This window comes from Gracilibacillus caseinilyticus (assembly GCF_022919115.1).
In the GTDB taxonomy this organism is placed as follows: Bacteria; Bacillota; Bacilli; order Bacillales; family Amphibacillaceae; genus Gracilibacillus; species Gracilibacillus caseinilyticus.
Window position 1 is genome coordinate 576,715 of sequence record NZ_CP095072.1, and the last position, 57,671, is coordinate 634,385.

At 39.7% G+C, this 57,671-nt stretch carries 50 protein-coding genes, 13 tRNA genes, 3 rRNA genes and 2 pseudogenes (2 of these 68 only partly in view); 8 read left to right on the forward strand and 60 right to left on the reverse strand.

Going from position 1 to position 57,671, the window contains the following annotated elements:
• Window positions 1-62 carry the 3' end of an amino acid permease gene (locus tag MUN88_RS02740; protein WP_244720571.1) on the forward strand. It extends 1,261 nt beyond the left edge of the window, so only the last 62 of its 1,323 coding nucleotides appear in the window; its start codon lies beyond the left edge, outside the window; its stop codon occupies window positions 60-62.
• Window positions 63-1,162: 1,100 nt separating this feature from the next.
• Here MUN88_RS02740 and MUN88_RS02745 read toward each other — a convergent pair.
• Window positions 1,163-1,774 carry a hypothetical protein gene (locus tag MUN88_RS02745; RefSeq protein WP_244720574.1) on the reverse strand — a complete coding sequence of 204 codons (612 nt, stop codon included), beginning with the start codon at window positions 1,772-1,774 and terminating at the stop codon, window positions 1,163-1,165.
• A 143-nt stretch (window positions 1,775-1,917) separates the two neighbouring features.
• Here MUN88_RS02745 and MUN88_RS02750 point away from each other — a divergent pair, with 143 nt between their 5' ends.
• Window positions 1,918-2,466, forward strand: coding sequence for a cupin domain-containing protein (locus tag MUN88_RS02750; protein WP_244724297.1), 549 nt, complete (start codon window positions 1,918-1,920; stop codon window positions 2,464-2,466).
• A gap of 111 nt (window positions 2,467-2,577) precedes the next feature.
• Here the strand turns inward: MUN88_RS02750 and MUN88_RS02755 are convergent, their stop codons facing one another.
• The 12 genes and pseudogenes from MUN88_RS02755 to bcd all read right to left on the reverse strand — a co-directional run bounded on the left by MUN88_RS02755 (window position 2,578) and on the right by bcd (window position 16,044).
• A complete protein-coding gene (locus MUN88_RS02755; RefSeq protein ID WP_244720577.1) occupies window positions 2,578-2,949 on the reverse strand; it encodes a DoxX family protein in 372 nt (123 codons plus the stop codon).
• 301 nt (window positions 2,950-3,250) lie between these two features.
• Window positions 3,251-3,709: a hypothetical protein gene (locus tag MUN88_RS02760; RefSeq protein WP_244720580.1), complete on the reverse strand. Its 459-nt coding sequence runs from the start codon at window positions 3,707-3,709 to the stop codon at window positions 3,251-3,253.
• 28 nt (window positions 3,710-3,737) lie between these two features.
• Entirely contained in the window at window positions 3,738-5,411 is a 1,674-nt protein-coding gene (locus tag MUN88_RS02765) for a sodium:solute symporter family protein (RefSeq protein WP_244720583.1), read from the reverse strand.
• 18 nt (window positions 5,412-5,429) lie between these two features.
• Window positions 5,430-5,708, reverse strand: coding sequence for a DUF4212 domain-containing protein (locus MUN88_RS02770; RefSeq protein WP_244720586.1), 279 nt, complete (start codon window positions 5,706-5,708; stop codon window positions 5,430-5,432).
• 484 nt (window positions 5,709-6,192) lie between these two features.
• Window positions 6,193-8,762: pseudogene (locus tag MUN88_RS02775) on the reverse strand (ABC transporter permease).
• Window positions 8,759-9,442, reverse strand: coding sequence for an ABC transporter ATP-binding protein (locus tag MUN88_RS02780; protein WP_244720588.1), 684 nt, complete (start codon window positions 9,440-9,442; stop codon window positions 8,759-8,761). Before MUN88_RS02780 ends, MUN88_RS02775 begins: the two are co-directional and overlap by 4 nt.
• 124 nt (window positions 9,443-9,566) lie before the next feature.
• Window positions 9,567-10,571 (reverse strand): sensor histidine kinase, encoded by a 1,005-nt coding sequence (locus tag MUN88_RS02785; RefSeq protein WP_244720590.1) that lies wholly within the window; start codon window positions 10,569-10,571, stop codon window positions 9,567-9,569.
• 2 nt (window positions 10,572-10,573) lie between these two features.
• On the reverse strand, window positions 10,574-11,263 hold the full coding sequence (locus tag MUN88_RS02790) for a response regulator transcription factor (RefSeq protein WP_244720591.1): 690 nt from the start codon (window positions 11,261-11,263) through the stop codon (window positions 10,574-10,576).
• Between the two features lie 751 nt (window positions 11,264-12,014).
• A complete protein-coding gene (locus tag MUN88_RS02795) occupies window positions 12,015-13,058 on the reverse strand; it encodes a MupG family TIM beta-alpha barrel fold protein (RefSeq protein WP_244720593.1) in 1,044 nt (347 codons plus the stop codon).
• On the reverse strand, window positions 13,051-13,875 hold the full coding sequence (locus MUN88_RS02800; RefSeq protein ID WP_244720595.1) for a PTS transporter subunit EIIC: 825 nt from the start codon (window positions 13,873-13,875) through the stop codon (window positions 13,051-13,053). The genes MUN88_RS02795 and MUN88_RS02800 overlap by 8 nt, the downstream gene beginning before the upstream one ends.
• Window positions 13,832-14,773 (reverse strand): IS110 family transposase, encoded by a 942-nt coding sequence (locus MUN88_RS02805; RefSeq protein ID WP_244720597.1) that lies wholly within the window; start codon window positions 14,771-14,773, stop codon window positions 13,832-13,834. Before MUN88_RS02805 ends, MUN88_RS02800 begins: the two co-directional genes overlap by 44 nt.
• Window positions 14,774-14,949: 176 nt before the next feature.
• Window positions 14,950-16,044: a Leu/Phe/Val dehydrogenase gene (gene bcd / locus MUN88_RS02810; RefSeq protein WP_244720599.1), complete on the reverse strand. Its 1,095-nt coding sequence runs from the start codon at window positions 16,042-16,044 to the stop codon at window positions 14,950-14,952.
• Window positions 16,045-16,653: 609 nt separating this feature from the next.
• Here bcd and MUN88_RS02815 point away from each other — a divergent pair.
• The gene (locus MUN88_RS02815; RefSeq protein ID WP_244720601.1) at window positions 16,654-16,950 is read left to right on the forward strand and encodes a hypothetical protein; all 297 of its coding nucleotides are present in this window, start codon (window positions 16,654-16,656) and stop codon (window positions 16,948-16,950) included.
• A gap of 430 nt (window positions 16,951-17,380) precedes the next feature.
• Here the strand turns inward: MUN88_RS02815 and MUN88_RS02820 are convergent.
• Window positions 17,381-18,011, reverse strand: a pseudogene (locus tag MUN88_RS02820) (IS256 family transposase); the annotation flags it as partial.
• A gap of 81 nt (window positions 18,012-18,092) precedes the next feature.
• On the reverse strand, window positions 18,093-18,263 hold the full coding sequence (locus MUN88_RS02825; protein WP_244720603.1) for a hypothetical protein: 171 nt from the start codon (window positions 18,261-18,263) through the stop codon (window positions 18,093-18,095).
• A 115-nt stretch (window positions 18,264-18,378) separates the two neighbouring features.
• On the opposite strand from MUN88_RS02825, the gene MUN88_RS02830 reads away from it, so the two are divergent.
• On the forward strand, window positions 18,379-18,510 hold the full coding sequence (locus MUN88_RS02830) for a hypothetical protein (RefSeq protein ID WP_244724300.1): 132 nt from the start codon (window positions 18,379-18,381) through the stop codon (window positions 18,508-18,510).
• Between the two features lie 198 nt (window positions 18,511-18,708).
• Here the strand turns inward: MUN88_RS02830 and groL are convergent, their stop codons facing one another.
• Window positions 18,709-20,346: a chaperonin GroEL gene (gene groL, locus MUN88_RS02835; protein ID WP_244720606.1), complete on the reverse strand. Its 1,638-nt coding sequence runs from the start codon at window positions 20,344-20,346 to the stop codon at window positions 18,709-18,711.
• Window positions 20,347-20,413: 67 nt separating this feature from the next.
• Window positions 20,414-20,698 carry a co-chaperone GroES gene (gene groES, locus MUN88_RS02840; protein ID WP_244720608.1) on the reverse strand — a complete coding sequence of 95 codons (285 nt, stop codon included), beginning with the start codon at window positions 20,696-20,698 and terminating at the stop codon, window positions 20,414-20,416.
• A gap of 253 nt (window positions 20,699-20,951) precedes the next feature.
• Here groES and MUN88_RS02845 point away from each other — a divergent pair, with 253 nt between their 5' ends.
• Both MUN88_RS02845 and MUN88_RS02850 read left to right on the forward strand, forming a co-directional pair.
• Window positions 20,952-21,659, forward strand: coding sequence for a CPBP family intramembrane glutamic endopeptidase (locus MUN88_RS02845; protein ID WP_244720611.1), 708 nt, complete (start codon window positions 20,952-20,954; stop codon window positions 21,657-21,659).
• Window positions 21,660-21,666: 7 nt separating this feature from the next.
• The gene (locus MUN88_RS02850; RefSeq protein ID WP_244720613.1) at window positions 21,667-21,876 is read left to right on the forward strand and encodes a DUF4305 domain-containing protein; all 210 of its coding nucleotides are present in this window, start codon (window positions 21,667-21,669) and stop codon (window positions 21,874-21,876) included.
• Between the two features lie 24 nt (window positions 21,877-21,900).
• On the opposite strand, the gene MUN88_RS02855 is transcribed toward MUN88_RS02850, so the two are convergent.
• Window positions 21,901-22,548, reverse strand: a complete 648-nt coding sequence (locus MUN88_RS02855; protein WP_369809974.1) for a redox-sensing transcriptional repressor Rex — start codon at window positions 22,546-22,548, stop codon at window positions 21,901-21,903.
• Between the two features lie 216 nt (window positions 22,549-22,764).
• Between MUN88_RS02855 and MUN88_RS02860 the strand changes: the two genes are divergently transcribed.
• The gene (locus MUN88_RS02860; protein ID WP_244720618.1) at window positions 22,765-24,690 is read left to right on the forward strand and encodes an ABC-F family ATP-binding cassette domain-containing protein; all 1,926 of its coding nucleotides are present in this window, start codon (window positions 22,765-22,767) and stop codon (window positions 24,688-24,690) included.
• 844 nt (window positions 24,691-25,534) lie between these two features.
• On the opposite strand, the gene tsaD is transcribed toward MUN88_RS02860, so the two are convergent.
• The 22 genes from tsaD to MUN88_RS02970 form a co-directional block, all read right to left on the reverse strand.
• Window positions 25,535-26,572, reverse strand: a complete 1,038-nt coding sequence (gene tsaD / locus MUN88_RS02865) for a tRNA (adenosine(37)-N6)-threonylcarbamoyltransferase complex transferase subunit TsaD (protein ID WP_244720621.1) — start codon at window positions 26,570-26,572, stop codon at window positions 25,535-25,537.
• Entirely contained in the window at window positions 26,569-27,015 is a 447-nt protein-coding gene (rimI, locus tag MUN88_RS02870; protein ID WP_244720624.1) for a ribosomal protein S18-alanine N-acetyltransferase, read from the reverse strand. The genes tsaD and rimI overlap by 4 nt, the downstream gene beginning before the upstream one ends.
• Window positions 27,008-27,706 (reverse strand): tRNA (adenosine(37)-N6)-threonylcarbamoyltransferase complex dimerization subunit type 1 TsaB, encoded by a 699-nt coding sequence (gene tsaB, locus MUN88_RS02875; RefSeq protein ID WP_244720627.1) that lies wholly within the window; start codon window positions 27,704-27,706, stop codon window positions 27,008-27,010. Before tsaB ends, rimI begins: the two co-directional genes overlap by 8 nt.
• A complete protein-coding gene (tsaE, locus tag MUN88_RS02880) occupies window positions 27,706-28,158 on the reverse strand; it encodes a tRNA (adenosine(37)-N6)-threonylcarbamoyltransferase complex ATPase subunit type 1 TsaE (protein WP_244720630.1) in 453 nt (150 codons plus the stop codon). Before tsaE ends, tsaB begins: the two co-directional genes overlap by 1 nt.
• Window positions 28,159-28,162: 4 nt before the next feature.
• The gene (thiL, locus tag MUN88_RS02885) at window positions 28,163-29,134 is read right to left on the reverse strand and encodes a thiamine-phosphate kinase (protein WP_244720632.1); all 972 of its coding nucleotides are present in this window, start codon (window positions 29,132-29,134) and stop codon (window positions 28,163-28,165) included.
• 161 nt (window positions 29,135-29,295) lie between these two features.
• A tRNA-Asp gene (locus MUN88_RS02890) sits at window positions 29,296-29,372 on the reverse strand.
• A 71-nt stretch (window positions 29,373-29,443) separates the two neighbouring features.
• A tRNA-Met gene (locus tag MUN88_RS02895) sits at window positions 29,444-29,520 on the reverse strand.
• Between the two features lie 59 nt (window positions 29,521-29,579).
• Window positions 29,580-29,696, reverse strand: a 5S ribosomal RNA gene (gene rrf / locus MUN88_RS02900).
• 148 nt (window positions 29,697-29,844) lie between these two features.
• Window positions 29,845-32,756, reverse strand: a 23S ribosomal RNA gene (locus tag MUN88_RS02905).
• Between the two features lie 215 nt (window positions 32,757-32,971).
• A 16S ribosomal RNA gene (locus MUN88_RS02910) occupies window positions 32,972-34,534 on the reverse strand.
• Together the 16S, 23S and 5S rRNA genes with 13 tRNA genes alongside form the textbook arrangement of a ribosomal RNA operon.
• 92 nt (window positions 34,535-34,626) lie before the next feature.
• Window positions 34,627-34,703 (reverse strand) — tRNA-Ile (locus tag MUN88_RS02915).
• 8 nt (window positions 34,704-34,711) lie between these two features.
• A tRNA-Gly gene (locus MUN88_RS02920) sits at window positions 34,712-34,785 on the reverse strand.
• A 35-nt stretch (window positions 34,786-34,820) separates the two neighbouring features.
• Window positions 34,821-34,897, reverse strand: a tRNA-Pro gene (locus tag MUN88_RS02925).
• 4 nt (window positions 34,898-34,901) lie between these two features.
• Window positions 34,902-34,978 (reverse strand) — tRNA-Arg (locus MUN88_RS02930).
• A gap of 74 nt (window positions 34,979-35,052) precedes the next feature.
• Window positions 35,053-35,136: transfer RNA gene (locus MUN88_RS02935), tRNA-Leu, on the reverse strand.
• A 34-nt stretch (window positions 35,137-35,170) separates the two neighbouring features.
• Window positions 35,171-35,246: transfer RNA gene (locus MUN88_RS02940), tRNA-Lys, on the reverse strand.
• A 196-nt stretch (window positions 35,247-35,442) separates the two neighbouring features.
• Window positions 35,443-35,517: transfer RNA gene (locus MUN88_RS02945), tRNA-Gln, on the reverse strand.
• A 4-nt stretch (window positions 35,518-35,521) separates the two neighbouring features.
• Window positions 35,522-35,598 (reverse strand) — tRNA-Asp (locus tag MUN88_RS02950).
• A gap of 20 nt (window positions 35,599-35,618) precedes the next feature.
• Window positions 35,619-35,690, reverse strand: a tRNA-Glu gene (locus MUN88_RS02955).
• 12 nt (window positions 35,691-35,702) lie between these two features.
• A tRNA-Ser gene (locus MUN88_RS02960) sits at window positions 35,703-35,793 on the reverse strand.
• 1 nt (window position 35,794) lies between these two features.
• Window positions 35,795-35,869 (reverse strand) — tRNA-Asn (locus MUN88_RS02965).
• Between the two features lie 180 nt (window positions 35,870-36,049).
• A complete protein-coding gene (locus MUN88_RS02970) occupies window positions 36,050-36,511 on the reverse strand; it encodes a SprT family protein (RefSeq protein ID WP_244720635.1) in 462 nt (153 codons plus the stop codon).
• A gap of 68 nt (window positions 36,512-36,579) precedes the next feature.
• Between MUN88_RS02970 and cmpA the strand changes: the two genes are divergently transcribed.
• Complete coding sequence (gene cmpA / locus MUN88_RS02975) at window positions 36,580-36,696, forward strand: cortex morphogenetic protein CmpA (RefSeq protein ID WP_244720637.1); 117 nt, start codon at window positions 36,580-36,582, stop codon at window positions 36,694-36,696.
• A 36-nt stretch (window positions 36,697-36,732) separates the two neighbouring features.
• Here the strand turns inward: cmpA and MUN88_RS02980 are convergent, their stop codons facing one another.
• The 20 genes from MUN88_RS02980 to MUN88_RS03075 all read right to left on the reverse strand — a co-directional run.
• Complete coding sequence (locus MUN88_RS02980) at window positions 36,733-38,928, reverse strand: Tex family protein (protein ID WP_244720641.1); 2,196 nt, start codon at window positions 38,926-38,928, stop codon at window positions 36,733-36,735.
• A 555-nt stretch (window positions 38,929-39,483) separates the two neighbouring features.
• A complete protein-coding gene (locus MUN88_RS02985; protein ID WP_244720643.1) occupies window positions 39,484-40,089 on the reverse strand; it encodes a SpoIIE family protein phosphatase in 606 nt (201 codons plus the stop codon).
• Window positions 40,089-40,880 carry an RNA polymerase sigma factor SigB gene (sigB, locus tag MUN88_RS02990; RefSeq protein WP_244720644.1) on the reverse strand — a complete coding sequence of 264 codons (792 nt, stop codon included), beginning with the start codon at window positions 40,878-40,880 and terminating at the stop codon, window positions 40,089-40,091. Before sigB ends, MUN88_RS02985 begins: the two co-directional genes overlap by 1 nt.
• A complete protein-coding gene (rsbW, locus tag MUN88_RS02995) occupies window positions 40,852-41,328 on the reverse strand; it encodes an anti-sigma B factor RsbW (protein ID WP_244720645.1) in 477 nt (158 codons plus the stop codon). Before rsbW ends, sigB begins: the two co-directional genes overlap by 29 nt.
• Window positions 41,329-41,658: an STAS domain-containing protein gene (locus tag MUN88_RS03000; RefSeq protein ID WP_244720646.1), complete on the reverse strand. Its 330-nt coding sequence runs from the start codon at window positions 41,656-41,658 to the stop codon at window positions 41,329-41,331.
• A 116-nt stretch (window positions 41,659-41,774) separates the two neighbouring features.
• The gene (locus MUN88_RS03005; protein WP_244720648.1) at window positions 41,775-42,779 is read right to left on the reverse strand and encodes a PP2C family protein-serine/threonine phosphatase; all 1,005 of its coding nucleotides are present in this window, start codon (window positions 42,777-42,779) and stop codon (window positions 41,775-41,777) included.
• A gap of 93 nt (window positions 42,780-42,872) precedes the next feature.
• Window positions 42,873-43,274: an anti-sigma regulatory factor gene (locus tag MUN88_RS03010; RefSeq protein WP_244720650.1), complete on the reverse strand. Its 402-nt coding sequence runs from the start codon at window positions 43,272-43,274 to the stop codon at window positions 42,873-42,875.
• Between the two features lie 2 nt (window positions 43,275-43,276).
• Entirely contained in the window at window positions 43,277-43,633 is a 357-nt protein-coding gene (locus MUN88_RS03015; protein ID WP_244720652.1) for an STAS domain-containing protein, read from the reverse strand.
• A 13-nt stretch (window positions 43,634-43,646) separates the two neighbouring features.
• A complete protein-coding gene (gene rsbRA / locus MUN88_RS03020) occupies window positions 43,647-44,510 on the reverse strand; it encodes an RsbT co-antagonist protein RsbRA (protein ID WP_244720655.1) in 864 nt (287 codons plus the stop codon).
• 167 nt (window positions 44,511-44,677) lie between these two features.
• On the reverse strand, window positions 44,678-45,028 hold the full coding sequence (locus MUN88_RS03025) for a type II toxin-antitoxin system PemK/MazF family toxin (protein ID WP_244720658.1): 351 nt from the start codon (window positions 45,026-45,028) through the stop codon (window positions 44,678-44,680).
• Between the two features lie 3 nt (window positions 45,029-45,031).
• On the reverse strand, window positions 45,032-45,313 hold the full coding sequence (locus tag MUN88_RS03030) for a CopG family ribbon-helix-helix protein (RefSeq protein WP_244720661.1): 282 nt from the start codon (window positions 45,311-45,313) through the stop codon (window positions 45,032-45,034).
• Window positions 45,314-45,489: 176 nt separating this feature from the next.
• Window positions 45,490-46,608: an alanine racemase gene (alr, locus tag MUN88_RS03035; RefSeq protein WP_244720665.1), complete on the reverse strand. Its 1,119-nt coding sequence runs from the start codon at window positions 46,606-46,608 to the stop codon at window positions 45,490-45,492.
• Between the two features lie 1,015 nt (window positions 46,609-47,623).
• Window positions 47,624-48,427: a hypothetical protein gene (locus tag MUN88_RS03040; RefSeq protein WP_244720668.1), complete on the reverse strand. Its 804-nt coding sequence runs from the start codon at window positions 48,425-48,427 to the stop codon at window positions 47,624-47,626.
• A gap of 157 nt (window positions 48,428-48,584) precedes the next feature.
• Entirely contained in the window at window positions 48,585-49,565 is a 981-nt protein-coding gene (locus tag MUN88_RS03045; RefSeq protein WP_244720671.1) for a bifunctional UDP-N-acetylglucosamine diphosphorylase/glucosamine-1-phosphate N-acetyltransferase GlmU, read from the reverse strand.
• Between the two features lie 146 nt (window positions 49,566-49,711).
• Window positions 49,712-51,544 (reverse strand): glutamine--fructose-6-phosphate transaminase (isomerizing), encoded by a 1,833-nt coding sequence (gene glmS, locus MUN88_RS03050; protein WP_244720674.1) that lies wholly within the window; start codon window positions 51,542-51,544, stop codon window positions 49,712-49,714.
• Window positions 51,545-51,813: 269 nt separating this feature from the next.
• Window positions 51,814-53,172 (reverse strand): nucleotide sugar dehydrogenase, encoded by a 1,359-nt coding sequence (locus tag MUN88_RS03055; protein WP_244720677.1) that lies wholly within the window; start codon window positions 53,170-53,172, stop codon window positions 51,814-51,816.
• Window positions 53,173-53,207: 35 nt separating this feature from the next.
• Window positions 53,208-54,026, reverse strand: coding sequence for a response regulator transcription factor (locus MUN88_RS03060; RefSeq protein ID WP_244720679.1), 819 nt, complete (start codon window positions 54,024-54,026; stop codon window positions 53,208-53,210).
• A 30-nt stretch (window positions 54,027-54,056) separates the two neighbouring features.
• A complete protein-coding gene (locus MUN88_RS03065; protein ID WP_244720681.1) occupies window positions 54,057-55,484 on the reverse strand; it encodes a glycosyltransferase family 2 protein in 1,428 nt (475 codons plus the stop codon).
• A 15-nt stretch (window positions 55,485-55,499) separates the two neighbouring features.
• Window positions 55,500-56,669, reverse strand: coding sequence for a HEAT repeat domain-containing protein (locus MUN88_RS03070; RefSeq protein WP_244720683.1), 1,170 nt, complete (start codon window positions 56,667-56,669; stop codon window positions 55,500-55,502).
• Window positions 56,670-56,686: 17 nt separating this feature from the next.
• Window positions 56,687-57,671, reverse strand: the 3' portion of a protein-coding gene (locus MUN88_RS03075) for a hypothetical protein (protein WP_244720685.1). Its footprint extends 1,157 nt past the window's final position; the window shows 985 of its 2,142 coding nt (coding positions 1,158-2,142); the start codon falls outside the window, past its right edge; the stop codon is at window positions 56,687-56,689.

Here is a 57,671-nt window from a genome sequence, read left to right on the forward strand (position 1 = left end):
TGATCGTAATCACGACTGTCTTTATCCAAAAAAAATGGAATAAACAAGAAAATCGGGCATAAATCCGCTCAGTCCTAACTAACGTAAGTATATATACAACTACCTATAATATGGATTACGCCTAGCTCAATCGGGCTTTCCATTATATGAAATGAGCATGAAACAATAGTCACTTGTGGAAGTATTTATTAATAGTAAACAGTGTGATGGAGTTGTGGCAGGTGTTTTCACGGGATATTTATCGGACATTTTAATGCTTCTCGACCTCGGTTTTGTCCGATTGAGCAGCACTATACGATTAAATAAATCTCTCACTAAATCTGGCTTTTTCCTTTGCTCCATTAGAAATCACTTTGTATCGCGGATTATATGCTTTCTTATCTGATTAAAAAACTCTGCATTCGCCTCGTCTTTTAGCGAGTGCCATCGTTTTTCTTATACTTGGTACACTCTATATTTTCACTACGTCGAGCTCCTTCATTGCTAAAATTTTATGCTTTCTTAACGTACAAATAAAAAGTGTACAATATTGTGTACACTTTTTTTCGTTAGAATAATCAAACAACTCAATTTCTTTAGCAAATTTATTTGCAATGAGAGCTCTTTGTTCAGCTGTATAATAGGCACGATATGGTCGTTTGTCTTTTCTGTAATCGCCTTTTGCATTAGGCAGTCACCCATCAAAAGGAATACCAATTGTGTCACAAATTTCTGCTAAATTCTCTTGCAAATGTTCAAAGCGGCCAATTTTATCAACACATAACTTCATCATTAATCGTATACATCGGAAAATTAAAAGCTGCCTGATGATGTTGATTTTCCAGAAATTGATTGAAATCTTTTTTGCTACTATTCATGTAGTAATAGTAAGAAACAACCTTATCCCATGGATTCCGATCAAAACAGAATATATAATAATCCTCCCATATCACTTCTCCGACGATCTTTTAATCTGCTGCGTTCGCATATGGTTATAGAACCTCTGATAATGCTGCGATTGCTTGCCGAATTTTTTGTTATTTTCTCATCTTTCGAACTGATTACCTTGGTCACCACAATATCTGGAAAGGAATATCTCAATGCTCGTACTTGCTGTTTTTCTCGTCTTAATAAAAATAAATTTATGCTTATGTGAAATGATCATAATGATTTAGCAGCTCCTTTATTGCCTGTTGAAGGATAAGCGGTATTCATACAAATGACAGAATACTTCCAGTTCTTCCCGTAAGGCTGGATTGCAATGCTCGATAATGACTTCTAGGCTCAATTCATTATGTTTTCGTGTATTTACTTTACCTAGTTTAGGAATTGGCGCTGTCTGCGGATTGACGAATCTTTTTAAAAAGGCATGCAGCTTCAGTTCCGGATCGCGATCAATTCGAAGCTTCAGATGAGGTCGCTGCAATTCAATCAGACGATACCATTCCAATACACTTTTGACAGCTACTTCTATATTATTTAAACCATCTAAATTCACATATTTCTTCCGAAAATTAAGACTGAAAGGTGACAGATTCTCTGTATAATACACACTGCTAATCATATCTACCGGATTTCGCACACACATGATAATGTAATCAAAATCGAAATCCGGCCGTCTGATTTTTGGATCAATAAACACCTGGTATTCATCAACAGCAAACATCCAGCTGCTGATGCCATCCACTCCCATTGATTCATGACCAACATTATATCCGAATTGTCTCAATAATTCCGCAGTGAATCCTGTTCCACTGCGAGGATGCCCTAGTACTAGAAATTTTTTCTTTTTCACCCCACTCCATCCCTTCTATCTTCATTTTTTTGATTAAGGCGATTTTATTGTTCTCCGCATACTTTATAACTAGCGTATTCGACTTATATATAGGTGTGTGTGCAGGAGTGGAGAAATGGAAAGAACAATTTCTGGGCATTCGCATATTTTATAGGGAAAGGTGGGAAAAACATGTACGATCAACAACAAGCTTACAATTTAAGTTTGATGTCAATAACAGCCCCTTCTTCGTCCAGGACAATCAAAACTATATTAACATCGTCGGTCAGAAGCAGCTGAACAGTTTGAAAAATGTTTCCTTACTAGATATCTTCTTAAGCAATCAGCATATTGTCGAACCGCATTACCATCAAAATGCATCAGAGCTGGTCTATTGCATCAGTGGATCTGCACTGATAGCCATATTGAATCCAGATACAAAACAGTTTCTGCAATTCCAAATTACTCCCGGTCAGGTGGTCAGTATCCCTCAAGGCTGGTGGCATTACGAAATAGCAATGACAGATCACACACATTTATTAGCAATCTTCGATGCACCAAATCCAGAGGTTATTCTCGGATCAGACTTGTTACGCTTGACCCCTTCAGATGTGATGGCGTACACGTATGGTTTGAACCAGCAATTGTGGCAGCAAGCTGTTGCGCCAATTCAGTCGTCAACTTATATTGGACCTGTGCAACATCGGTATTAGCATACTTATGATATTGATAAAAAACCTGTCTTTTCTTTCGTTAGAAGGCAGTTTTTTTTATAGCATGGAGGGTCTTGCTGAAAAAAAGCCCAGATGTAGAGGCATCCAGCATCACTTTTCTTTCCTCCCCAACGTTAACGCTCCAATAATAAACGGAATTTGCAGCGGCAGTCGCAACCATAAGATCCAAGGATTGGCTTGTTCCCCTGGTCTGAATGATATTTTCTTTACCGCCATGTACACATTCGCTGGAAAGACAGCCACCATAAACAAGGCTAACAGTTTGCTTATGATTTGTTGTCCCTTTTTCACCCAGAGCAAGACAGCAAAGGTCATTTCAAAAACCCCTGTAACTAAAACAATTGCTCGCCGAAAAGGGAGTACTTTTGGAACAATCCTGCGGAAGCCACGCTCACGAACAAAATGCAAGACACCCGCTACAAACAGGAAGAACGAATAGATAAAACGAAAAAACATTTTCATATGTATGCCACCTTTTCCATTTATTTATTACTTAACCTTTTCTGATAGTATTCTAACATTAAAAACAGCACCCTATAAATTTTCTGATTTTCATATCTATCAACTATATCAAGCACCTCAGTTGCTCACATCTATTTCTTTTTTTCAAGACTAGAAATTGTTAATATTGGATTCAGAAAAGAAGACTAGCTATCAATTAGCTTTTTATTATAATATGTAACGAGCCACATCCCCTGTCATAGCCATAAAAACAGGAGTACAAATCCTGCACGATTTGTACTCCTACATGTAACTTTCTATTTCAAGTTGTACTTTCTACCCTTTTTTGTTGAATTGGCAATTCTTTATCCTCACGCACAAATCTGCCTGATCCGAGCCATGCTGCTAATGCGAACAGTAAATAAATCGCCTGAGTCGGCTGAGTTCCTTGTAAAAGAACCTGCAGCCCCATCCCTAACCCAAGAGATGGAATAACGATCAGGAATGTCCGGATGATCCGCTCGAAGCCTTTTTCCAATGGCAGTGGCCAAATCCGCGAGAAGACTACCCCTAACATCACCCCGAGCCCTGATACAACAAAAAGCTGAACAAGTACAAGTGGTGTAGGGAAAGGCCAGGCCATTAAATAATGACCTGTTAAATAGAAGAGTTCCAGAAAAAAGGTTATCCCGATCACTTTTTGAAACGTTTGAATATCAAACCATGGATGGATAATATATACAATTACTACTAACCCGGCAATAGTCAGTGTCCAATCCATCTTCTTCCTCCTTTACAGCGAGCGTTGATTATTCATCTAACTCAGGCGCACGAACATTTTCTATCAATTTCTGTATTTCTTTAGGAGGTTCTGGCGTCATACGGGATACGATGAAACTGACGATAAAGTTGAGCACCATCCCCACTACCCCAACACCTTGAGCATTAATACCAAAGAAGCTATTTAGAATTGGTTCCTCTGTTCCAAAAATAGATGGAGAAAGAATAGCACCAATCATGATCAGCGTAAAACTTAAACCAGTGATAATACCAGCGACCGCACCTTCTTTATTCATTCGCTTATCAAAAATACCCAAGAGAATAACAGGGAACAAACTGGCCGCCCCTAAACCAAATGCAAGTGCCACCACTTCACCGGCAAAGCCTGGTGGATTAATACCGACATATGCGGCTACAGCCAATGCAGCAAGCAGCGTAATACGACCCACCAGCAACCTTTGAGATTCAGAGGCTTTTTTATTAAAAATCCGGTAATAGATATCATGTGAGACCGCACTCGTCATCGTAATTAACAAACCAGATGCCGTCGATAAGGCTGCCGCTAATCCACCGGCCGCAACCAGTGCAATGATGAAAGGTGATAAATTCGCCACTTCAGGAGTGGACAACACAATAATATCCCCATCAATAACTACTTCATTATCTTCTCCACCAGTAAAATTGACTGTTCCATCGCCGTTCAGGTCGTCTAATTGCAATAACCCTGTTGCCTCCCATTTATTTACCCAATCAATATTCTGCACTTCTTCTAGTGGTTTGTCTGCAATCGTATCAATTAAATTGTACTTAGCAAACGCACCAACAGCAGGAGCCGTTAAATAGAGTAGTCCGATAAAAATGATTGCCCAGACCGCTGACCAACGTGCAGCACGTACACTTTTCACCGTGTAGAAGCGAACGATTACGTGCGGAAGACCGGCAGTCCCAGCCATCAATGCTAATGTAATCATAAATACGTTAAGAATCGACAGATCGGTAAATGGTGCCATATATTCTGTCATACCGAGATCAATTTGTATCTCTCCCAGACGCTCAACAATATCACTGCTTGTTAGAGCTAACTGTGGAATCGGATTACCTGTTAACTGAAAAGAAATGGCAAACGCCGGGATTAAAAAAGCGATAATAATGACAAAATATTGAATCGCCTGTGTCCAGGTGACCCCTTTCATCCCACCTAGTAATGCAAAAAAACCAACAATAGCCATCCCAATTAAAACACCGATAACGATATCTACTTGTAAATAACGACTGAACACAATCCCGACACCGCGCATCTGACCTGAAATATACGTCAGTGATATAAATATCGTTGCAACTGCAGCAACAGCACGAGCACCATTGGAATAGAAACGATCACCAATAAAGTCTGGCACCGTAAACTTACCGAACTTACGTAAATAAGGGGCAAGTAATAACGCTAAAAGCACATAGCCGCCAGTCCAGCCCATTAAGTAGATCGTACCGTCATACCCTAGGAATGCGACAAGTCCTGCCATCGAAATAAAAGAGGCCGCTGACATCCAGTCTGCTGCAATCGCAGCACCGTTTGCTATTGTCGGAACACCTTGTCCTGCAACATAGAAGTTGGAAGTATCCTTAACCCTTGACCACCAGCCAATCCCCGTATAAATGGCAAATGTGATTAGTACAAGAATAATGGTAATGACTTCAACACTCATGTAATCCCCTCCCTTAATCTAGCTTTTTTCCTCTTCCAGCATTTCTTTATACTGTTTATCAAGCTTATCCATTCGAATCGCATACGTTAGAATCAGAATGATAAATGCCAGTATTGCCCCTTGATGAGCAAACCAGAACGACAGCGATACATTTAAAAATTGGATCTTAGAGAGCGGTTCAGCAAATAATACCCCTGCACCTAGTCCAACCAGGAACCAGACAATTAGTAAGATAATGATCAGTTTGATATTTTTCTTCCAATACCATTTCTGCTTCTCAGTGAGTGTTTGACTCATTAACCTTCCCCATCCTTTCCTAATGGAATTAATGATAGAGCAAATCAGCAAACGCTTACAATGCGGTGGTATTTGAACGCTAGATACTCTAACATTTGTAATGAGTATATTCATTAATAAGGCATGTCAGAACCGTGTATCTTGAAATATTAAGCTGGCATATGACTTCCTTTAATGCGGATTATGTCAACTAGCTACTTAGTGTTTATTTTGAAATAATTCATGTGCTGGGATACCGCTCCGGACAACCAAACCACTCCGCGGTCTTCTTTACAAAGTTAGCTTCAGCCGTGCCCACAGGACGCGGAGCATATTTCCGGAGCTTTGCTACGCATATATAACATTTCAAAATCACCACATTGATATACAGTTCCACTTTACATAATCCGTTACCTATCTTTATGGCAGTCATTATCAGTTTTGCTTACAAAAAAACAGGCACCATCCTCTCTATGTTGGACTGCACCTGTTTTCTCTATAAATCTTAAATATTCTCTTGGGTTAAGCCTTCAATAATATTCTCTTTCTTGATCTTCCGTATCGAATAAAGCATCGCCACACTAACAATGATAAAAATCGCTACAATGACGTAAATAATACTCAGCCATGGAATCATAAATCCATACTCAAAGGTACTGCGTAAAGACCAATACATCAATCCCATAACAACTAAACTAATAGGCAATCCGTATAACACTGCTTTCACACCGTAAAAAATACTTTCATAATTTATCATTTTATTAAAGCCCTTTGGTGTCATTCCAACGGATTTCAGCATTGCAAACTCTCGCTTTCGGAGTGAAATACTGGTTGAAATCGTATTGAATATATTCGCTATAGATACCATAGAAATTAAGGCGATGAAGCCATAGGTAAAGACGGACATGAACAATATAAGCTGCTGCTGGTTCTGCTTTTGCTGGTACACATTATACACATACATATCTGAAGATTCATTTTCAATTGCCTTTTGCGTAGTCTCCGGGTCAGAACTATTGATGTATAAATACGCATCAGTTGGATTGTCTAGCTGATTAGTCAGTTGATCCATCATTTTTTGCGGGATGATGACATTTAATCCACCTATTCGTAATGTGGTTATTCCCATTGGAAGCTGATCCGTTAGGGCTCCGATTTCCATTTGAGTTAGGGATGTTTCTTCATTCGACTCGTAGTCTGTGAATACTAAGTTAATCCTTTCACCAATCGTTGCGTTAATTGAATTAGTTTCAATGATTTTACCTTCTTGATAATCTTGGTATTTTATTTTGTCGATGACAATCGCTGTCGGTTTTTCAGTATCCAGAAAGTTTTCTGAATCTGCTCCTATTTTTTCAGCATACTCTTGAAAACTCGATGCATCTAAACCATACAAGCTCACATTATAATTATATTTGCCATTATCTGATGGGAGCTGCTGTTCTTCTACTTCCTCACGTAGTGCCTCTGGCCATGCTTCTTCTTTTATCGGCGCCGTAAGCTGGAGTCTGGTTTGCAAGTTAGCGTCGGTTACCCCTCAAGATGAGTAAACGATTCTAATTCCTCCAATGTCCCACCATATACTTGAATATCATAATTAATATCATCTAGCGATAGCTCAACTGACTTACTTATGTTAGTTGTAAAGAATGAGACAGATAAATATAGTACAATACTTATCACGAGTGAAAATACCGTTGCTTGGTATCTTCTTTTATTCCTTTTTAGATTTTTTAAGCCAATCTCAGCTTCCATGCCGAAGATGCTTCGGATAAGCTTCGAGGTTTTCACTGCTTTTCCAGTCAATTTGATGTCTTGGGTTTGACGAATCGCATCGATTGCAGAAATTTTGGATGCTTTTCTTGCTGGTAAGTAGGATGACATAAATATCGTCATGATCGAAATAATACAAGTAATCACTACCGACCAAGGGGTAACAACAACCTCTAGCTTCTCCGTAACATTTAATGCCTCTTCAATAAATGAATTAATAAACCAGAAGGTAACAGCGATGCCTAAAAGTCCAGCAACGATGCCAATCGGAATACTGATTCCTCCAATGATTGCTCCTTCAAAAAACACAGAATTACGCTTTTGCTTTTTTGTGGCACCCACACTTGAAAGCATTCCTAAATGTTTTGCTCGTTCCGAAACACTAATGGCAAACGCATTATAAATCAAAGAAACGGAGCCAATAATGATGACTGCCATAATGATTGCTGCTAGTGAATATAATGTTCTTCGAAGATTGTCATTGTCTGTTACACCATAATAGCGTAATAATTCATCATGATATTCGACTTTTTCTATATTATTTTGATCTGCCAGCCTTTCTGCTTTCTCATACAGAGATCCATTCACCTTATCCATTACGACCATTGCATCTACTTTATCTTGTTGTGTCAATAATTTTTGATCGACGTAGCTTATCACTGTATAGCCTGGTGACCATGTGGGTTCCCATATCGGACGCTCAATCATCCCAACAATCTTAAATGTTTCAGATTCATCAATCCGCAATTCTTCGACTACTCCACTTTTATTTTTTTCAAGTGGATCTTTCTGTTCTAATGGATCCTTCCATCCTTCGACAATCCTTTGGCCAATATCAAGTGTTATTTTCTCACCAATGTTGTATGCAACTTCAGCATCATTAATAATCTCTTCTGAAATGACGACTTCATTTGCTGCTTGTGGAAGGCGACCTTTGCTTAGCTCAACCGGAAACTGTTTAAAACCTTGCGCATTGTACTCTCGAATAAACAAATATGGTTTGTTGTTATTCTCTGATCCTTGTAATTTTGCATATCCACGATTATTTCTAATCACAAGTTTACTCGTCGATTCATCGTTCGCAATCGATTCCACTTGCTCCTTCGTCACTTCGGAATACTCGACATGCCATTCCCCTGATGTGGCAATTGTTTGCCTCTTCATTAAATCTAGAAAAGATACCCCCAACGTCGCAACAGCCATAACCATTGCGACAGAAATAATGACACCAATAATCGTAATCAACGTTCTTCTTTTGTTCTTTTTCAAGTGTCTAACTGTCAGTTTATTCATGATGTTCATGGACGAATCACCTCATCCTTGGCAATTCTTCCATCTGCTATCGAAATCACCCGATCTGCTTGTAACGCAATACGCTCATCATGAGTAATCACAATTAATGTCTGATTAAATGTTTTGTTAAACATTTTCAGCAGTTCCATGATCTCATCACTATTCTTACTATCTAAGTTACCAGTAGGCTCATCTGCAAGCATAATCGCAGGGTTGCCTATCAATGCCCTACCAATCGATACCCGCTGCTGTTGACCGCCCGATAGCTGATTTGGCAAATGTGACAAGCGATTACCCAAACCTAGTATAGAGACAATATCGTTAAATTGTTTTGGATCGACCTTCTGTTGATCCAAAAGTAAAGGCAATGTGATATTTTCTTCAACTGACAAAATAGGAATCAGGTTATAAAACTGATAGATTAAGCCAATTTGTCTTCTTCGAAAAATGGCTAACTGTGTTTCATTCAACTTGTATATATCTGTATTATCAACAAGAACATTCCCACTTGTTGGACGATCAACACCACCCAGCAAATGAAGTAAGGTTGATTTTCCCGACCCCGAAGGCCCGATGATCACGACGAATTCTCCCTTTTTCACTGAGAACGACACATCATCCAATGCCTTCACTGCAGTTTCTCCTTTCCCATACACTTTAGATAAATTGTCTATTTGTAAAATATTCATTCGAATACCTCCATTTGTTTGATGTTGCATTTAGTATATCTATCTAAAATGACTATGAAGTGACTTTAAAGTGACAATTTAGTCACCTGCCACTTTTCATACGAAAGAAGAAACGCCTTACTAGTTAAATGACCTGTTTATAAAACTTGATTTGGAAGGTAGTTCCCTTATCAATTTCACTTTTCACTTCAATATCACCTTGCTGATTTGTAATAATGCTATAGGATAAGGCAAGGCCGATTCCAATGCTATCCTCTCCAGCATTTTTCCCTTTGTAAAACCGTTTAAAAATATAAGGGAGGTCTGCTTTCGGGATTCCTTTACCCGTATCATCGATTATTATTTCAGTAAATAAGGCGTTTTCTGAAATAGAAATTGAAATGTCGCCACCTTCATCGGTATTTTCAACACAATTTTTCAATATGTTAATCAATGCTTCTGCAGTCCAATTAAAATCACCAGCAAAAGTAACAGCTTCATCTCCACTTATTTTCAAAGTTTGCTGTTTGATATCCATTGGGATTAATACAGACTCTGATGCCTTTTTCACCAATTCCTGAACATAAATCGTATCTTTTTTAAACAAAACTGTTCCTGCATCTATTTTTGAAAGTTTTAATAAAGATGAAACAAGCCACTCTATTCTTTCCAATTGAACACGTATATTTCGGGTGAATTCTTCCCGTTTTGCTTCATTGAGGTTTGGATCGCTTAGTAAATCAGCCATTACCATCATGGAAGTTAGTGGTGTTTTTAACTGATGTGATATGTCTGAGATGGCATCTGTTAACCTGATTTTCTCTTGTTGTAAATAAGAGCTTTGTTCCGATAGCATTAAGGTAACTTTATAAATATCATTTTTCAAAATACTTAACTCTCCCTCATGGTTATCACGGATATCAAGTTTATAATCTCCACTTGATATTTTTCGCAAATAACTAGAAAGCTTTTCAATTTCACGATACCGCTCTTTGGTAAAATACAAAGAAACGATAAATACTAATGCCGTTACAATCAATAAAAATAATGCTGCCTGGAGTGACACAAAAATAGCCATCAGAACCGTTGAACTAAGACAGATAATGGTTTGAGTCAAGACAAATCGTTGGATTTCCCGGTTGCGAAGCATTCTTACTCACCAACCTTGTAACCCATGCCACGCACAGTTTTAATTATCGTTGGTCTTTGCGGATTATCTTCCAACTTTTCTCGTAAACGCTTTATATAAACCGTTAGTGTATTGTCATTAACGAAATCACCAGCCACATCCCAGATTCGCTCTAACAGCTGATTTCTTGTTAACACTTGTCCAATATGATTGGCAAAAATCAAAAACAGACGATATTCTAATGCTGTAATCTGAACTTCTTCGCCATTTTTGTAGATCTTTCCTTCTAATGTATTAATTCGGATGTTTTCTATTTCAATAACCGATTTCGGCTGTGACTGTATTTGCTTATTGTATCTTCTGAAAACAGACTTAATCCGTGATATAAGCTCACGAATACGAAACGGCTTCGTAATATAATCATCCGCTCCCATATCAAGCCCCATCACAACATTCACTTCATCATCTAGCGCCGTCAGGAATATAACCGGCTTATCACTCCGATTTTTGACAAACTCACACAATTGATAGCCACTTCCATCCGGTAGAGATAAATCAAACAAACATAAATCAATTTCATCTAATTTTTCGGTTAAAATGGTTTTTGCTGATTCCGTATTATAACAAAGTTCTGTCTCATATCCATCCTTTTGCAAAGAGTATTCCAGACCCGATGCAATGGTTTTATCATCTTCCACTAATAAAATTTTCATTATGAACACCCTAACATTGGTTTAGTTACTAAACTGATTGTTTTCTTTTATCACGGCGCTAACCGTCCGTAATACCTCCACTTCAAGATTCGAGAGACAAATAAGAAGCTAAGTGGGGGCTAAACGGACGATAACTTCCTGATAAGTTTCGCTAGCAATCAGTGGGGGTCAAAACTCCCACTGATTGAAGTCTCTCTTTATCATATTTTATTGGGAGCCCTGCGTCAAAACATCTTGGATTAAATTTACATATAACAAACAGATTCAAGAAAATTTGGCTTAATTTCGTTAACTTAAGCATATATAAAGCTGCCTGTAATACGGATTATGTTAACTAGCTATCTGGTAACTTTGAAATGATTCATGTGCTTGGATACCGCTCCGGCCAACCACTTCGCGTCCTGCGAGGCTGTGCCTGTGTCTACAAGTATTGCTCCGAAGCGAGCTTCTTCGGCACAAGACAGCAAAGAAGTAGCACAAGTAGTAGCCCATCTGAAGCCGTTTCCCACAGGACGTGGAGCATATTTCCGGGGCTTTGTTAAGCATATAAAACATGTCAACATTACCACATTGGCATACAGTTCCACTTTACATAATCCGTATTATAAGAACCCACCCTTCCTCTTGAGCATAATTACTTCTGCAATTTGCCTCTTTATGACTGTACTCGTATACTTAATTTACACATAAATAAGAACCGCTCAAATGTTCCCTGAACTGACGAGCGGTTCTTGCATCTTTCACTTCTATCTTAAATATGGACAAATCGTATTTTATCTCCATTTTTCACACAATCGACAAGCGGGACAAACTCTTCTGAGAGCTTTCCAATAACATTCACTCTTTCATCTTTTGGATAATGTTCACGCATGATTTGTATTTCTCCCGAATAACGCTTATACGCTTCATTATCTATTGTGATGCTCCCTCTGTTTCTTTCCGTACAGTGCTGTGCTTTTATCGGTTTTCCCTGAGAGGCATAGCTCCTCGATTCCTGCAGTCGCATTAAACCGCTGGGTGAGTCCACACGGATGGTATACACATGATCGTACAAATATTCAAAATCAGATGCAAACTGTACAGGAAGAGCGATAACTCCGGTTGATCGATAGTCTTCAATCAGTTGCAGCTGATCATCTGAAATACTGACATCACCGATAAACACCTGATCCACAGAACTGTTCTTGATCAGGTCTAAATAAGCAACATACGGTGGTAATCCTCGATGTCTCTCAAGGGTTGGAAGACCTTCATAAATCGGACCACGAAGTATACCGTCCCCTGGAATGAATGCCACTACTTGTGGAGATCTGTTTTGCTTGATTGCTAGATTGATTGTTGCAAAAAGCTTCCAATCTAACCCTGTTTCCGGTCTTGGATAAAAGTTATGCATGGCGTATATCTGGTGACCTTTAAATGTCAATGGAGCATCTGGATATAAAGTGGATGCATTAAAGGCAATTGGCATTTGCTTTGCAACCCTCTTTATTTCCTCTTCGTCAAAACCGTAATCCAGACGGAGCACCGAAACTTTCATATCTTCTGCAAACTCTAATAGATCAGGTTGAGCAAAAATCTCTAACGTTTTTGGTGATACATCCGCAATAATATGAAAGCCATACTGATGCAGCCAGCTACACATATTTTTTGCATTTGTTACATAATCATCATCCAGCTCTTCGGTAATATGAAAGGATGTAAAAATGTAACTGTTGGTTTCCTTGAGCTTTTCTAGAATCGGTAATTGCGATGTAAAAGTAGAGACGTATACAGAAAGCCCTAGCGGTTTAGGCATTGGCAACATCTTCTTTTTTAATAAATAGCCGTGTAATAATGAAACCACCTGTATACGCGATCAAAATACCGATCACATAATGAATCATTTTGTCTGCTTGCATTAAAGGAACCGCCACCAATCCAGAAGGACCCCAGGCATTCGCCATGACATGCATCATCATCACGTATGCTCCACCAAAGCCAGCTCCCAAGCCCGCGGTAATAAATGGTTTCCCTAGTGGTAAAGTAACACCGTAAATCAAAGGCTCCCCAATACCAAGAATTCCAGCTGGTAACGCACCCGCTATAATTTGCTTCATTCGCTGGTTCCCTACTTTTTTACAAATTAAATAAATAGCGATAGATGCACCGACCTGTCCTGCACCTGTCATCGCCAGTACTGGGAAGAGTGAAACACCCCCAAGTACGTCTAATTGAATCGCGTAAATGGGAATTAAGCCGTGATGCAGTCCTAGTAAGACCATTGGTAAGAATACAGCAGACAGAATATAACCTGAAATAATACTAACGATTGTGTTATCAGAACCAATGATGACACTCAGTCCACTAACCAGCCAATCAGAGAATATCCCAGATACAGGCATAATAATGAAGACAAAGATGGCTACTGTGATAAGCAGTGTCACTACAGGGGTAACAATTAAATCTAATACATCAGGCACTTTCTTACGGATCATTTTTTCTAATTTAGCTAATATAAAAACTCCCAGAATGACACCGATAATCCCACCTTTCCCTGTGGTTAAGATCGAATTCAACGGTTCATCCGCATCATAAAGTCCGAACAATTGGGAAAGATCTACAAAATGAGGCAACCGTTATTTCGCCTATTCCGTTTATATCTGTCATTTCTTTCACACCAGGAATCGGTCTAATTAATTCTTTTACCATGTCCAACACTTCATTTATCTTTTGATGGAGGAGGGCATATTGATCCATCAAGGTGTGGATTTTCACCCTCGCCATCCTTCTTCCTTCTTTGATCCCCACAGATTCACTTGATACTTCTTTTAGATGGCGGATCTTTTTTAATCCAATTCCTCGTTTCACTTCTTTGCGCATTTCTAGTAGAAGGCGTTCTTCATCCATTTTGGCTACCTCTTCCGGGAATAATCCCAGCTTCAATAGTTGAATCGATGCTTTTCCTTCCCAATTCGCAAAGACTTTCGTATATTCTGGATAATACCGATCCAACCATTGATGAACACGCCCTTGAACAGCTTGAAGATCTTTCATTAACTGCTCATACATATTCATCCCTTCCCGAAGATCTGCATAAATGGCTTCTGGTAAGTGCGGATCAGCGTAGCGTCCATCTTGAATCAAGCGCGAAATCACTCGAGCGTCTTTTACATCATTCTTCGTTGGTGAATTATCATCCAGCTCTTTTGACTTCTTCACATGTGCTGGATTAACAACTACAACTTTATATTGCTTTTCCATTAACCAATAGGCGAATGGCAGCCAATAGTGGCCGGTAGGCTCCATACCGATGATCCAATCACTTTTATTGTGCTGCCCCGCTAACTCTTTTCTCCAACACTCAAATCGTTGGAAGCCTTCCAAACTATTGTCAAAATACAGCACTTTTCCAAATTGTATGCCTCGGTAATCTTGAGCGCGAGCAACATGCCTTTCTTTGGCTATATCCACTCCAATAATCAAAGTTTGTTCAGACAGTTGTAATATCTTTTCATTTTGTTTATAATGCATGATAGTCCTCCTTGGTTTATTTAAGGGTCCTTTTTGCTGATCAGCTCTGGACACCTCGTATCATACCAAGGGGGCTTTTTTTATTCAATCCTCATTTTGCTTTATTACAGGAATGCTTTCCTAACGTATAAAAAAGACTACCTCCTTTTGTTAGGAGGTAGTTTACGTATATGTGCTTATCTACGGCTTAAAATATGATGTCCTTTTTGCAAAAATTGACTCCTGGAAATTCTCATGCGCTCAATTCTTTCCTCTGCTAAGCGATCTGCTGCTTTATATGTTGGGATATTGTCACGCTTTGCAATGTCAATAACTTGTGAGATATTATCATAAATCGATTCTACCTTCTTCAATGCTCTTTCTCTGTTGTATCCAGAAAGTTCATCGGCCACATTAATAACTCCACCTGCATTAATTACATAATCAGGCGCATAAACAATGCCCATTTCATGAATAAAGTCTCCATGTCGATTATCTTTTAATTGGTTATTTGCTGCACCTGCAATTACTTTTGCCTTTAGTTTTGGAATGGTTTGATCGTTTATCGTTGCCCCTAGTGCACATGGTGCATAAATATCACACTCTACTCCATATATATCATCTGGTTCGACCGCTTTAGCATTAAAATCTTTAACCGCCCGATTAACAGCGTCTTTGTTGATATCTGTTACAATTAGCTGAGCTCCTTCTTCATGAAGGTATTTACACAGGTTATATGCAACATTCCCCACTCCTTGCACAGCAACAACCTTTCCTTCAAGACAATCCGTACCAAACGCTTCCTTCGCCGCAGCTTTCATTCCACGATATACACCATAAGCAGTTACTGGAGAAGGATTCCCTGAAGAACCAAATGCAGGCGATATTCCTGTGACATAATCTGTTTCTTCGTGGATTAGATCCATATCAGCAACAGTCGTTCCAACGTCCTCTGCCGTAATGTATCGTCCATCCAATCCTTGAATGTAACGACCAAATGCACGGAACATTTCCTCATTTTTATCTTTATGTGGGTCACCTATAATTACAGTTTTTCCTCCACCAAGGTTTAATCCTGCTACAGCGTTTTTATACGTCATGCCACGTGATAAACGAAGCGCATCCTCAATTGCTTCTTCCTCTGAATTGTATGTCCACATACGCGTCCCACCTAATGCAGGTCCTAAGGTTGTATCGTGGATAGCAATAATTGCTTTTAAACCAGATTGTTTTTCCTGACAGAATATCAATTGTTCGTAGTCATACTGTTCCATGTAGTTAAAAAATTCCATGTTGTGTCTCCTTTATGTTTACTTTACGATGAACCAAGAACTAACCTTTATAAATAACGCATTCGTTATGCGAGTCCATTCAGCTAGTAGTTAATATGATTGGCGCTTTTCGCCTGTTATCATTGCTCCTATTTTTGCGTTCCAATTGGAATCCTCTATTCAATTTGTTATTTATCTTTCTATATTATGAGCAAATCTCATTTTGTATATTTGATGCCAATCTCTTTATTTTATCCTAATCTGGCACCCGATTCCACCATATACTATAGGGGACCGTCAAAAATTATTAAGGTGCTTTTATTATAGGCGAACAAAAAATGGCCACCTATGCTTTTGTTAAAATAAGTGACGTGGTTTTTCCAGTGCTCATAATTTTTATGTACATCTGTATTGCTAGTACCTGAATAAGTAGGATCATTAATAAGTGCAAAAAGACATACCACTTTAACTTTTGATAAAACTTAATTGACTAGGGAAGAGGTATGTACAATATGATAACCAATAATCCCCCAAAAAAACAACTAGCATTCACAGATACCACATGCAAAGCCGGAACATTAGAATTAAAGTATGTTAATATAGATTACTAAATAACCAAAAGAGGGTTTTATGATGAAAAAATTATTTTCTTGTAATCACAAAGGAAGCGCAAATTTTAATGAAGATACAGTAGGTCACTATCAAAATGTAGCCTGGGTAATTGATGGAGCAACGCCGCTTTTTTTCAATCAATATTTATCAGAAGAAAACGATGTAGTGTGGTTCGTGCAACAAATAAATGAACAGTTACCACGTTTCATCACAGACGATAGATCCTTAGAAGAGATCCTAATCAATGTATTAGAACAAGTAAGACACCCCTCTAAACTAATAGTTTATTGCATTTTAACTCATTTGGTCATTTAATTCGATTACTACCCGCTTACCATCTACAAGTACCTCAATAATGCAAATAATTATATTGAAAATCTTTATCATATATCATCGCTCCTTTATTTCTAACAACTATTGATTTTATTATAAAAAATAATGGAGGTCGTAACCATCGAATTTTATTAAATAGATATTACATTTTTGTAAGATACGATAAAACTTTGTCTAATATAATTAGTGTTGCCTAATCAACAACGGATTAGGTTATATGTTGAGTCTGCTTTTTGACACCTTATTATTGTTTAGTCATATATACATCTTTTTATAGGCAAACCCTAAACTTACATTATTCTCAAAAAATTTAATACAACCATCTGCATAATTATTATTATATATACATATTTCGTTAGTATCGCTAAGGAAAAGACATACAGTGGTTGCATTATCCTTAATACCCATACCACCACAGACCAAGAATGTCTTTCTTTCCTTCCATGGTATAGCCTAACATGGTATAAACAGCGTATTTCTTTGTTTCGTAGTCATTACGTATCATCGTATAAAGGCAATCTACAAATACAAAGGGATAACAGTTGCTTAAAGGGCGACTTTGCCACTCTTCTAAGTCAGGAAGCACTGTATCGGTAATGTCGGATATCATGTCATGAGACACAGAGAAGCCGTAGATATCTTCGACAGTGGATGATATATCCCGCCCGCTGAGACATTCCTCTTGCATACATGGAGATCACTTTCTCCTCGATGGCAGAAACATCTCTTCTACGCTTTGGAATAAATTGGGGTTCAAATGAACCGTCACGATCACTAGGTACGGCAATATTCACTTCTCCAGCTGTCGTTTTGACTGTCTTTTTTCCATACACGTTCCGTCTATTATTGGTTTCTTTTTCCCTCTTATCATTCGATTCATAGTCCATATGATGATGCATTTCACCTTTTAACATCGATTCAAACATAGGTCCAAATATGTCTTTTAATGCTTCTTGCATATCTTCCACAGACTTTGGTTGATACTGTTCAATAATCTTGTTAGCTAATTCTACGGAGTTAGGATCTCTTTTAGGTTTACCCATTTCAAACACTCCTTTAGCTTTATAGTTATTATTCTACCAAATAAAAAACTGTGTGAGTAAGAAACCGTATGCATTTCTTACTTACACAGTTAATATTACACTCCCCGCTTTTATTGAACTTTTCTTCACATACTTGTTAACTTGATCTTCCCATTCCCATCCATCTTCTTTTACTTTTCTTTCTGCTTCTTCTTCAGACAAGTCAACATATTTTTCATTATAAATAACGTACTTTTTGAAAGGTACTTTCAATTTGTTTTTATAATTCTTTTCAGTTCATTCACTCCCTTGGTATTGGTTTTATCACGATAATAATTTTATTTTTGCAACTAATGAAGGTTATCCAAAAACATTAAAGTCTATCTCTATTAGGTTGCAACGTTTGCTTAAGAAAACTAAGATTAAAAAACATATTACACCTCATACTTTTAGGCATACTCACACCTCTTTACTGATTGAAGCTAACTACTACACATTAAAGAGATACAAGAACGACTAGGACATGCTGATATTAACACTACAATGGACATATACGCTCATATGACAAAGAACATTAAAAAAGAGGCCTCCAATAAGTTTAGTAACTTAATGAAAGACCTCTCTCATAATATTATTAAGTGAAACATGAACAAAAGCATGAACATGAACAAGATTTAACGCTTATAAACGTTGTTTTATCAATGTTTATAGGCGTTTCTTACATCATGCCGCCCATACCAGGCATTCCGCCACCCATTCCACTCATGTCAGGGGCACCGCCGCCTTCTTCTGGAATGTCAGCTACTACTGCTTCTGTTGTTAAGAACATAGCAGATACAGATGCTGCGTTTTGAAGTGCAGAGCGAGTTACTTTTGTTGGGTCAACGATACCAGCGTCGATCATGTTTACCCATTCGCCAGTTGCTGCGTTAAAGCCAATGCCAACCGCTTCGCCTTTAAGACGCTCTACAATGATAGAACCTTCTAAACCAGCGTTCTCTGCGATTTGACGTACTGGTGATTCTAGTGCGCGAAGTACGATGCTTACACCAGTAGCTTCGTCACCTGTAAGGTTAAGTTCTGCCACTTTATTGTATACGTTAAGCAGTGCAGTACCACCACCTGAAACGATACCTTCTTGAACAGCTGCACGAGTAGAGTTCAATGCATCTTCAATACGAAGTTTACGTTCTTTTAATTCAGTTTCTGTTGCAGCACCAACTTTAACTACTGCTACACCGCCACCTAATTTAGCAAGACGTTCTTGTAATTTTTCTTTATCGAATTCAGAAGTTGTTTCTTCAATTTGTGCACGGATTTGTGCAACACGGGAAGAAATTTGTTCTGGATCTCCAGCACCTTCTACAACTGTAGTGTTTTCTTTCGTTACCACTACTTTAGAAGCGCGACCTAATTGTTCGATACCAGTGTTTTTAAGATCTAATCCAAGATCTTCTGTAATTACTTCTGCACCAGTTAACGTCGCAATATCTTCTAGCATTGCTTTACGACGGTCACCGAATCCAGGAGCTTTAACAGCTACTGCATTAAATGTACCACGAAGTTTGTTCACTACTAATGTAGCAAGTGCTTCGCCTTCTACATCTTCAGCGATTAAAAGAAGTGGTTTACCTTGTTGTACGACTTGCTCAAGTACAGGTAATACTTCTTGGATATTGTTGATTTTCTTATCTGTAATTAAGATATACGGATCTTCAAGCTCTGCTTCCATTTTGTCCTGGTCTGTAACCATGTATGGAGAAGCATAACCACGATCGAATTGCATACCTTCCACTACTTCTAATTCTGTGTTGAAGCCTTTAGATTCTTCGATTGTGATAACACCGTCGTTACCTACACGTTCCATTGCTTCTGCGATCAGTTGACCTACTTCTTCATCAGCAGAAGAAATAGCAGCAACCTGTGCAATTGAATCTCTTCCTTCGATTGGTTTTGAAATATTGCGAAGCTCTTCTGTTGCGATTTCAACCGCTTTTTCGATACCACGGCGAACGCCTACTGGGTTTGCACCAGATGCAACGTTTTTTAGACCTTCCTGGATCATTGCTTGCGCAAGAACAGTTGCAGTAGTTGTACCGTCACCAGCAACATCATTTGTTTGAGATGCTACTTCGGATACAAGCTGTGCACCCATGTTTTCGAAATTATCTTCTAATTCAATTTCTTTCGCGATCGTTACACCATCGTTCGTAATAAGTGGTGACCCGTATTTTTTATCTAACACAACGTTACGACCTTTTGGTCCAAGCGTTACTTTAACTGCATTTGCAAGTGTATCTACCCCACGAAGCATTGCACGACGTGCTTCTTCACTGAACTTTAATTCTTTAGCCATAATCGAAAAACCTCCTCGAAAATTTTAAAAATGTATGTGATTTTATTGTTAAAGCTCTTCGTTGTTCTTAGCCAATAATTGCTAAGATGTCGCTCTCACGAAGAATTAAGTATTCTTTACCTTCATATTTCACTTCTGTGCCAGCAAATTTAGAGAAAATAATGGTATTTCCTTGTTCTACTTCGAGTGCAATTTTTTCTCCTTTATCTGTTACACGACCAGAACCAACAGCTACAACCTTACCTTCTTGTGGTTTTTCCTTCGCAGAATCTGGAAGAACAATTCCACTTGCTGTTTTTTCCTCTTGCTCTACAAGCTCAATAATGACACGATCACCTAATGGTTTTAGCATCTTTTCGTTACCTCCTTGAATTTCACATTCAATTATTTGTCGATTATTAGCACTCTTGTCTAGGGAGTGCTAATACAATTCTTATAATAATGAATACAATCATTTTTTGCAAGTATTTTACTACCGTTTAGCGAATTTTTTTCGTTGATTATACTCACACTTCTATATGTAGACGAACTATTTCAATTTTATTCTAAATTTATGTTAAAATACGTATCATGATAGAAAAAGAAATTAAGGGAGTCGTTATACATTGCCAAAAAAATATATATATTTGATTGTCACCTATGTTGCCATGCAGTTTTCCATCTTTTTAGTGTTGCCTTTTAGAGATTTAATCACTGATATGGAAACTTTCTCTACATGGTGGTCCGTTATCACATTTGCATTGGCGTTAGTTGTTTCATTCATTATATTAAAAGGTGAAATGAAAGAATTCTTTGATCTGGAACATAAAAGAATAGGAAATATTATTCTATGGTCTGTACTTGGTTTCTTTCTTGTAATGATTGGACAATATGCATCCATCCTCATTGAAACATTCGTATTCGGGATTAAACCCGGTTCAGAAAATACGATGGATTTAATGAACGTAGCTCGACAGATGCCGATCTTCATTATCATCATTTCAGTATTAGGTCCGATATTGGAAGAGTTAGTTTTTCGAAAAGCTATCTTTGGGACACTATATAAAAAAATGAATTTCTTTTTTGCAGCGATTATTTCAGGTCTGATATTTGCAACAGTACACATGGATTTCAGTCATCTACTAACCTACACAGCAATCGGGATGATCTTCGCCTTTTTATATGTGGAAACCAAAAGAATTATTGTGCCGATTATCGCACACATGTCGATTAATACATTCGCTGTAATTGGACAACTTTCATTAGATTCTGAGCAGATCGAACAACAAATGAAGCAATTAGAGGAATTAATGACGATTATTATTGGAGGATAATAGGATTATGCGAATATCACCATTGCGTTCTGCCTTCTTTTATATTGTACTGTCTGTATTGTTTATTTACATTGCAGTACAATCGGCAGAGGACACAGTATTTAACTTTATCACTATCTTTTTAGCGACCTTTGCAACAATTGATATCGTGGTTGCCATACGTCTTGTGAACTTACATTTACGTATCAAAAAAGCGAATGATAAAAAGAAAAAATAACCACCTTTCGAGGATGGTTATTTTTTATATGTCTTCATCATCATTCAGTGGATAATGCTTCATGAAATAAACAAGCGATTGCAGTTCCACCGCCAAATCAATATGATGAACACGTATGCTGTCAGGCACTGTAATTCGAGCTGGCGTAAAATTCAGAATGCCGCTGATACCAGCATCCACGAGTCGATCCGTAATATTTTGTGCTTCTGACACAGGTACGGTTAGAATAGCTACGGAGATTTTGTCCAAATGGTCTTCAAGCTCATCGATATGATGGACTTGAATATCGCCAATCGTGTTTCCTACTTTTCGTTTGTCTGCATCAAATGCAATTTCGATTTTCGTATTATTGTTTTTGGTAAAATTATAATTCAAAAAAGCGGTTCCTAAATTCCCTACCCCGATCAATGCAACAGGCGTATTCTCGTCCTGATCCAGTGTTTTACGAAAGAATCCTAGCAAATATTCCACATTATAGCCGTAACCTTTTTTTCCAAGCGCACCAAAATAGGAGAAATCCCTTCGGATCGTTGCAGAGTCTACTTTGATTGCATCACTTAACTCCTTGGACGATACACGTGATTTTCCTTGAATATGCAGATTGTTCAAGAATCGATAATATAAAGGTAAACGTTTAGCTGTTGCCTGTGGTATTTTGTGTTGATTCGACATCATTCATTCCCCTTACTTTTAATCGCTTTCTAACTTGTGAAGGTTTTTACTTACTTTTATTCTAACAGAAATATCCACAAATGTCGTGAAATTATTCACCTATTACATTTTGATTGAACAAATTGGACCACTGGTGAAGTTTTAAATAGAACTAATAACAGCTGCTTGCAGTGCTATCTGCTTTTAGATACACTTAATACATTAGAGGTGAACCAGATGATTTATTTACAAGTGAACAATTTAACTAAAAGATTTGGTGCAGAACTGATCTTATCCAATATTAAACTAGAAATTAAAAGCAATGAACGTATTGCAATCGTAGGACGGAACGGTGCGGGTAAATCGACACTGCTCAACATTATTTCCGGTCAATTAAGCTACGATGAAGGAGAAATTCATAAACCAAAGGAAGTATCGTTAGGATATCTTGCCCAACATTCCGGTCTAGATTCTGATGAAACAATCTGGCAGGAAATGCTGAAGATCTTTGAACATTTTCAGAAGGATGAACAAGCATTACGCAAGATGGAAGAGCAGATGGGTGATCCTGATTTGCTCGCAGACCATGATCGTTACCAGCAGTTACTTGCAAAATATGATCAAAAACAAGAACAATTTAAGCTAGATGGAGGCTATCAATATGAAGCTGATGTCAAGGCTGTCTTAAATGGTCTTGCTTTCCCGGAATCAATGTGGGATACGCCAATCGCTACATTAAGCGGTGGTCAGAAAACCAGATTAGCATTAGGGAAGCTACTTTTAACAAAACCAGATATCCTGATTTTGGATGAACCGACCAACCACTTAGATATCGACACACTTACCTGGCTTGAAGGGTATTTAAACAGCTATTCCGGTGCAGTTGTCATTGTTTCCCACGATCGCTACTTTTTAGACAAAACCGTGGATATCGTCTATGAAATTTCTCGTCATCATTCCAGTAAATTTCATGGTAACTACAGTAAATATCTTGAACAAAAAGCAGCCAACTATGAACGTGATTTGAAACTTTATGAAAAGCAACAGACGGAAATTAAAAGAATGGAAGAGTTCATTCAAAAAAATATTGTACGTGCATCCACTACCAAGCGTGCCCAAAGCAGAAGAAAACAATTGGAAAAGATGAACGTTATGGACAAGCCTGCAGGTAATGAGGGTTCCGCGAAGTTCTCATTCTCTATCGAGAGAAGAAGTGGCAATGATGTGTTAAAAATCAATGATTTAGCCTTTCGTTATCACGCTGCTTCTTCCGATACATTCTCCAACTTACAATTACACATTGAACGTGGCGACAGTGTCGCGCTTGTTGGACCGAATGGGGTAGGTAAATCAACATTATTAAAAACGATTATTGGTCAATTAGATCCTGCATCAGGAGAAATTCAGCTCGGTGCCAATGTACAAATTGGATATTATGATCAGGAACAAACACAATTAAATACGAAGAAAACCGTATTACATGAATTATGGGATGACTATCCTTCCATTGATGAGAAGGATATCCGTACAATACTAGGTAATTTCTTGTTCTCCGGTGATGATGTCTTGCGTAACGTATCTGCATTAAGTGGTGGAGAAAAAGCAAGGCTGGCGCTTGCGAAGCTTATGATGGAAAAGTCGAACTTCTTATTACTGGATGAGCCGACCAACCATTTGGATTTGGATAGTAAAGAAGTGTTGGAAGCTGCCTTAATCGATTATCCTGGTTCCATTCTGTTTGTATCACATGATCGTTACTTTATCAACAAGCTCGCAACGCACGTTCTGGAAATGCAACATGATAAGACAACACTCTATATTGGGGATTATGACTACTATGTGGAGAAAAAGCAAGAGGAACAGGAACTCGCTGCTTTAAAAGAAGCAGAACAAGCAGAGACAGTTAAAAAGACAACAGCGAAATCCGATTTTGAACAGGAAAAACAGCTAAAGAAAGAACAGCGTAAGCGAGATCGTCGCATCACCGAGATAGAAAATGAGATTGAAGCATTAGAACTTGAAATGGAAGAAATTCATCATCAATTAGCTGATCCTGAAGTATTTCAAGACCATGAAAAAGCGCTGGAATTGTCGAATCAGGAAAAAGCTGCACAAGCAAAAATGGATGAATTAATGGAAGAGTGGGAATCATTACACGAATAGTCGAAAAGGACAAATTGCCACATGCGTAATTTGTCCTTTTTATTTATGACACTTTTCACTTTATGCACAGGGTTATCCACTTATTCACCCCTATTAATTCAGTTATCAAGATAATTGTCCACATTATACACAATCCTACCCGCATTTATCCACATTTTTTCATGCGCTTTATTCCTTGATATGACAAGGTTTTTCATTTTATTCACATTATCCTCTGTTTGCCTGTGGATAATATCGAAAAACTTTTTAGAGTGAAAAAATTGCTTCCTATAATACGGATTATGTAAAGTAGATGTGTAATACGATGTGGTAATTTTGATAGTTGATAAATGCGTAGCAAAGCTCCAGAAATATGCTCCGCGTCCTGTGGGCACGGCTTCAGCTAACCTAGGAAAGAAAATTCTTTTCTTTCCTAAGTGGATCTTCAGCTCGCGCTGATTCCACGGGAGTCTCCGCATATTTCCTACGCTTAAGGGAAGTGCTACAACTTATAGGACAGCTAAAAGCAGTGGTTCTAGGCATTATGTTATTCAAATGCTGTTATTTATGGATGCAATCAATATGCTAGCAATTCCTAAAGTTGTAGAGTACGAATCCTAGCGCAGGCCAACCACGTAGACTCCCGCGGGACGTGCAGGTGCTGAAGATCCACTTTGTGAAGCGGTCTTCTTCACAAAGTTAGCTTCAGCCGTGCCCCGCAGGACGCGGAGTGGTTGGCCGGAGCGGCATTATACCTCTAACTAGATTTCAATATGGATTCAACGCTAGTTAACATAATCCGTATTATGAGCAGTCTTATTGTTACTCCATCATTCTTTGCGGATTGGAAAAACGCCAGAAAGAATTAACTTTCTGACGTTGATCGTTTGGCGTATCGTTCTAAACCTAAACCTGGATTGGCGTTTAAATCCCATGAGGCGCGGTGACCTTGTTGATAGGCGATTGAGCCTGCTGCTGCTATCATCGCCGCGTTATCTGTGCATAGGGATAATGGCGGGAACAGCAACTCCATTGACGTTTCTGATTTAAATTTTTGCTCCATTGCATAGCGTAATCCTTTATTAGCTGCTACTCCACCAGCCACAATGACTTGCTTTACATCAAATTGTTTCGCTGCTCTGTATGTTTTTTCTGTTAACACATCCACCACACTAGCCTGAAAACTTGCTGCAACATCCTCCTGCTTCAAACTCAGTCCCTTTTGCTTCCCATTATGGAGTGTGTTAATAACTGCGGATTTAAGTCCACTAAAGCTAAAGTCAAATGAATCGTCTTCCAGCCAGGCACGAGGAAAATCGATCGTCTCTTCCCCTTGATGTGCCAATGTATCAATTTTTGGCCCGCCTGGATACGGTAATTCAAGCGTCCGAGCTACTTTATCATATGCTTCACCTGCCGCATCATCTCGCGTTTCGCCAATAATCTCAAATTCCCCATGACCTCTCATTAAGATTAGCTCAGTGTGACCACCGGAAACAACTAAAGCTAATAATGGAAATGCAAATTCTTTTTCTAAACGGTTTGCGTAAATATGACCAGCGATATGATGGACACCAATTAAAGGTTTCTGGTGAGCATAGGCTAAACCTTTTGCTGCATTCACACCAACAAGTAATGCACCAACAAGACCTGGACCTTCCGTCACTGCGATCGCATCGATATCATCTATGGTCAAATCAGCCTTCACAAAGGCTTCCTCCAGTACGAGCGTAATTTGCTCCACATGATGTCTAGAGGCTATTTCCGGTACTACTCCACCAAATCGCTGATGACTCTCAATTTGTGATGCTACTACATTCGATACAATTTTAGTACCATCCTTAATGATAGCAGCGGCTGTTTCATCACAGCTTGTTTCGATTCCTAAAATGTATTCACTCATAAACTCACCCACAATACTAAAGCATCTTCCTGGTTGTCGGTATAATAATTTTTACGTATACCACCAGGTTGTAAACCGAATTTCTTGTACATTTTCTGTGCAGCCAGATTAGAAACACGTACTTCTAATGATAATTGTGTAATTCCGCTGGCAATCGCGTAATTGATCACATATTGAAATAAACCTTTCCCGTATCCTGTTCCTCGGTAATCTGGATCAACCGCAATATTCGTAATTTGTGCTTCATCAATTACCATCCACACTCCGCAGAATCCGACTACCTTCTTATCCACAACAGCCACAAAATAATGTGCATAAGTGTTTTTATATAATTCCTGATCATATATATCATCTGGCCAAGGAACAGAAAAGGACCGTTTATCTATTTCTTTAACCGCATGTAAGTCTTCTTGTTCCATTTTGCGAAATTGTACACTAGACATTTTTCTCTTGTTCCTTTAGCCAATTAGCTTCAGCTTCCACCATTCTAATATAATTTGGTGTTAACTCATGTACTTGACTCTCCTGATAATTCGCAGCTAATAAAGCGAGAACACCTGGACGGGGAAGGTTATCTACGGCAAAGGGAAAGTGTGCATAGTCCCCGAGTTTTTCTTTTATCAATCCCTGGTGTTTATCTAAATCCTGACTTAGAAAGAGAACATGTTCTCCACGCTGCTTTAAATCTTCTAACCACTGCTCCATTAAGATATTCTGGTCTTCAGTCAATTCTTGCAAATGGCCCTGCTTGTATTCATATAAACCGGTATAAACCAATCCTCTTCGTGCATCAAAAAAAGGAGATACAATCATATTGGCATATCTCGCATTATGTGCCACTAACGCTAAACTCGATATCGCCATAATCGGAATCTGCAATGTCCATGCCATTGTTTTGGCTGTGGCCAATCCTATTCTCACTCCAGTATAAGAGCCAGGTCCTTTTGCTACGGCAATACGATCTAATTGATCAGGGCTTAAACCAGCTTGATTCATCACATAATCTACTGCCGGCAGTAAACCAATCGAATGATTACGTTTCACATTAGCAGTATATTCTGCCTTTATCTCTCCATTTGAACTCACCGCTACTCCCAATAGCTGATTAGAAGTATCTATCGCCAACACATTCATTAATATAACTCCTTACATACGGAATGAAAATAACTACCGATAGGCTGAAAAATAATCTTCCGTTTTGTTTCATCTATCCTTTTCATCTGAATCCCCAGTCGTTCATGCGGTAAAAATTCTTCGATAAAACGTGCCCATTCGACAACCGTAATTCCATCTCCATTAAAGTATTCATCAAATCCGATATCTTCCTCACTATTCTCCAGACGGTACACATCCATATGGTATAGTGGGATTTCACCTTGATATTCTTTTACTATCGTAAATGTAGGACTATTAATCGTTCTGGTAACACCTAGACCAGCGCCAAGTCCTTTTGTGAAAGTTGTCTTTCCAGCACCTAAGTCACCTTCAAGTGTAATGACGTCATTAGGTCTCAGTAATGTAGCTAATTTGCTGGCCAGTCGTTTCGTTTCTTCTTCTGTTGCCGTTTCAAATATATATTGTTCCATGTTATCACCTTTTCAGATGTGTATATCCTGATTTATCTAAGATTTTTAATTGACCTTGATATCGCAACCAGGCTTTTCCATTAAATTTTTCGTTATCTACTACCTTACCGATTGAGGTTAGCTTTGTGTCAGTGAGTTTCGCGTATTCCATTAGTCTATCCCAATCTTCAGGCGGCACTGTTCCTATTAATTCAAAGTCTTCTCCACCACTTAATATCCATTGATACAAGTTATCTGGAGAATTCTTTGCAAGTAAATCGTGGTAGGGGATGCGATCAAAATCCAACAGCATTCCTTTATCTGAAGCAGCTGCGATTTCATTCGCTTCATTTGCAATACCATCACTCACATCATTTAATGCCATCCGTTCTATAGGTCTAGCCTGATTAATAAATGACACTCTTGGGCTTGGCATCTGATGACGATGAATAAAATATTGCGATGCTGCATCATCTTGTTCATTCAGTAACAAATGCAAACCGTATGCAGAATCCCCAAGCGTACCGGTTACAAAGATTATATCATGTTCTCTAGCAGTATTACGATATCTAGCTTTACCATTGTTTACTGTTCCTAATACGGTGATTGACAAACTTAGATGCTCACCAGAGACTGTATCACCACCGATTAAGTCCATGTGATAAGCATTTGCCAATGCTGTCATACCTTGATATATTTCTTGCAGTTCCTCTGCTGACCATCGATCAGGTACAGTAATAGACACTAAATAGGAGACTGGCTTTCCTCCCATTGCCGCAATGTCACTAATATTCGCCGCTAGTGCACGGTAGCCGATATGAAACGGTGCAGTTGTCATTTCGTTAAAATGTATATTTTCAACCATTGTATCCATTGTCATTATTATATCGTTATTTGTATGTCTCAATATGGCAGCATCATCGCCGATACCCTTGATAACGGATGATTGACGATAATACTTCGGTTTTATCGATTGAATAAAGTCAAACTCCTCCATGCCAGCACCTCCAAAAAAGCAACCTAAAATTATCATACCAAATCTTTAACGTTGGTGACAGGACGAACCTCTATATGTAGTGGTAATTAGGAAAAATTTTTTATTTTTGGACAAACAAAAAAACCCTAAGTTACCATACTTAAGGTTTGTTAGTCATAAACTGGCGGTCCGGACGGGACTCGAACCCGCGACCTCCTGCGTGACAGGCAGGCATTCTAACCAACTGAACTACCGGACCATTTGGTTGTACCCAATGGGCACTACATTCATTTTCTTTCGAAGAAGTTATTTCAACGTATTAAGAAAATTTGGTTGCGGGGGCAAGATTTGAACTTGCGACCTTCGGGTTATGAGCCCGACGAGCTACCAGACTGCTCCACCCCGCGACGATAATAATAATATTAATTTGTTACTCTATAACTTTTTAGTTATATAAAATATAACAGCCTGGCAACGTCCTACTCTTGCAGGGGCGCGAGCCCCAACTACCATGGGCGCTGAAGAGCTTAACTGCTGTGTTCGGCATGGGAACAGGTGTGACCTCTTCGCTATCGCTACCAGACTAACAAGGATGTTGGTCGATCGATGTTGTCACATGGATGTGACGATTTTAATCAATCATCCTATATTATTACATGGGTTTGCACCTTGAAAACTAGATAAGACAAGAGACAGACATCAACGAACCGTTGCACATCAGAAACATTTGTATAGATAAGTCCTCGATCTATTAGTATTCGTCAGCTTCACATGTCACCATGCTTCCACCTCGAACCTATCAACCTCATCGTCTCTGAGGGATCTTACTCACTTACGTGATGGGAAGTCTCATCTTGAGGGGGGCTTCATGCTTAGATGCTTTCAGCACTTATCCCTTCCACACGTAGCTACCCAGCGATGCTCTTGGCAGAACAACTGGTGCACCAGCGGTGTGTCCATCCCGGTCCTCTCGTACTAAGGACAGCTCCTCTCAAACTTCCAACGCCCACGACGGATAGGGACCGAACTGTCTCACGACGTTCTGAACCCAGCTCGCGTACCGCTTTAATGGGCGAACAGCCCAACCCTTGGGACCGACTACAGCCCCAGGATGCGATGAGCCGACATCGAGGTGCCAAACCTCCCCGTCGATGTGGACTCTTGGGGGAGATAAGCCTGTTATCCCCGGGGTAGCTTTTATCCGTTGAGCGACGGCCCTTCCATTCGGTACCGCCGGATCACTAAGCCCGACTTTCGTCCCTGCTCGACTTGTAGGTCTCGCAGTCAAGCTCCCTTCTGCCTTTGCACTCTGCGAATGATTTCCAACCATTCTGAGGGAACCTTTGGGCGCCTCCGTTACATTTTAGGAGGCGACCGCCCCAGTCAAACTGCCCACCTGACACTGTCTCCGAACCGGATCACGGTTCTGGGTTAGAAGGTCAATACAGCCAGGGTGGTATCCCACCGGCGCCTCCACGTAAGCTAGCGCTCACGTATCTCAGGCTCCCACCTATCCTGTACAAGCTGTACCAACATTCAATATCAGGCTACAGTAAAGCTCCACGGGGTCTTTCCGTCCTGTCGCGGGTAATGCGCATCTTCACGCATAGTATAATTTCACCGGGTCTCTCGTTGAGACAGTGCCCAAGTCGTTGCACCTTTCGTGCGGGTCGGAACTTACCCGACAAGGAATTTCGCTACCTTAGGACCGTTATAGTTACGGCCGCCGTTTACTGGGGCTTCGGTTCAACGCTTCGCTAATGCTAACGCATCCCCTTAACCTTCCAGCACCGGGCAGGTGTCAGCCCCTATACTTCGCCTTACGGCTTCGCAGAGACCTGTGTTTTTGCTAAACAGTCGCTTGGGCCTTTTCACTGCGGCTTCTCGCAAAAGAAGCACCCCTTCTCCCGAAGTTACGGGGTCATTTTGCCGAGTTCCTTAACGAGAGTTCTCCCGATCACCTTAGGATTCTCTCCTCGCCTACCTGTGTCGGTTTGCGGTACGGGCACCCTTTTCCTTGCTAGAGGCTTTTCTTGGCAGCGTGAAATCCGGAACTTCGGTACTATATTTCCCTCCTGATCACAGCTTGTGATTGCCAGACGGATTTGCCTATCTGACTCACTTACTGTTTCAACGCACACATCCAGTGGTGCGCATTCCTTATCCTTCTGCGTCCCCCCATCACTCAAACGGAATTGGGTGGTACAGGAATATCAACCTGTTGTCCATCGCCTACGCCTTTCGGCCTCGGCTTAGGCCCCGACTAACCCTGAGCGGACGAGCCTTCCTCAGGAAACCTTAGGCATTCGGTGAAGAAGATTCTCACTTCTTTTTCGCTACTCATACCGGCATTCTCACTTCTAAGCGCTCCACCAGTCCTCACGGTCTGACTTCGCTGCACTTAGAACGCTCTCCTACCATTGATCGTAGATCAATCCGTAGCTTCGGTGATACGTTTAGCCCCGGTATATTTTCGGCGCAGCGTCACTCGACCAGTGAGCTATTACGCACTCTTTAAATGATGGCTGCTTCTAAGCCAACATCCTGGTTGTCTATGCAACGCCACATCCTTTTCCACTTAACGTATACTTTGGGACCTTAGCTGACGGTCTGGGCTGTTTCCCTTTCGACTATGAACCTTATCACCCATAGTCTGACTCCCAAGGTAATATGATTGGCATTCGGAGTTTGACTGAATTCGGTAACCCGGTAAGGGCCCCTAGTCCAATCAGTGCTCTACCTCCAACATACATGCCTTGAGGCTAGCCCTAAAGCTATTTCGGAGAGAACCAGCTATCTCCGTGTTCGATTGGCATTTCACCCCTACCCACACCTCATCCCCGCACTTTTCAACGTGCGTGGGTTCGGGCCTCCAGTCAGTGTTACCTGACCTTCACCCTGGACATGGGTAGATCACACGGTTTCGGGTCTACGACCACCTACTAAAACGCCCTGTTCAGACTCGCTTTCGCTGCGGCTCCGTGTCTTCCACTTAACCTTGCAGGGGATCGTAACTCGCCGGTCCATTCTACAAAAGGTACGCCGTCACCCATAAAAGGGCTCCGACTACTTGTAGGCACACGGTTTCAGGTTCTCTTTCACTCCCCTCCCGGGGTGCTTTTCACCTTTCCCTCACGGTACTGGTTCACTATCGGTCACTAGGGAGTATTTAGCCTTGGGAGATGGTCCTCCCGGATTCCGACGGAATTTCACGTGTTCCGCCGTACTCAGGATCCACTCCGGAGGAAACACATTTTCGACTACAGGATTGTTACCTTCTATAATGGGCCTTTCCAGACCACTTCGTCTAATGTATTTCTTTGTAACTCCAAAGGAGTGTCCTACAACCCCAAAAAGCAAGCTTTTTGGTTTGGGCTAATTCCGTTTCGCTCGCCGCTACTCGGGAAATCGCGTTTGCTTTCTCTTCCTCCGGGTACTGAGATGTTTCAGTTCCCCGGGTCTGCCTCATTTATCCTATGGATTCAGATAAATGTTCTACTCCATGACGAGCAGAGGGTTTCCCCATTCGGAAATTCTCGGATCAAGGCCTACGTACGGCTCCCCGAGACATATCGGTGTTTGTCCCGTCCTTCATCGGCTCCTAGTGCCAAGGCATCCACCGTGCGCCCTTCTTCACTTAACTATACTTACTTTATTCCAATGAAAAGCGAGTTGGTTATTGTTTGATGTCTTGTCATCAGTTTCGTTTCCACAGCTGTCAAGCAGTTGCTTCCACGTCCTGATTACTCTTATCTAGTTTTCAAGGTACAAGTTCAAGAGAGTATTGATCTCTCAAAACTGAACCAAACAACCAAGTATGATTTGTCACCTTGTAAAAGGTGTTCCTATAATCCTTAGAAAGGAGGTGATCCAGCCGCACCTTCCGATACGGCTACCTTGTTACGACTTCACCCCAATCATTGGCCCCACCTTCGGCGGCTGGCTCCAAAGGTTACCCCACCGACTTCGGGTGTTGCCAACTCTCGTGGTGTGACGGGCGGTGTGTACAAGGCCCGGGAACGTATTCACCGTGGCATGCTGATCCACGATTACTAGCGATTCCGGCTTCATGCAGGCGAGTTGCAGCCTGCAATCCGAACTGAGAATGGTTTTATGGGATTTGCTTGACCTCGCGGTTTCGCTGCCCTCTGTACCATCCATTGTAGCACGTGTGTAGCCCAGGTCATAAGGGGCATGATGATTTGACGTCATCCCCACCTTCCTCCGGTTTGTCACCGGCAGTCACCTTAGAGTGCCCAACTTAATGCTGGCAACTAAGATCAAGGGTTGCGCTCGTTGCGGGACTTAACCCAACATCTCACGACACGAGCTGACGACAACCATGCACCACCTGTCATTCGGTCCCCGAAGGGAACTCCCTATCTCTAGGGACATCCGAAGATGTCAAGACCTGGTAAGGTTCTTCGCGTTGCTTCGAATTAAACCACATGCTCCACCGCTTGTGCGGGCCCCCGTCAATTCTTTTGAGTTTCAGCCTTGCGGCCGTACTCCCCAGGCGGAGTGCTTAATGCGTTAACTGCAGCACTAAGGGGCGGAAACCCCCTAACACCTAGCACTCATCGTTTACGGCGTGGACTACCAGGGTATCTAATCCTGTTCGCTCCCCACGCTTTCGCACCTCAGCGTCAGTTACAGACCAGAGAGTCGCCTTCGCCACTGGTGTTCCTCCACATATCTACGCATTTCACCGCTACACGTGGAATTCCACTCTCCTCTTCTGCACTCAAGTTCCCCAGTTTCCAATGACCGCTTGCGGTTGAGCCGCAAGATTTCACATCAGACTTAAGAAACCGCCTACGCGCGCTTTACGCCCAATAATTCCGGACAACGCTTGCCCCCTACGTATTACCGCGGCTGCTGGCACGTAGTTAGCCGGGGCTTCCTCGATAGGTACCGTCAAGGTGCCGCCCTGTTTGAACGGCACTTGTTCTTCCCTAACAACAGAACTTTACGATCCGAAAACCTTCTTCGTTCACGCGGCGTTGCTCCGTCAGACTTTCGTCCATTGCGGAAGATTCCCTACTGCTGCCTCCCGTAGGAGTCTGGGCCGTGTCTCAGTCCCAGTGTGGCCGATCACCCTCTCAGGTCGGCTACGCATCGTTGCCTTGGTGAGCCGTTACCTCACCAACTAGCTAATGCGCCGCGGGCCCATCTGTAAGTGATAGCCAGAGGCCATCTTTCAACATTCCTTCATGCGAAGCAATGTGTTATCCGGTATTAGCCCCGGTTTCCCGGGGTTATCCCAATCTTACAGGCAGGTTGCCCACGTGTTACTCACCCGTCCGCCGCTCGTTCCACTAACGTCCTCCCGAAGGATTCAGTTAGCTTCCCGCGCTCGACTTGCATGTATTAGGCACGCCGCCAGCGTTCGTCCTGAGCCAAGATCAAACTCTCAATAAAGTTGACTTGCGCTCGCTTCTATAAGCTAGCTTGTTTATTAATTCATACTGGTTGTTTTGTTCAGTTTTCAAAGATCAAAATGACTCCGTAAATGGTGGGCCTGAGTGGACTCGAACCACCGACCTCACGCTTATCAGGCGTGCGCTCTAACCAGCTGAGCTACAGGCCCATTTACAATGGAGCGGGTGAAGGGAATCGAACCCTCGACATCAGCTTGGAAGGCTGGGGTTTTACCACTAAACTACACCCGCATGTAACAAATATATTTATGAAATTACTGATCGACTGGTCGGGAAGACAGGATTTGAACCTGCGACCCCTTGGTCCCAAACCAAGTGCTCTACCAAGCTGAGCTACTTCCCGGTTATGGCGCGCCCGAGAGGAGTCGAACCCCTAACCTTTTGATCCGTAGTCAAACGCTCTATCCAATTGAGCTACGGGCGCTTATCAAAGCGACAATTACTAATATATCACGGAACGCTTTGCAGCGTCAATAGTTTTTTAAAAACTTTTTAAAATGCGGTCGAGAGGACTTGAACCTCCACGGGTTATTCACCCACTAGGCCCTCAACCTAGCGCGTCTGCCATTCCGCCACGACCGCTCGATACCCAGTCATCCATTATATAGTATATAGATGGTGAGCCATGGAGGATTCGAACCTCCGACCCTCTGATTAAAAGTCAGATGCTCTGCCAGCTGAGCTAATGGCTCTTGTTGCATATCAATCACGACGGTAGCTCAATTTTCTATTTTGTAAAACTGCTTTTAAATCAAAAGTAGCATATAGAAAAATTATCTTTATTATGATCGATCATTACTACTTACTTTGTGAAGAAACGATCAAACTATAAGAATAGTATATTCGTCAGAAAGACGAATGATAGCAAGCTATTTTTAGTCAAAAAAATGGCTGGGCTAGCTGGATTCGAACCAGCGCATGACGGTACCAAAAACCGTTGCCTTACCGCTTGGCTATAGCCCAACAATGGCGGTCCGGACGGGACTCGAACCCGCGACCTCCTGCGTGACAGGCAGGCATTCTAACCAACTGAACTACCGGACCTATTAAATTGTTTGAAAAGATGACCCGTACGGGATTCGAACCCGTGTTACCGCCGTGAAAGGGCGGTGTCTTAACCACTTGACCAACGGGCCACAAAAAAATAATGGCGGAGAAGGAGGGATTTGAACCCTCGCGCCGCTTACGCGACCTACACCCTTAGCAGGGGCGCCTCTTCAGCCACTTGAGTACTTCTCCATGGCTCCACAGGTAGGATTCGAACCTACGACCGATCGGTTAACAGCCGATTGCTCTACCACTGAGCTACTGTGGAATAATGAATAACTCATGTTGACGACGTTAAATATAATATAATATTTGAAGTTTGTTGTCAACCATTTTCAGAAAAACATTTTAAAATGTTTTATCTGGTTGGACAAGTGCCCTTCAAAGTGACACCAATATAATTTATCATATACTAAAACTATAAGTCAATACATATCTCTAAATTCTTTTATGTTTTTATCAATAAGGTTAAACGACCGCGACATTTACCGCAACGATACCTGTTCGTATTCATTCTTTTCCTTCTATTATATAACTGATTACACTCGGAACATTGATATTGATATTTATAATCGTTTTGTGTTGAAGGTAATGGATTACAAAAGCGCGGAGAATTAGTCTGTTTAAGCAGTTGTCTAAATTCACGATCACGGTGCTGATAACCTTTTCCTTCTATATGAAGATGATAGTGGCATAGCTCATGCTTGATAATTCCAACAAACTCATCAAAACCTAGTTCATCAAAATATTTTGGGTTCAGTTCAATTAACCTTTTTCCAGGTAAGTACCTGCCACCAGTTGTCCTTAACCGGTTATTAAAACAGACCTTATCTACAAATGGTTTATGGAACTCCTTCTCTGATATGTCTTTTGTTAATTTTTCTAATTCTGTTTGTGTCATTACAGACATTGTGTTTCACACCTATCTTTCTATCATCATATATATAGTACAACAAACCAAATAAGGGAGGAATCAAAATGCCTACTTGGTTAAAAAAACAATTATCAGGTGCTTTCCTTCAAAAGAATAAATACCAAATTCGATTATTGAATCAGTGTTGGTATTTCTATTGTGATAAAGAACAAATAAAGTAAAAGGCACCCTTACGATCGGCACCTTTTACCTATTACTTAATCATTCACCATACTTAATGCTATTCGTTGCTTGTTTTGATCCACCTGATCCACCCATACTGTAATTACATCACCTACAGAGACAAGATCCATCGGGTGCTTGACGAATTGATTTGACATTTTGGAGATATGAACTAGTCCATCCTGTTTCACTCCTATATCGACAAAAACACCGAAATCAACGACATTCCTGACAGTACCTTGCAATTCCATACCACTTTGAAGATCTTCCATCGATAGCACATTCTTCTTTAACAATGGTTGTGGCAAGTCATCACGAGGATCTCGATTCGGACTTATTAAAGCTTTCAGAATGTCCTCTAATGTTGGTAAACCAATATCTAATTGGTTCGCTAACGTTTTTTTGTCTAACTGATGGATTAACTCTTTTAACTTCTCACTGCCTAAGTCATCTACTGAACTGTTAATCTCTTTCAAAATTTGCTTAGCTGCTGGATAAGACTCCGGGTGAATCGGCGTACGATCTAGTGGCTCGTCACCATCCATGACTCTCAGGAAACCGATACTTTGCTCGTACGTTTTGTTTCCAAGTCTTGGAATATCTTTTAATTGCTTACGATTGGTGAATTTTCCGTTCTCGTCACGATATTTGATAACATTATTGGCAACCGTTTTGTTCAATCCTGATACATATTGTAATAAGGAAGATGATGCGGTGTTTACATTGACACCCACTTGGTTAACTGCGGTTTCTACAACAAATGTCAATGATCCTGTCAATTTCTTTTGACTGACATCATGCTGATATTGACCCACACCAATAGCTTTCGGTTCTATTTTCACCAACTCTGCCAACGGATCTTGTATTCGTCTGGCGATGGAGACCGCACTCCGTTCTTCTACCTGTAGATCAGGAAACTCTTCACGCGCCAATTTAGAAGCTGAATACACACTTGCCCCTGCTTCATTAACAATGATATAGGCAACATCAAGTTGATTGTTTTCAATCACATTAGCGATAAATTGCTCCGATTCACGAGACGCCGTACCGTTTCCAATTGCAATAAGTTCGATCGGAAATTCATTAATAAATTTCATTACTTTTCCCTCTGCACCTTTGGTATCGTGTTTCGGTGCCGTTGGATACATGACATCGACAGCTTTAACTTTACCTGTGTCATCAATTACCGCCAACTTACAGCCTGTGCGAAATGCCGGATCAACACCTAGTACATACTTGCCTTTTAGCGGAGGCTGTAACAACAGACTTTTCAAGTTTTTCGAGAAGATATCAATTGCCTGCTCCTCTGCCTTTTCAGATAGAGCCGCTCGAATCTCTCGTTCAACGGATGGCTGTGTTAAACGTTTATAACTATCCTCAATCACCTGTTCCATTAATTCTTTGATCTGCTCGGTAGCATTACGGAGAGTAACTTGCTTCTGTAAATATGCCAATAGATGATCTGTAGGTGGTTCAATCGAAACTTTAAGAACTCCCTCTTTTTCTCCACGATTTAAGGCCAGAATACGGTGTGATACAATCTTGCTAACTGATTCGCTATATTCGTAATACATTTCATAAATCTTCTTCTCGTCTAATTCCGCTTTTTTGACAGTTGCACTTATTAAGCCTTTCTGGAATGTTTGCTTCCGGATATGCTCCCTGTGCGTTGGTTCATCAGCAAGCCATTCAGCAATAATGTCCTGTACACCGGCGAGAACATCTTCAACATTATGTAATTCATGTTCTTCTGATAAAAATTCTTTCGCTTTTGCTTCAATGTCAAGGTTTTGTGTTTGATATATTTCTTTGGCTAACGGTGCTAAACCTTTTTCTTTCGCAATCGTAGCTCTTGTCCTACGTTTCTGTTTATATGGTCTGTATAAATCTTCTACTTTCTGCAGTTGATTCGCTTTTTCAATATCGATACGGAGCTGGTCTGTCAGCTTACCTTGTTCTTCAATTAATCTTATTACTTCTGCTTTTCGATCATTTAATGTATTGACGTATTGCCAAGCATCCTGAATATCTTTGATTTGTACTTCATCAAGCGATCCTGTTTGCTCTTTTCGGTAACGTGCGATAAATGGAACTGTATTTCCTTCCTCTAATAAGTGAATAACACTTTTTACTGATTTTTGATTAATCTTCGTCCGTTCGGTCACAGCTTGTAATAGCTGCTCATGCTCTTCGTTATTTGCCAATGTGTTTCCTCCTTCACTATTTGCCATCTATATTTTAACAAAAAAAAGAAAAATAAGAAAAGCACCGACATTGCTATATGACCCACAACCCTAAATGATCAGCCGATTTGTCGCATTCTTAGTGTCGTTCTTTTAATTACTGGAAGGTGATATCGGCTTACCCCCACCTTCATAACTAAATTAAAGCTACCTATAATATGGAATATGTAAAGTGGAACTGTCTGACATTGTGATAATTTTGATAGATTTCATCTGCTTAGAAAAGTTCCGGAAATATGCTCCGCACAGCTAATAGCAGTGGTGCTAGGCACATTGCTATGTAGAATTTGAATACTATCATGACAATTATAATCACCTCAATGTGCTAGCTCTTGTATAAATTGTAGAACTCATACATTAGCTTCAGCCGTGCCCCGCAGGACGCGAAGTGGTTGGACGGAACGGTATTGCCAAGCAGATGAAATATTTCAAAATTACCACTAAGCAGCTAGTTAACATAATCCATATTATAGGCACTGAGTGGATTAATTTAGTTTCAAGCTGATTAGTTACCGAGGGTTCTAATAGAAAAGAGACCTCATATCATTGAGGTCCCTCTTTATATTTCATTGCTATTAGAGTCGTATCATCGTCCATGTTATGCTTATACTGATAGGAAAAAGTATCAGTGATTTGCTCTACTTCCTGGTTATGGAAGTAGCTATTGGATATTTCCTTTGATGTTACTCCGTCTGAAAACATGATAAAGATCATGTTCTCTTCGACGTCGTCTGACATTATTTTGAATGGACGATCAAAGCCGCTTAGATAGCCTGCCTGTGGTATATTTCGCTTTTTGATTGAGTCAGATGTGACGGTTAGTAAACCTATATTACCAATGGAAGAATAGGCATATTGTTTATCTCTTAGGTCGATCTGCAAAATACCTAGAACAACTCCACGTTTACCAACTAACTTCTTATTACTTTTCTTCATAATAGACGCTACCGAGTCACTGGTGTTTTCTTTAATAACATCCATCACTATTTGAGAAGATTCCTTGGCGAATTCTCCACTACCGAGCCCATCCGCTAATGCACAAATAAATTTATCATCGGCTTCATGATAAAAATAACTGTCACCGCAATAGTAGTTACCTTTTTTTGCTTTTTGATATACCGATACTTCTACGTGACCTTCTTTTTGCATTAACGCATAGCCTCCATATTCTCTGCCAGCAATGCTTCTCTTAATTTTTTCAAGGCATGGCGCTGAATTCTAGATACATGCATTTGTGAAATACCTAGTGCTTCACCCGTTTCTTTCTGACTCTTGTTTTCAAAATACGTATATTTAAGAATTAACTGTTCTCTTTCATTTAAAATCGGCATGATTTTTTCTAACAATAGCTGACGATCAACGTCTTCGTATCCTTCATCCTGATTACCAATCAAGTCAAGAATGGACACCTCACTGCCATCAGCATCTGCTTCAATTTTTCGGTCTACAGATAAAGCATTATAGCTCTGGCTCATCTCCATTGTTTCCAGTACTTCTTCTTCTGAAACCTCCAAATAAGCGGCAATCTCTTTGATCGATGGTGACATTTGATTATCAGTTGTTAACAATTCTGTTGCCTTTTTGATTTTTGGACCAAGTTCTTTAATTCTTCTCGGGACATGAACACTCCATGTCTTATCACGGATGAATCGTTTGATTTCACCGATGATCGTTGGAATTGCAAATGATTCGAACGATCTTCCGATATCTGGATCGTATCTTCTAATCGCAGCTAATAAACCGAGCATTCCGACCTGTTCAAGATCCTCATAAATCATTTCATTCTTTGCATATTTTCTTGCTAGTGATTTCACAAGTTTTTGATAGGTAAGAACAATTTTCTCTTGAATCAATTGGTTATCGGGATCTTCTTGAAATGTACGAATCCACTCGTATACTTCATCCTCATGATTATTGTGAGGTCGTGATTTGGTCGTCATTAATATCCACCTCATTTTCATGGAGGTATTTAGTCATTAGCACGATCACACCATAATCGTTCTTGATTTCAACTTTGTCCATCAGTGCTTCAATTAAAAATAGGCCAAAGCCTCCTTCTCGTAAATCTTCAATTGATTCATTGTTAACAAATGGCCCTAAATCCTTCTTTACTTTCTGTAAGTCGAAACTGCCGCCTCTGTCAGCTACCATTACTTCCAAACGATCCTGATAAAGGCCAAATCCAATGGTTACTTCTCCGCCATCTTCATTCTGATATGCATGTTCCGTTGCGTTTGACATCGCTTCTGATACTGCTACTTTCAGATCTTCAATTTCTTCGTAAGAAAATCCCATACGATTGGCTATTCCAGATGTACTTAACCGGATAACCCCTACATATTCTGCTTTTGCCGGGACTTTCATTTCAATGAAGTCAAAAGGTTCCATTTAATTTCCACCTCGCACCGTTGAGTCGATGTTGATAATCCCATCCAACCCCGTAATATCAAAAAGTCTCCGCACTCGCTCCTGCAACGCTACAAGTCTCATTTCACTGTTATGTTCTTTAGTTGATTTCAGCGCACTGATAAATACGCCTAGTCCAGTACTATCCATGTAATTTACATTTTCCAAATCAACAACGATTTTATTACCTTCCTGCTTCGTTAACGGTAATAACGCTTCTTTCAATTTAGGCGCAGTGTACGCATCGATTTCTCCTGACAAAACCACTTCTTGCGCTTCATTCTTATCTACTAGATCTATATTTAAGTTCAAATCAGCTACCTCCTGTCGTCCTGCTGAACTTTGTTCCAAATTACAACTATATTACAAAATCATTGGTTTGCTGTGTGCCTAGTTAGTTTGATACCCCTTCATAATGATAACTAAACTTATTTTTTTAGGAAAATTAATGTAAAATCATCTCTAAGTTGAAAATCCTGCAAACGTTCGAAGTGTCGGTACACGGCGTCTACTGCTTCTTGCGCTGGTAAATGCATGTACTTGCGGATCACTTCCAACATTTCATTTGACTCAATGAAGTCATCACCAACTCGACATTCCGTTACTCCGTCCGTTAATAATATAACCATATCCCCTGGATTCATTTTCATTTCTGACTGTTGATATATGGCTTGATCGGAAACACCGAGCACTAAACCTTTGGTACTGATTTCATAAAAACGGTCAGACTCCGCACAGTAATAAAAACCAGGCTCATGCCCTGCTGATGAAAATTGAAAAGTATCGGTACTGGTGTCATATAACCCATAGAACATCGTTATAAACATACTCGTATCTACGTTACGCTCCACAACACGATTCAAATTCTCTAAGATCACACTTGGATTACGCATTGTATCTGGAAAACTGTCCAACGAATATTTAATCATCGACATCGCTAGAGCAGCCGGGATACCTTTACCAATTACATCCGCAATCGCAATTCCAATATTATTTGATTCATCTGTAACGAAATGATGGTAATCCCCATTCATCTGATTGGCAGGAACACTAACAGCACCTATGTCTAGTCCTGGAACGACTGGTTTAGTAGTTGTCAATAACGTTTGTTGCATGTTGGCAGCTACTGCAATCTCAGACTCCAATTCTCCTTGCTTTTCCCTTAGTGTTTGGAATTCCTGATAGGCTAATCCATAGGATATCATCATTTCCAATAAGAAATTCATAGAAGCATCAATTTCTTCAGGTAAATCAGGATACAGCGCTTGCAGTGCTTGAATATGCACATTGATAATTTCTTCTGGTGATATTTGATGTTGCATCGATGATTTACTAAATAATTCTGCCTGATATAAGGACGTTTCATCTTGTGAAGATATATATTTTTTCAATAATTTCATGTAGTTATCAATATCAAATTTATAAGGCGCCATCTCCTTACCTCCTATCTACTAATCGTGCAAATTGGAAACTACAATCACTAAGGTATAGGAGTATGAAACATCGTACATATTATACAGTCTGCATTAACGAACCCACTTGATCGTAGTTATTGTTGTCCCTTTTTCCGGTTCAGAGACAATATCAAAATAATCCATCAACCTTTTGACGCCAGGCAACCCAGCCCCTAGTCCTCCAGAAGTGGAAAAACCATCTTCCATTACTTTACTTAAATCTTTGATCCCAGGACCTGCATCAGTGGCAATAATTTTTATGCCTTTTTTGTTCATTTCCTCAATTATTTCATATGTCACTTGACCTGTTTTGGCATACAAATAGATATTCCTGGCCAGTTCTGAGATGGCAGTGGCAATTCTGGCTTGATCAACCGTTCCAAACCCTAATTCTTTTGCTAACTCTCTTCCCATTTGCCTAGCTCCAACAATATCCCATTCTTTCTTTATTTGCACACTTGGTTTTGTTATCATCTTCACTCCTCCAGTTCCTGGCGAAGTTTAATTAACCCTTGTTCTAAATCAAGTGCTGTCGGTACGTTTTGTAAATGTATTCCAAGATCAATTAAAGTCATAGCAACAGCTGGCTGTATTCCAGTAAGTACTACTTTAGCTCCCATTAAGTCTGACATGGATACCACATCTCCTAATACTTTAGCAATAAAAGAGTCTATGATATCAACAGAGGTTAAATCGATAACCACACCTGTTGCTCCACTCTTATGAATCTTACTAAGTAAGTCTTCCTGAAAATCTATAGCTGTTTGATCATCTAAATCGATTTGAATGGATACCAATAAATAATTTTGTAATTTTAATATTGGTATTCTCATAACAACACCTCCCCTATTTTAATGAATCTATTATCTTCGTTATATCTTCATTTGTGTTTTCCACTTCAACAATTTCTCGATTTGTTAACTTCAAAGCCGTATTAAATCCTTTCCGTAAAGTACTCTTCGTCGGAAATTTACTAAGGTCGATTCCTAAGTTTACAATCGTTTGTGCAATTTCAGGACGAATACCTACAAGAATACATGTTGCACCAATCAATCGCACAGCTTCAGCTGCTTGAATAATATGATGAGCTACCATCGTATCCACTACAGGTACACCTGTAATATCAATCAGCACTACTTCTGCATTGTGCTTCATCACACCTTCTAACAAATTCTCCATAATTAATTTGGCACGCTCTGTATCGATTGTACCGATTAACGGCATGACGGTAACATTCTCCATCACCGGAATCAGCGGAGCACTTAATTCTTGCAATGCCATTCTTTGCAAGGAAACTGTATGCTCCCAACTGCCAGAATATTGGTTGACAAGCTGATTAATAATTGGTTCCACCCAATCCTCTACAATCTTCAAAATGCGGGAGAATTCATAGGTATCTACTTTATCCGATTGATGTAAAATGAATTCGATCGTTACTCTTCTAAACGTTTGTAAACCATCTGTGATGTAGCTCAATGGCCAACCTAAATTAATGAGTCTCTCTGCAAACTCATCCATTTCTCCTGTATCCCATTGACGATTAATACTGGCAAAAATAACATTAATGAATTCCTGATTGGTAGAATGATACAAGCTGTCCGAAATATTTGATGTGTAATCAGATTTACGCTTCTCCGTCAATTCCTCTAACCAGTTATTTGAAATAACATCACTATTTTCAATAACTATTCTCCGTAATGTCTCTGGCATTATCTTTACCTCCGCTATCTTGTTTAATATAAACATTTTACAACAAAAACTCGAATATTACGATTAATACAATCCCTTTTCGACAAATTTATCCATTTTTTTCTCTTTCTCCCTAAAAACACCCTTGCCTTTTACGAAAAAAGCAAGGGTGTTTGGAAGATAGAGGATTAGAAATCAGTTAACCCTAAACTAATTTCTAATCCTCTATCAATACGTTCCATCATGTTACTGTCTAATTGAGTTATTTTATCAGTTAATCGTTGTTTATCAATGGTACGGATTTGTTCTAATAAAATAACCGAATTACGCTCAAAACCGTACTTTTCTGCATCTATTTCGACATGTGTCGGTAATTTCGCCTTTTGAATTTGAGCTGTGATTGCTGCTACAATAACAGTTGGACTAAAACGGTTACCAATATCATTTTGTAATACTAATACGGGACGTACTCCACCCTGTTCAGATCCCACAACAGGGGAAAGATCGGCGAAATATACGTCGCCTCTTTTCACAATCAAGACCTACACCCCGCTCACTAAGCGCTCAAGGGTGTTTTCTGCCTCCTCTTCCGCCTGAAAAGCTTCCGAAGCAATATTCAAATTAATTTTCGCCATTTCCATATATCCTCTTTGCATGGATTCTTGAATATGACGTTTTTTTGTTTCACGCAAATACGTTCTGGTTGCTTGGCAAATAAAATCACTTAAATTGCTATCTTCGCTTTTCATCAAGCCGTCCACCTCATTCAGCAGGTTTTTAGGTAATCTCACAGCAACTTCTTGCAAGTCTTCAGACAAAACCATACACCTCCACCAACATTGACAAGCCTTTTTTTGATAATCCAATATTATCATACCATTACGAAACAGGCATTGCAAAGGGGTTTTTGATAATTTATCATTTTTTTCTACAATATATTTTTTATTATTCCCGGCAATTCAAGGAATTATCATGTACATCTTACTAGTATAGCAATTTTTTAAGGATATATTCTCGGAACACGGTGGCTGATCATACAAGCCACTTCATAATTGATCGTGTCTAAATGATTCGCCCACTCATCCATCTCTATGGTCTCATTACCTTGAGAACCAATCAGTGTCACTGGATCACCTGTTTGTGCTGGACCAGATAAACGGACCATTAATTGATCCATGCAAATTCGGCCAATAATCTCACCACGTTTCCCATTCACAAGAATTTCTGCACCTTGCAAATGACGATTGATACCATCCGCATAACCAAGTGGAACTGTCCCAATCCATTCTTCTTTTTCAGTCACATAGGTTGCCCCGTAACTGATTGGTGTTCCTACCTCCACCTTCTTAACGTGTATTAATTTGCTATACAAGCTTAGAGCGGGTTTTAAATCGATAGGCTTTTCCCTTTTTACGTCTGTTGATGGGTATAGACCATACATGCTGATGCCAAATCGCACAAAATCAAACATTTTATCTGGGAATCTCATGCTGGCAGCACTATTTCCAGTATGAAATAATACCTTATGCCCTGCCCAATGACGTTGAAAAACACTTCGAAGTGTTTCGAAACGGTCTAATTGCGCTTCAAAATGTGTAAGGTCTGTCTCATCCGCAGTTGCAAAATGTGTGAAGATTGCTTCGAGATGTACGTTTGGATGTCGCAATAATGGAAGAATGTCAATCAATTCTTCTTCACTTCGAACACCTATACGCCCCATACCTGTATCCCACTTCAAATGAACTTTTAATGGGCTTGGCAGTTCTAACCCTTGTACGGCTTCTAACCAGGCAGGCTGATAGCACGTCACTGTAATATCATGATCCGCTGCTACAGCAGCATCCTCCGGGCGAATGTAACCCATCACTAAAATAGGAGCCATAATGCCAGCCTCCCGTAACCGCAATGCTTCGTCTAACACTGCTACAGCAAGCCTTTCTGCTCCCCCTTGTAACGCGGCATGTGCTACTTCAATGTCACCATGTCCGTAAGCATTTGCCTTTACAACCGCATAAATGTCAGTATTATCAAACAGTTTATTTCGTAATTGTTCTATATTATATATAATATGATCTAAATTTACTTCTACCCATGAATCGCGATAAAATTTTTCAGTCATGTTGATACTCCTCATTTTCATTACATTGAGACTTCCATTATAATGCATTTCATAGAAAAAGGATATGATTAAATAGTCAGAATATAATTTCTGCTTAGCGGCCTAAGCATAGCAAGTATCCACAAATCACGTAATCTGCATGATCAGTGCTTCTGTAATATCTTATTAAGTAAGAAAAAAACGTCCAAACCTAACTTGCATTTAACTATACCTATACGGATAATATCAACTAGCAGAAGGGCGTAAAATTTCGGAGCTGCAGTATTTCTTAAAGCCTTTTTGCCTCTAGGTTTGCTTGTTCCGACATTATATTCTCTGCGTAATATAGGCCGCCGTGGCGTTTACTACCAAGCAGAACGCGAGTTGCGCTTTGGAAATGCTAGTCGTCTGAATCAGCAAATTGACGACAGAAGACTTTCACTCCATTAGATTCCTAGCCTTGACGGTTACTCCGCCGTCCAGCAGGTATGGATCGCAGGAGTCTGCGTGTTGGCCTGTGCTATGGTACAGACTCTACAAGCAGACAAAACTAACCGGACAACACCATTCATTTGTTTTCTTTCTTTTTAAACGCTACAAATCTTCTTGCATCGCTTCTCACTTTTGTCTCCTTTTCCTCTAAACGATACAAATCTCCATGCATCGCTTTCCACTTTTGTCTCCTTTTCCTCTAAACGATACAAATCTCGATGAACTGTTTTCCTTATGTAATAGCTAACATACGGAATGATAATCAACCGTATATATAGGTTAAATATCATATAATACCTATCAACCATCATCCGTAGACTCCTGCCCGAAAATCTCCCCGGAAAGCGTTCTCTTTCCCAAAGAAGCAGATTTACGCCCCCACAGGACGCGGAGCATATTTCCAGAGCTTGACTTAGCACACAAAACCTATCAAAATTTCCACATCGACATACATATCCATTTTACTTAATCCGTATTATAAGAAAGAGCCGTTCCTTCTTTGGCGGAAGAAAACGGCTCTGGTTTCTAATTGAAAGCATGGACATTATTCGTACGTTCTTTTTTTAATATTTGACTTCCATGAACGATAGTCATGTACAGCAATTCCACCAAACCCTGGATGTCCTGCAAAATAATTCTCCAGTTGATGTAATTCCTGATTCATTTCATTAGGATGCGTATCATAAAACGTAGTATGACTACCTTCATCTGTCTTAACCATATTCACACCGATCACAACCGATTTATTATGGTTAGCAGCCTGTTCAATCAGTGGCGATGAAATGGACTTAATGCCATTCTTCCCTTCTGCTGAATCCCGATAGGCCATAATCGTGATGGAATCGAGTTTAGAGATCATCCATTCCCCAACATTGCTCTCTTTCCCTGGTATTTTCACTTTATAAATCCAAAATGGGAAATCCCCGCTTATCTTGAGGTCCGCATTTGATTTTGCCTGCTTCTTAAGATAAGTCATATTATCCAACCACTGGGTAATGACATCTTCCTGATTGTTCTTCCACTCCGATAATAAATACGGCTCAATATCAAGATGAATCCCTTGAAACCTCTCATCTTGTGACACATGACGATTATAATCCTTTACATTACCGACAAAATTTTCCAAACTGTCTTGGTTTTTCGATAATGCCCAGTATGGGTCACCGCCAAGCGCATACACTTTAATGTCTTCCTCAGCCGCTTTTTTGATAAATGATTGAACTTTCTCTTTATCAAAACCCTTTTGACTGACATGTAAATAAATTAAGTTTATGCCCTGATCATCCGCAAATGAAATGAGATCTTCTTGACTTTCATCCAATTTTTCAAGATCCCAGATCCATGTCACTTTCTCATAATCTTTCTGATTGAAGTAAAATCCTAACGAACAAAGGATAACTATCAGTGTGATAATGGCTAAGCACCCTTTCATCGAAAAAAGGAAAGAATAGAACCCTCTTTGAAGCGAAGATCTTTCCGTATGCAGAGACCTTTTTTGTTTATTATTATTTAACATAGGACATGACACGCTGGTCATCCGCTTTAGAAGAATCTTGCTGTTTTTGAATATTAATAGAAGTATAGTTCCACAGTCTGATATCAGGGCCGACAATGCAATTATCTCCTATTTTCGTGTTGCCTTTTAATTGAGTTCGAGGTTCAATCACTGTATTCTTACCGATCGTCACCTCCGCCTCAATATAAGTGGATGAAGGGTCGGTAATCGTCACACCATTAGCCTGATGGAAGTCGATAATCCGTTTTTGTAAAATGTCCTTTGCATGTGCGAGTTGTTCTGTGTCATTAATCCCTAATCCTTCTTCAATGTCATATACACTTGCAGCTGATATGATTTCACCTTGATTTTTCAAGATTTCAATTACATCAGGTAAATAATATTCTTGCTGCTTATTATTAGTAGATACTTGATCAATCGCCTTAAATAGCAATTGGTTATCAAAGCAAAAGATACCTGTGTTTACTTCATTAACTTCTCGCTCTTTTTCCGTAGCATCTTTATGTTCTACAATTCGCTGCACTTGTCCTTGCTGATCACGAATAATCCGGCCATATCCGGATGGATCTTCCGGGTGCATGGTTAAAATAGTAGCTGCTGCATCTGTATTGCGATGGTGTTCCAGACATTTCTGAAGTGTTTTTTCTGTAATTAATGGGGTATCTCCAGTAATAATCAATGTTGATCCTTGCTGATCACAGAGCTTTTCACGGCACATTTGCACTGCATGTGCGGTACCAAGCTGCTCTTCTTGATAAGCATATTCTAACGATTCACCTAAGTGTTGTTTGATTAACTCTGACTGATGACCTACCACGGTAATAATCCGATCCATTGAAATACGTTGCAATCGATCAATGACATGCTCGACCATCGATTGACCACAAACATCATGAAGAACCTTAGGCAATTCTGATTTCATTCTTGTACCTTTTCCAGCGGCTAAAACAACAGCAAATGTTTGATTCATCTTATTTCCCCCATTCTTCGTCTTTATCTATAGAAGGAAGATGGAATTTCATTCACTCCATCTCCCTTATTATATCTTTACCACGGTACTAACCTTCCACAAGACCTTCACAGATGATGGTCCGATTGTCGAGTTAGCAAGAGACCTTATTCAACAGTGACACTTTTGGCAAGATTACGTGGTTTATCGACATCATTTCCAAGAGCAAGTGATGTATAGTATGAAATTAACTGTAACGGAATAACCGTCAACAATGGAGTCATAATGGATAAGGTATTAGGGATGTAACAGCATTCGTCTACATACTCCCAAATATTCATTTTTTCTTCCCCTGCTACTCCAAGTACTTGGGCACCACGTGCTTTAACTTCTTTAATATTTCCTAACATCTTCTCACTGACTTCATCCTGTGTGATAAGTGCTATAATTGGTGTTCCTTCTTCAATTAGAGCAAGCGTTCCATGCTTCAATTCGCCAGCAGCATATGCTTCCGAATGAATATAAGAGATTTCCTTCAGTTTCAACGAACCTTCTAGAGAAACTGGAAAATCCAGGCCTCGTCCAATAAAGAATACACTATTAGCATCTTTGATAGATTCACTATACCAACGAATGCTGCTCGAATGCTCCAAAATTTCTTCCATTTTATTAGGAATTTCCGCAATCGATTCAAGCAACTGATCATGATATTCTTGAGAAACGGATTGTTTTCTTTCAGCAAGATAAATACCTAACAGATAGAAAGTTAATACTTGTGTCGTATAAGCTTTCGTAGAAGCTACGGCAATTTCTGGTCCTGCCATTGTTAACAGTACTTCATCCGCTTCACGAGCTATGGAACTTCCTACTACATTCGTTATCGCAAGAACTTGAGCCCCTAAATGTTGACTTTGACGTAAAGCAGCCAAGGTGTCAGCCGTTTCACCTGATTGACTAACAACAATAACAAGCGTCTTCTCATTGACAATCGGACGGCGATAACGGAACTCAGAAGCTACCTCTACATCGACAGGTATTCGAGTTAGTTCTTCGATAACGTGCTTGCCGATCAAACCAGCATGGTATGCAGTACCGCAAGCGACGATGGTAACCTTATCCCATTGCTCCACTTGTTGATTAGACCACTGTAGTTCATCAAATTCTACTGATTTCTGTTCTTTATTAAATCTTCCTGTCATTGTTTTTTGTAATGCAGTTGGCTGTTCATGAATTTCTTTCAGCATAAAATGATCATAGCCGTTTTTTTCTGCCTGCTCCATGTCCCAGTCAGCGCGGAATAAGTCCCGGTTCAATTCCGCTCCTGTCTCTGTCGCAAGAAGTGTCACATCATCTTTTGTTAAAACGGCCATTTCACCATCTTCCAGAATAAAAATGTCACGAGTATGCTCAAGAACCGCAGGAATATCTGAGCTTATTAATGTTTCTCCATCCCCTGCTCCAATAATGAGAGGACTTGCTTGTCTTACCGCATATAGACGTTCTGGTTCATGCTCAGAAACAATTCCTAATGCATATGCTCCATCTAATCGTTTAACGACTTTTTGAATAGTAGAAAGCATCTCTCCATCATATAATTCGGAGAATAAATGTGAGATGACCTCTGAGTCGGTCTCAGAAATAAACGTGTATCCTTTTTGTTTAAGCTCTCTTTTAATGTCTAAATAATTTTCGATGATACCGTTATGTACCACGGCAAATTCATTGTTCACATCTGTATGTGGATGAGAATTTTCATTTGAAGGTTCACCATGTGTTGCCCAGCGTGTATGTCCGATACCTACATTACCTGACAGCGGAGCCTGATCAAGCTTGTCCTGCAAGACATCCAATCTGCCCTTAGCCTTTTCGACTTGAACGGACTCGCCGTTAACTACTGCGATTCCTACCGAATCATATCCTCGATATTCTAATTTACTTAGCCCTGTTGTTAATACTTGCTGTGTGTCCTTTTGCCCGATGTAACCAATGATTCCGCACATGTTATTTCCTCTCCTTTACATTTGTAGTGTGATTTAATTAATAGAGGATGTTCAAAAAGTCCGGGGAAAACCGCTGTGAACTTCTGCGTCGGCTTTCTTCTCCGCCTTGAATTTCTTTGCGCTTTTCGTCCTCTTTTTGAACACGCACTAATAGTGAAAGAAAGTATAAAAATTGCGTATCTATCTAATTGCAAGCACCCAAACCAGCCGACACACTGAGCTTCTTATCCTGCGCAATGTGCCCTGAATTGAGGCGCTCATCGTCTCTCTTACAAAGCGATAGATTCTTGGTGTTTTTTATTTACTTTTGATGTTGTTCCTAGTTTGTGAATATGTTGTTGATGGTAGTCCTTAAAGGCATTTCTTGTATCAACAATTGGAATTTCCAGATTAGCAAGTTCATCGTAATCAAAATCACTATGGTTCGTCACTAACACCATGCAATCATACTGTTTCAATCCTTCTTTACTGTATGATATAGAGTGTGCAATCGAGCCATCTTCATCAATAAAGCTGTGGGCATGCGGATCGTAATAGTCCACATTTGCTCCATTTTCTTTATACAATTCATACAGGTATAACCCTGGAGACTCGCGCAAGTCACTAATATTTGGTTTATATGCCATACCTAGAATAAGTATTTTGGAGCTATTAATAGACTTGCCATAAATGTTCAACACTTCTGATGTCTTTCTAGTAACAACATCAGGCATATTATTGTTAATAGATTGTGCCAAATCGATAAATTTACTATAGAAACGGAAGCCTTTTGCTTTCCATGATAGATACATAGGGTCGAGCGGAATACAATGACCGCCAATCCCTGGTCCCGGTTGGAACTTCATAAAACCAAATGGCTTTGTTGCTGCAGCATCAATCACTTCCCATACATCGATGTCCATGCGTTCGCACATTAATGCCATTTCATTTACGAATGCGATATTGACACTACGGAACGTATTTTCCAAGAGCTTGGACATTTCAGCTACTTTAGGTGAAGATACTGGTACAACATTTTCAATATAATTGCTATAAAGCATCTTACCAACTTTATTACAGTTTTCCGTGATGCCTCCCATTACTTTCGGTACATTATTCGTATGGAATGACTCATTACCAGGGTCCACACGTTCTGGAGAATAGCATAGGAAAATATCATTTCCAGGTTCATAGCCCATGCGATGGAATTCTTTCAGGATTAGCTCATCAGTCGTACCTGGATAAGTAGTACTTTCTAATGTAACGAGCATCCCTTTCTTCATATATGGTTTAACACTCTCGATTACACTCGAAATATAAGAAGTATCTGGATCCTGATTTTCACTAAGCGGTGTTGGAACACAAATGCTGATAGCGTCTAGCTCCTTCACTACTTCATACTCGTTAGTCGGAAAGAAACGATTCGTGTCTAAGCTTTCTTGCAAATCCTGATCTGAAATATCATTAATGTATGAATTACCATTTCTTAAGGATTGAATTTTTTCCTCACTTAAATCAATCCCACATACGTTAAATCCTGATTTTACCATCTCTACCGCAAGTGGCAGCCCGACATAACCCATGCCGATGACCCCGATATTTGCTTTCTTCAATTCGATTTTTTGGCTTAATTGTTCAAAAAAACCCATAAACATATCCCTCTTTTCATAGAATTTAAATTAGATTAACCCATTACTTTCACTAGTCGTTTGATTCGTGCTTCGAGTTCAATAAGTGAAAAAGATTTTGTCATATATTCTGCTACGCCATATTCAAAGGTTAACTTAATATTTTCTTCCAACTCCTTATTGGTTAACACGATAATTTCGGAGTGACTGTTTGAATGTTCGGCAATCTTTTTTAATTCATTGATAAATTGGTAGCCTGCTATAGCTGGTAAGTTGATTTCTGTAATGACTAAATCAGGGAGAAGCTTCTTATATTGATCCAGTCCGTCTCTTCCATTTTGTGCCGTATGGACCACATACTCTTTACTTTCTAAGTAGTTTTTCAAGAGTTGAAGAATGGTTTCATCAGGATCCACAATAAGGATGGAGCGAGTTTCTGTTTTTGCTTTTGTTATATTTTCAAACACTTCTATTTCTTTTTCACCGCTATCGGCGTTCGTCATTTCCTGTATCATATAGGTAAGCATTTGTTCAGCGTCATCACTATTCTCAGGGAAACTTCCCACTAATAAAGGGCCCGTTAATTGATCGGATTGTTCTAAGAATTCTTTCACGAACAATGCGTAAAAGTGAGTATAAGCCAGATCACAATCATCCAATAATAGACCAACAATACCTGATTGGGCATCATAGTTTATTTGAAAAGCTGTATCAGGCTCTTGTTTTTCCAACTTCGCCTTTAGCTTTTCTAAACCTGATTGATCAAGATCTGCACGCACTGTAATAATCCCGCACGTTAATCCACTTGCCTGGTAATAATGAAGAAAGTGCTGAAAAGAATTTAAAATTTTGGAACCTGTTGGTGCTTTCGTCATTTTCCTAACTCCTCCTTTATATAAATAGCTTTAAGCAGATTGCTTCGTTTCATTATCATCATTCCAACTTGTTCTTGTCATCGTTCCCCAAGTATTGTTTTTTCGCATAAAGTCAATGTGACCTAAGAAACGCCACAAGATCCCGAGTTGTCGGTAACCGAAGAACATTAAAATCGTGTATAAGACCATTTTGAAATAGTCTCGAACTCTCGGATATCTCTGGAAAGCCATTTCTTCAATTAATAATGCTCCTATCCCTAACAGTGTTCCGTATAAGACATTAATAAGCATAAAAACGCCGAGAATGGTCCAACCTGACATATCTAACAAACCATAACCGACAAGTGCTAGAAAACCAGTAATTCTGAAATAAGGACTTAATGTTTCAAAAATAATATTGTAAGGAATCGTCAGCCAGCCCATTACTTTATATTTTGGACGCATAAACATATACATGCCTTCTTCGAGCATATTTTTCAGATTTCCTCTTCCCCATCGTTTCCGTTGACTGCCAAGGATCTTAAATGTATCAGGTGCTTGCGTCCAGCAGACAGCATCCGGACAAAAATCGATTTTATATGGAAGTTTGTTATCCAGCATATATCGATGGAGTTTGATAATAATATTCATATCCTCGCCCGGATAACCTCCACGGTAACCACCGACCTTCACGATATAATCCTTCTTGAATACACCGAATGCACCGGACACAATAATTAATCCATTAATTTCACTCCAGCCGATTCTTCCCCCTAGGAATGCCTTCATATATTCCACCGTTTGTAACATTGGTAACAGTTTTTTCGGCAGATTTACTTTCTTTACCATCCCATCGGAAATCTTACAGCCATTAGCAATGCGAACATTTCCACCAATCGCTACATATTCCTCTGGATTTTCCATATACTTTCTGGCAATTCGAACGAGTGCATCACTCTCTAACAGAGAATCGGCATCGATGGAAGAAACAAGTGAATAATGTGCTAAGTTAATCCCAGCATTTAAAGCATCCGCCTTTCCTCCATTTTCTTTATCTACTAAATACAGATTAGGAAAATCTGGATTGTAGTAAATTCCTTTCACTTCTGAAGTAGGAATAGTGTCTTTAATAAAGGTTGGTTTATAATAACTCAGTTTAAATTCTTCAATTAACACACCTACTGTATCATCACTAGAACCATCATTGACGACAATGACTTCGTGCTCCGGGTAATGCAAAGCTAACAAAGAACGAACATTCTCTTTGACAGTCAATTCCTCATTAAATGCCGGAACCAGCACAGAGATAGGTGGTACATGTTTAGAACCTGATAAAGGTTCATACTTGGAATAAAAAGTTTCTTTGATAATTCCAGGTAATCTCTTAAACGAAAACAAAATAATTCCACAATAAATCGTGTTAATAGCAATCACATAATACATGGCAAAAATACCGTAAGCCAGAAGTATTTCTCTCACAATTGCTCCTCCTTTCTAAACAGATTTGATTAAGTAATCATCGCTCTTTCCAAAATACTTTTGATAGATATATACTTTCTGATTATAATCAGTGATATCTGCTAAATTTGAAAAGCTATGAATCGATTGTTTTAATTCTTCTTCCATAAACTCATGGGCCACTTCTATGCCTTGATCTCCATCGTTACCAAAGGCAAGTTCACAAATAATCTCAAAGCCTCTCGTCCCTAATTGGATTAGACTTTTTGCACTAGCTCTCGAAACCATCCAGTTGGAGTCCTCTACGCCTTCTTTTAGTAAGTCAGCAAATTGTTTTAGCTCTGAATTACCGATCCACTCAACAAAATGATAACGAACCTCCCAATCAGGAAACTGCATGTAGACTTCAATATCCTTCTTGTTGAGAGACATAGAGATAGTTAGAAGTTTTGCAGCAAGAATTCTCACTTCTCTGTCATCAGAATCTAAGAAACGATCAACATTTTCTGGTATATGGAAATCGACTTGATTTTGTAAACCAATTAAACCTACTTTCACAAATTCTACTTTGCTCTCATTCAGAAAATCTGCATATACCGTTCCTAAATCCACTTCTGCTTCTTTGGCTATATCTGCAACCAGGTGGCTGTCTTGCTTCCCATTCTCCACAAGGTATCTCAAAAGGGTTTTCATTTCCGTTACACTTGTTGATGTTTGGGCAATGGATCGTGCAATAATATAAATAGAAGGTTCTATTTTATTGCGAAACAGCATCGAAAATAATGTAGAAGTAGATCCGCTATCTCTTAATATTCCTAAATGAAATGCTGCATCGATACGAACAATGGACCACGGACTTTTCAAACGTTCTCTGTTGTATGAAATTAAGCCAATGTCTTTACACAATGTAAGAAGTTTCTGTCTGTGCACACCTTCTAATTGATCCACCAGTTGCACCAATCTTTTTTGTAAAACCTTCTTTTCAAAAGTTCGAAGTTTTTTTGCGGGTGTCCTTAAACGCTCTGCATTATCTAGTTGGGTCTGCAAGTATTGAATATAGCTTTGGAGTTCTGACAAGCACTGTCTTTCTTTCTTTTCTACTCTTTTTTTATTCACTTTTATGCTTAACGTAATGGTTGATAAGATAAACATAAGAATGAATAAACTACCTATCATCCAGTAAGCGGCTTGTAAATTAATAAACAAAGCTTATCCTCCTTCCCTTATTCCAAATTTGTAAAAGCGTCTTGTATCATATAATAGCTTTGTTTTAACTGTTCATCATACTCAACCTTCTGCCATTCCTCCCAGTTGTAAAGAGGATAATCTGTTACAGAAATAGATTCTTTCTTTATTCCCTCGACAGTTTGTGAATCTTGATTCACGACCCACGGAATAAAGCGAATGCCTTCGATCTTCTCCCTCAGCATTTCTGTATCTCCCTTCTCTTTGGCACTGTAACTGACAGCCTGTTTAGAGCTTGGATCTGCGATTCCTAATAACGACCAAGGAATTCTCACTTCGATTACATCCCCATGAACAGCCCAATCAGCTTGGGAATCCTTAGATGTCGAAGCCTTTTTCAGTTCACCAACAGACACTTCTTCAAATGGAAATGTTTTATTCACTTTAGAAGAGTTGACCTTCCGACTTACTGCTAATTTCCATGAATGCATGGAGCTGTTTTGGTCATCATCCGTTGCATTATCATACATACGTTGATGGAAATCATAGCTTGGAGCAATCAACACTTCACTTTCATTACCTCCACCTAATTGCACTAACGTCTCTAAACCATCATCAAGCGTTTTTCCTTGTAATGATTCTGGTTTTTTCATCCCGCCTGCAAGGGTGTTAACGCCGAAATAAATAGTGTCTTCTTTTGCGTCAACATCTTCAGGTAAGTGACCAGCCAGATAAACATAGCCTTCATCATGCGTCACGTTAAAATCAGTAAGTGCTGTTGATAGCGTCTGGCTTTCCCCTTCCTCTAACTTGTCCCAATCTGCTAATTCACCATCTATGGTTAATTCATCATGTTTATCGGGATACATCCCTAACAGACCATAGGACATTTCAACAGATAAATTGTTGTACCAGAATGGACGGCGGTGAGGGTCTTCAAGTCCCATCGTATTCCATGTTTTTTTAAACCATTCATCTTGCCAGGTGAAAACGACAGCTCCCGCATAATCTTCTTGGTAAATA

Coding starts and splice junctions, on each gene's coding strand:
- sigB (WP_244720644.1), bottom strand. CDS start 40,880: ATGACGACCAAATCACGACCTCACAATAATCATGAGGATGAAGTATAC.
- cmpA (WP_244720637.1), top strand. CDS start 36,580: ATGCCTACTTGGTTAAAAAAACAATTATCAGGTGCTTTCCTTCAAAAG.
- MUN88_RS02785 (WP_244720590.1), bottom strand. CDS start 10,571: ATGCTTCGCAACCGGGAAATCCAACGATTTGTCTTGACTCAAACCATT.
- tsaE (WP_244720630.1), bottom strand. CDS start 28,158: ATGGAACAATATATATTTGAAACGGCAACAGAAGAAGAAACGAAACGA.
- rsbW (WP_244720645.1), bottom strand. CDS start 41,328: ATGGAACCTTTTGACTTCATTGAAATGAAAGTCCCGGCAAAAGCAGAA.
- MUN88_RS03010 (WP_244720650.1), bottom strand. CDS start 43,274: ATGATAACAAAACCAAGTGTGCAAATAAAGAAAGAATGGGATATTGTT.
- groL (WP_244720606.1), bottom strand. CDS start 20,346: ATGGCTAAAGAATTAAAGTTCAGTGAAGAAGCACGTCGTGCAATGCTT.
- MUN88_RS02980 (WP_244720641.1), bottom strand. CDS start 38,928: ATGGCAAATAGTGAAGGAGGAAACACATTGGCAAATAACGAAGAGCAT.
- MUN88_RS02970 (WP_244720635.1), bottom strand. CDS start 36,511: ATGTCTGTAATGACACAAACAGAATTAGAAAAATTAACAAAAGACATA.
- groES (WP_244720608.1), bottom strand. CDS start 20,698: ATGCTAAAACCATTAGGTGATCGTGTCATTATTGAGCTTGTAGAGCAA.
- MUN88_RS02855 (WP_369809974.1), bottom strand. CDS start 22,548: ATGTCGAATCAACACAAAATACCACAGGCAACAGCTAAACGTTTACCT.
- MUN88_RS03015 (WP_244720652.1), bottom strand. CDS start 43,633: ATGAGAATACCAATATTAAAATTACAAAATTATTTATTGGTATCCATT.
- MUN88_RS02765 (WP_244720583.1), bottom strand. CDS start 5,411: ATGAGTGTTGAAGTCATTACCATTATTCTTGTACTAATCACATTTGCC.
- MUN88_RS02815 (WP_244720601.1), top strand. CDS start 16,654: ATGATGAAAAAATTATTTTCTTGTAATCACAAAGGAAGCGCAAATTTT.
- MUN88_RS02795 (WP_244720593.1), bottom strand. CDS start 13,058: ATGCCTAAACCGCTAGGGCTTTCTGTATACGTCTCTACTTTTACATCG.
- tsaD (WP_244720621.1), bottom strand. CDS start 26,572: ATGAGTGAATACATTTTAGGAATCGAAACAAGCTGTGATGAAACAGCC.
- MUN88_RS03030 (WP_244720661.1), bottom strand. CDS start 45,313: ATGGTTTTGTCTGAAGACTTGCAAGAAGTTGCTGTGAGATTACCTAAA.
- bcd (WP_244720599.1), bottom strand. CDS start 16,044: ATGGAATTTTTTAACTACATGGAACAGTATGACTACGAACAATTGATA.
- MUN88_RS02760 (WP_244720580.1), bottom strand. CDS start 3,709: ATGGATTGGACACTGACTATTGCCGGGTTAGTAGTAATTGTATATATT.
- MUN88_RS02850 (WP_244720613.1), top strand. CDS start 21,667: ATGCGAATATCACCATTGCGTTCTGCCTTCTTTTATATTGTACTGTCT.
- alr (WP_244720665.1), bottom strand. CDS start 46,608: ATGACTGAAAAATTTTATCGCGATTCATGGGTAGAAGTAAATTTAGAT.
- glmS (WP_244720674.1), bottom strand. CDS start 51,544: ATGTGCGGAATCATTGGTTACATCGGGCAAAAGGACACACAGCAAGTA.
- MUN88_RS03045 (WP_244720671.1), bottom strand. CDS start 49,565: ATGAATCAAACATTTGCTGTTGTTTTAGCCGCTGGAAAAGGTACAAGA.
- MUN88_RS02780 (WP_244720588.1), bottom strand. CDS start 9,442: ATGAATATTTTACAAATAGACAATTTATCTAAAGTGTATGGGAAAGGA.
- MUN88_RS02755 (WP_244720577.1), bottom strand. CDS start 2,949: ATGAAAATGTTTTTTCGTTTTATCTATTCGTTCTTCCTGTTTGTAGCG.
- MUN88_RS03060 (WP_244720679.1), bottom strand. CDS start 54,026: ATGACGAAAGCACCAACAGGTTCCAAAATTTTAAATTCTTTTCAGCAC.
- MUN88_RS03055 (WP_244720677.1), bottom strand. CDS start 53,172: ATGGGTTTTTTTGAACAATTAAGCCAAAAAATCGAATTGAAGAAAGCA.
- MUN88_RS02805 (WP_244720597.1), bottom strand. CDS start 14,773: ATGCATTATAAACAAAATGAAAAGATATTACAACTGTCTGAACAAACT.
- thiL (WP_244720632.1), bottom strand. CDS start 29,134: ATGGAGGAGTTTGACTTTATTCAATCGATAAAACCGAAGTATTATCGT.
- MUN88_RS02985 (WP_244720643.1), bottom strand. CDS start 40,089: ATGCAAAAAGAAGGTCACGTAGAAGTATCGGTATATCAAAAAGCAAAA.
- rimI (WP_244720624.1), bottom strand. CDS start 27,015: ATGTCTAGTGTACAATTTCGCAAAATGGAACAAGAAGACTTACATGCG.
- tsaB (WP_244720627.1), bottom strand. CDS start 27,706: ATGAATGTGTTGGCGATAGATACTTCTAATCAGCTATTGGGAGTAGCG.
- MUN88_RS03005 (WP_244720648.1), bottom strand. CDS start 42,779: ATGGCGCCTTATAAATTTGATATTGATAACTACATGAAATTATTGAAA.
- rsbRA (WP_244720655.1), bottom strand. CDS start 44,510: ATGCCAGAGACATTACGGAGAATAGTTATTGAAAATAGTGATGTTATT.
- MUN88_RS02770 (WP_244720586.1), bottom strand. CDS start 5,708: ATGAGTCAAACACTCACTGAGAAGCAGAAATGGTATTGGAAGAAAAAT.
- MUN88_RS02860 (WP_244720618.1), top strand. CDS start 22,765: ATGATTTATTTACAAGTGAACAATTTAACTAAAAGATTTGGTGCAGAA.
- MUN88_RS02790 (WP_244720591.1), bottom strand. CDS start 11,263: ATGAAAATTTTATTAGTGGAAGATGATAAAACCATTGCATCGGGTCTG.